This window comes from Faecalitalea cylindroides, assembly GCF_028321995.1.
Lineage (GTDB): Bacteria > Bacillota_I > Bacilli_A > Erysipelotrichales > Erysipelotrichaceae > Faecalitalea > Faecalitalea cylindroides.
This window is the reverse complement of record NZ_JAQLXG010000003.1, coordinates 58,230-115,900: the sequence shown is the minus strand read 5'-3', so window position 1 is coordinate 115,900 and position 57,671 is coordinate 58,230. Positions and strand designations below refer to the sequence as shown.

Here is a 57,671-nt window from a genome sequence, read left to right as displayed (position 1 = left end):
CAGAAATGTAAGATTCGCGTTTGTTTTGTAAGGAAATTCGATGGTTGTGTATTTTCTAAACATCTATACTGAAGATGTATTAAGGAGGAGACGAATTATGTCATTATTAACAGTAAATCGATTGAAGAAAGTTTATACTACAAGATTTTCGCAGAACCAGGTTCTTGCGCTATCCGATGTAAACTTCAGTATAGAAAAAGGGGAGTATGTCGCAATCATGGGAGAATCAGGATCTGGTAAAACAACGCTCTTGAATATTCTGGCTGCATTGGATAAACCAACGAGTGGTACTGTTTTATTGAATGGTAAAGATATCACCAAAATTAACGAAAAAGAAATCTGTGCTTTTCGACGAGATCATCTTGGGTTTGTTTTCCAGGATTTTAACTTATTAGATACGTTTTCCAATATGGATAATATCTTTTTACCATTGGTTCTATCTAAGAAGAAGTATCCTGAAATGAAATTGAAACTAGAACCGATTGCGCGTCAGTTAGGAATTGAGTCGATTTTAAAGAAATATCCATATGAGATTTCTGGTGGGCAGAAACAAAGAGTAGCGGTTGCCCGTGCATTGATCACACATCCAGATTTGATCCTTGCCGATGAACCAACTGGGGCTTTGGATTCTAAATCAACAGAAGAATTGCTTCGTTTATTTTCTAAAATCAATGAAAACAATCAAACGATCTTGATGGTTACACACTCAATCAAAGCAGCCAGTCATGCCCAAAGAGTGTTATTCATCAAAGATGGTGTGGTATTCCATCAAATCTATCGTGGCGATAAGAGCATGGATGAAATGTATCAAAATATCTCCGATACTTTGACAGTGCTGGCGACGGGTGGTGCTCGCAATGAGTAAAACGTTTTACTTTCGACTGGCATTTGATAATCTAAAGAAAAATGCCAAAATGTACATACCTTTTGTCCTTTCCTGTATCTTAACGATCATGATGTATTATATGGTATCTTCTTTATCTATGAATCCCAATATGATGAACATGATTGGTGGAGATGTCATGCAGCAGATTTTAAGCCTGGGCATCTATGTTATTACGGTTTTTGCGGTAATTTTCTTATTCTACACAAATTCATTTTTAATCAAACGAAGAAAACGTGAATTTGGGCTCTTTAATATCTTAGGTATGGAAAAGAAACATCTTTCTATTGTGATTGCCTTGGAATCTATTATTGTCTTTCTTGTGTCAATGGTTCTAGGAATCGGAATAGGAATTCTTTTAGATAAAGCGTTTTATCTGTTGATTGCCAAGATGTTAAATGCATCCATTGCCTTGGGATTTTATATCTCTTATCAATCTATCGTAAATTCAATCATTTTATTCTTGATTATCTTTGTTTTAATGTATTTATTCTCTTTGATTCAGATTAATTTATCCAATCCAATTGAGTTGCTGCATGGAGATCAACATGGAGAAAAAGAACCGAAAACAAAATGGCTGTTAGCTCTTATAGGTTTGATTTGTCTAGGAACAGGATATTATATGTCAGTTTCAATCCAAGATCCAGTTACTGCTTTTGCGTTCTTCATGGTTGCGGTCATTCTAGTCGTAATTGGAACATATATGTTATTTACGGCTGGCAGTATCGTTATCTTAAAACTCTTAAGGAAAAATAAGCGTTATTACTACAAGACGAATCATTTTATTTCTGTTTCCAACATGATTTATCGTATGAAACAAAATGCGGTTGGCTTGGGGAACATTTGTATTTTGTCTACTATGGTTTTGGTTATGTTATCGACAACAATTTCTTTATGGGTCGGAATGAACGATATCATCGAGACCCGTTTCCCTCGAGATATCACAGTATCTATTAATAGTGTAGACTCTAATCAGGCTCTTTATACGATTGATGATATGAATTATGCCATTGAACAGGTAGGTATTCAAACGGAAGATGAATTGGTTTACCGTACTTTATCCGTAAGTGCTTTTAACCAAGGAAATACATATACGTTTGGAAATGAGAATATGTCATTGCAGGATATTTCAAATGTAGTTGTTCTGTATTTTATAACACTTGATGACTATAACAGAACAGAAGGAACCAACGTGAGTCTTGCGCCAGATGAAGTGTTGGTTTTTCCATCAGGAAAGCAGTTTGATCATAAAACAATTGATATTGCCTCAAATACATTTAAGGTAAAAGGAATTCTAGATTCGATCAAAGCCGATTCCAATTACAGTGCCAATCTGCAGAACTCAATGTTTGTTGTAGTAGATTCTATGGATACTTTGTTTATGATCGATGATCTTCAAAAACAAGCGTATGGTGATAATGCAAGTTATATTCATACCAGTTATGATTTCAATTTAAGCAAATCAGAAGAAATGAGCGTTAAAGAAGCCACAGATGCCTTGATTGCCAACTATCCAGGAGATACAACTTACATGATGGTGGATACACAGGAAGGAAATTATGAAGATCTATTGTCTTTATATGCCAGCTTCTTGTTCATCGGCATCTTCTTGAGTTTTCTATTTATCATGGCCACAGTCTTGATCATGTATTATAAGCAGATCACAGAGGGATATGAAGATAAGAAACGATTTGAAATCATGCAGAAAGTAGGACTGAATAAACGTGAAGTAAAAAAGACGATCAATTCTCAAGTTTTAACTGTATTCTTTCTACCTCTTGTGGTGGCAGCGATCCATATTGTGTTTGCCTTCCCAATGATTGAAAAAATGCTACGCTTATTGTATTTGGATAATACAAATCTTTATATTATGACTACCGTAATTTGTTTTGGAGTATTTGCCTTAGTGTATGTTTTGATTTATTTCTTGACCAGCAAGGTCTATTATGGAATTGTTCGAAACGCTATGTAAGATCATTCCAGGCGCTTTGTTTATTATTTATCTGTTCTATATTAATCATAAGGAAAGTTAAATCAATAAGCTTAAAATTCAATATTGTTTTAAATGATTCTATGCTAAAATAAGGACATTAGTGAAATAAGGAGTATAGAATTTATGAGCTTTACGATGAAACCAAAAAAGAACATATTATTCGATTTGGATGGAACATTATTGCCAATGGATATTAATGAGTTTGAAAAGGCATATTTCATGGGATTATGTGGTTGTATGATAGATCGTATCGATCCAAAAGACCTATATAAACATATTTGGGGTGGAACCAAACAAATGGTATTGAATACAGGACCTAAAACAAATATGGAAGTTTTCCGTGATTATTTCAATAATAATACAAGCTTAGATTATGATGAGTGTGAATCAATTTTTTTGGATTTCTATGCCAATGAATTTCAAAATTGTGTGAATGCATGTAAGGTTACCAATCTTAGCAAGGAAATTGTTTCGACATTGCAGGAAAAAGGATATACTGTAGCAATCGCAACAAATCCAATCTTCCCTCAGATTGCCACATATTCACGCTTAAACTGGCTTCATATTGATCCAGAGAGTCTTCATTTGGTTACAACTTTTGAAAATTCGCATTCTGCAAAGCCAAACCCAGCTTATTACAAAGAAGTTTGTGAGTCTTTAAAGGTGGCTCCAGAAGATTGCATCATGATTGGTAACGATGTTGCGGAAGATGGAATTGCCAAAAAACTTGGAATGGAAGTTATGTTGATCGAAGATTGTCTTTTAAATAAAGATAATTTACCAACAGATGATTTCCAGATGGGAAGTTTAAAAGATTTATTAGAATGGGCAAAGAGCTTGCCTGAAATTCAATAAAATGACAATATCAAAAAAGACCACAATATGAGTGTATCCAAATATTGTGGGTCTTTTTTATAAAAAGAAATCATTTATTCTTTATTATGGTTCTTTTGTGTGTTGAATTATAAAACAAATTGCCAATTCTTTTCCCAACAACCTGTTTCTGTATTCCAAAGACGTTTATAGATGTGTTCTTCAGTAGAAACATATATCCATTGCGCTTCTTTTGATGTTGGAGATAAGGAGTTGTTTAAAACTTGTCCGTAAATTCTGGATGATATATTGAGTTCGTTTATGTTATTTTCTGTGAAATATTCTCGTTTTACCGGAGGATAATAAAAGCTTTTTAATGAAATACAATGGACACTTATAGAAGAAACAATGAGTAAGATCATTATAACGATATGCATAAAACTGTGTTTTTGAATAAGACTTAAATATTGAATTCTGCACTTCAATGCATTTATATTTGAATCAATGATATTTGTGTTGTATATACAATTTTCTTTGTTATGATTGTTTAATATCTTTCTTTGTACATCTATTAGAGTTTGTGCGTATTTCATTTTTGATATTTTATTTTTATCTTTTGTGACAAAATGGTCGATACGTATTTCTAAAACGAGATTTGAGTTTTTTTGAAAAATATAAACAGGATAGAACCACCAGTAAATAATAGTTAGGATGTTAATGATAAATTTTATAAAAATGTCGTGATGATTTATATGAGCAATTTCGTGTTCTAAGATGTTTGATAATTCTTGTTTATTGAAAGTGATAGAAGGAATAAAAATTGTCTTATTAAATCCTATGAGAGATGGAGTGCTCACAAACTCTGAAAGACAAACGGTATAGTTTTTTTTAGAATTTGGTAAAAAATGAGAGACAAGATGTTTGTGGGAATTCTGCACAAGGATTTTAAATTTTCTTTGAATAAAAATATTTTCTTTAATAAAAATAATGAGCTTATATATTAAACCAATGAAATATATGAATAAGAAAATGGATGTTTTGGAAATAATATTATTTAAATCGGCTTTGAGGGCATTATGAATTGGATTCATAATACTTGGTGCAATGATTGATTGATTAAAAACAAATTCAAGCGGAAAGTACATTGTTAAAATGATTATGATTATTAAGACTTCTAAAGTTTTCAATGTAAAGAGATGGTTTTTTAGTGAAAAATTTAGAAATAAAATCAAAACTGTGCTTAGACATAGAGCAATTAAAAGAGAGGATGGAGTTAATAGCATGTTAATACCCTATAATTCTTCTTTTTTTTGTTTTATTAATTGTTCCAATGCATTAAGTTCTTGAATATCATTAGTCGTTTCAATGTAGTTACTAGCTAATTCAAAACTAGTTTTTTTATTTATAAAACTAGAAATGTACTTAGTTTGAGTTAAAACTGGAACATATTTTCTCATAAAAGATTTGTTGTTTTGAACAATTTCAGCTACTTTAATATAGCCTTTTTTTAATAATCTTTGAAGGACTTGTTGCACAGTATAAATACTTATTTCTTCTTCACAAAGCTCTTTGATTTCGGCTGCCGATAAGGAATTATTGTTGTTCCATAAAATGCTCATTACTAAATTCTCTCTCTTAGTTAATTTATCTAAAAGCATATAATCACTCCTTTGAATATATAATAACAATTGATAATATATTAAGCAAATAAAATATATAAAAAAAAAGATTGCTAAAAATAGAAATCGATATATAATAAAATTGAAGATTACGTAATCATAATATTTCCTTTATTTTCATAATTCGTTATGAAAGCCTGACAAATTACATATCAGAAATAGAAAAGGAGGCGCTATATGAAACGAATTACGATTACTGGTATAGTGTTATTATCAGGTATGCTATTAATTCCAACGATGCATTTAATGGCAAATGAAAACGGTAGTAACAATCAGGGGTTTGATTTTTATGTCAATAATGTTTTTTCAGATGTGGAAGATACGAAGAAAGTTTTGGAATTGCCAAAAGGCGGTTATTTAATTGGAGAGGCTACTTTAATAACTGAAGATGGATCTAAAATAAAATACAATAGTGAAGAAGATCCTAATTCAAAAACGGTATCACAGGCAAAGATGGAACTGATTGAACGCGCAAAAACTGGACAATTATTAACAGAATGAAGAAAGAGAGTGATTATTAGAAGAAGATTTTATTTAAAAGATTATTAAGTGTGTTTCTAGCAGCTATTCTTTTAGTTCCAACATTATCTGTTCATGCAACAGAGCGAGATAGAATGACTGAAGAAAAAGCAGTAGAAATTGCGGACAATATGTTTGAAAATATTGATGCATCACAGAAAATATTAAAAACATCAGATGGTGGATATTTAATTGGGAAAGCAACCGTTACATCTGTTGATGATTATGATGAAATCATTACCACTTATGACAGTGCTATGGATCCTAACTCAATGAGTGTTGAAGAAGCTAAACAAGACGTTGTGAATTCATTAGTTCATCCAGAGGATTCATCGATACAGCCAAGATTGGCTTCACCGCCTACACAACGTTGGGTACTAGCTTTGGGTGCTGAGTATAAATCGAGCGCGTTTAGTGGATCAGGATGGAGGTTTAGTGGTTACATGTTTGCTCCTGAACCTAGTAGTGGATATTATTTGCTTTGGACAAGGTATGGAGATGATGGAAGAGTAGGAAGTTTAGATCAGGCATATGCTACGTTAAATGGTAGTCTACAAGGGGATACTATTTATAATGGTTCTCCAACTTATATCAACAAAGGTACATTATCTCATGTGTACTATACTTTTAATCCAGTAAATGGTTCGTATTATCGTGTGCAGAATATTTGATGAATTTAAAAGAGGAAGAAAACATAAACTTTATAATGCTCTCTTCCTTTTCAAGTGAATAAGGAGCTGATTAAATGAAAAGAATTATCTATATAATGTTATGCATTGCTTTTTTCGGAGTATCAAATTATCAAATAAAGGCAAATGATAAAATTGATTCTATCTTTTTGAATGATCAAATTGATTTAGAAGAATATATCGAAAATATGTTTTGTGAATTAGAAGATGATGACATTGTTTATCAAGTAAATCATGGTGGATATCTATTTAGTACTTCGGTAGATAGCAATCAGTTAAAAGAAGATTTTTTAAATCTAAATAAAGATGCAAAATTGACTAAAATGACTGTCAAACAGGCAAAGGAAAAAACAAAATATGAATTGATTGATGATTATTTATGCGGTCGAATTGAATTAACAAAAAATAGTGATATAAGTATTATTCAAAAAGAAACCCGATAACCAAAAAATGGTTAACGGGTATTTTATTTGCCTAGACAAAATTTAGAGAATAAAGTATCCAGTAAATCTTCGCGATGAACTTCACCAAGGATTTCTTTTAAATGATCATGTGCCATTTGAATATCAATTTCAATTAAATCCGGTTCTATAAAATTTTCCATTGCCTCTTTTGCTCGTATCATATCCTGCTTAGCTTGGTTTAATAAACCAATTTGTCTTTCATTAGATAAAAGAGGTTCTTCTTTTAACAAGTCGTTTTGATACATGTTTTCCAAGGCTTCGATCAAGGAATGGATATCATTGTTTTGGGCACTGATCCAGATACCTTCTTTGTCTGTGTTTTGAGACAGGTCTTCTTTGTTGTAGATGATCAAACGCATCTTATCATTTGTAAGCTCAAGTAATTTTTTATCTTCTTCATCTAAAGGCTTGCTGCCATCAAAGACTAATAGAACAAGTTTGGCTTGTTTTAATTTTTCCTGACTTTTTTCAATTCCTATTTGTTCTATCTTATCTTTGGCATCGCGAATTCCTGCTGTATCGATCAGGTTTAACTGTATGGAACCAATATGGATCTGTCCTTCCACGATATCACGTGTGGTGCCGGCGATATCGGTTACAATTGCCTTATCTTCTTCTAATAAAGCATTCAATAATGAACTCTTACCGACATTTGGCTTTCCAATAATGACTGTATCAATACCTTTCTTCAACAGTTGTCCTGTTTGAACACGGTTCAAAATGGTATCAATCTTGGTGAGCCATTCATTGGTTTTTGGTAGCAGATCGTGTGTTGTTAGTTGGGCAACATCATCATATTCTGGATAGTCAATATTTACTTCAATATTGGCAATGATTTCCATCAAATCATCGATTAGAGGTTGCAGCAGTTTTTTGATACTGCCTCGGATACCTCGAATCGCCATATTGGCGGCTGTATCATTGGATGCTTCAATCATATCTTGTACGGCTTCAGCTTGGGATAAATCGATTCTTCCATGATAGAAAGCTCTTTGTGTAAATTCACCGGGTTTTGCCAGCATAGCTCCATGACTTAATACGATGGATAAGATCTTACGAGTGATAAAGGTACCGCCGTGGCAATTGATTTCTATGATATCCTCTCGGGTATATGTTTTTGGTGCTCTAAAGATTGAAACAAGCACTTCATCAACAGGTTGTTTGTTATCATCCAAAATAAATCCATAATGGATGGTATGACTTTTCGCATCTAATATGTTTTTTGAAAATATGCTTTGAACGATAGATATAGCTTCATCACCACTTAAGCGAATGATAGAAATAGCACCATCCTGTAATGCAGTTGAGATGGCAGCAATTGTATGTTGAAACATTGTGTTTTCCTTCTTTCTTTTGTAAATATAGTATAATATATATACACGTGAAATGTAAGAAGGGAACAACATATGAAACAATATACTCAAGATCAAATCCATGAAGTTGCCAAAGCATTTAAAGATCATGAAATCATAGCAATTCCAACCGATACAGTATATGGAGTCGGTGTGATGTATGGTGATTTAGATGCATTGCATAATTTGAAACATGCCAAACATCGTCCAGAGACAAAACCAATTCCTATGATGGTATCAAAGCTGGAACAATTAGAAGGTATTGCCATAATTGATGAAAGAACAAAGTTGATCGCAAAATATTTTTTGCCCGGAGCTTTGACACTGGTGCTTCCAGTGGATCCAAGATTGGATAAATCCTATAATAATGGACTTGAAACAATTGCAATTCGTATTCCAGATGAAGAATTTGTCTTATCTTTGATCGATGAATTAGATACTCCATTATTAGTAACTAGTGCCAATCAATCTGGCGCGCCAACAGCTCTAAAATATGAAGATGTTTTAGAACAGTTACCAAATATTGATGGGATCGTACTAGGAAAGTGTAGAGCACTTCAGGCAAGTACGATTGTGGATTGTACTAAAGAAGATCTAAAAATTTTAAGAGAAGGACCAATATCATTAGAAGAGTTAGTTTGTGTGATTGAGAATAAATCAAAATAGTATTTGACAAAGTTATTTTAGTCTTGTACGATACTTAGCGGATAAAGGCTATGAAAAGGACGAGTATCTTAGGATAATGTTACAGAGAGCTTTTGGTTGGTGGAAAAAAGCACAGGACCTTTGAGAATAAAACCTTGGAGCTGTATGTAATTCCTGCATTAAAGGAAGCACTGTTAATTGACAGTGGCAGAGGTTTTCTAGAGTGATCTGGAAGACAAACTAGGGTGGTAACACGAGCATTTCGTCCCTATGACGAGTGCTCTTTTTTTTATTGAGTATAGGAAAGGATAAAGAAAATGGAAAAATTAACTGAACAGGAAAAAGTGCGTCGCCAGAAGATGCAGGATCTTCAAGACATGGGAATCGATCCATTTGGAAAGCGTTATGATCGCACAACAACTTCTGGAAAAATCGTTGAAGCGTATGAAAACTGCACAAAAGAAGAACTTCAGGAAAAAGAAGTACACGTAAAAGTGGCAGGACGCATCATGACCAAACGCCGTCAGGGGAAAGCTGGTTTCATGCATATCCAGGATGTGGATGGACAGATTCAGATTTATGTACGTAAAGATGTAATTGGTGATGATCAATATGAAATCTTTAAGAAAAATGACATTGGAGATATCGTAGGTATCGAAGGAACGGTCATGAAAACGGACCATGGCCAGTTATCTGTTCGTGCGCAGGTATATACACACTTATCTAAATCTTTAAGACCATTGCCAGAAAAATTCCATGGTTTAACTGATGTAGAAGAGCGTTACCGTCGTCGTTATGTAGATTTAATCATGAATCCAGAGGCAAAACATATTGCCTTAACACGACCAAAAATTATTCGTGCCATTCAACATTATTTAGATGGTCAAGGTCTTGTAGAAGTGGAAACACCAGTATTGCAGCCTATTTTAGGCGGGGCTAGTGCTAGACCATTTGTGACACATCACAATACTTTAGATATGGATTTCTATATGCGAATAGCAACAGAATTACCATTAAAACGTTTGATCGTTGGTGGTTTGGAAGGTGTTTATGAAATTGGACGTTTATTCCGTAATGAAGGAATGGATGCAATGCATAACCCTGAATTTACAACAGTAGAAGCCTATGTAGCCTATAGTGATCTATATGGTATGATGGATCTGATTGAAGGATTGTTTGATTCTGTTGCCAATGAAGTATTAGATACAACAGAAATTACATATCAAGGGCAACAGCTATCTTTAAAAGCACCATTTAAACGAATTCACATGGTGGATGCGATCAAAGAAGCCTGCGGAGTTGATTTCTGGAAAGAAATGACTTTGGATGAAGCCAAAGCACTTGCTAAAGAACATGATATTGAAGTCGAAAAAATCCATAACTCTGTTGGACATATCATCAACTTATTCTTTGAAAAATATGTAGAAGAAACAATTGTTCAGCCTACATTTGTATATGGGCATCCTACAAGTATTTCGCCGCTTGCCAAAAAGAATGCAGAGGATCCTCGTTTTGCCGATCGCTATGAATTATTCATCTGTGGACATGAATATGCGAATGCATTCTCTGAGTTAAATGATCCAATCGATCAAAGACAGCGCTTTGAAAAACAGTTGGAGCTAAGAGAACTTGGAGATGATGAAGCCAACGAAGTCGATACAGATTATGTAGAAGCATTGGAATACGGCATGCCTCCTACTGGTGGTGTAGGACTTGGAATCGACCGCTTTGTGATGTTGTTGACAGATCAGAGAACAATTCGTGAAGTCTTATTGTTCCCGCATATGAAGCTGACAAAAGATTCTAAAAAAGCTAACAAGACAAAAATAGAGGCACCTGTTAAAACAAGTACACCTGCATCTTCAGAAGTAGTTAACAAGATTCCAACGATTGATTATTCAAAAGTAGAAATTGAACCTTTATTCAAAGATTTCGTTGATTTTGAAACATTCTCTAAATCAGACTTTAGAGCTGTAAAGGTAAAAGAATGTCGTGCTGTTCCAAAGAGCAAGAAGTTATTAGAATTCATCTTGGATGATGGAACAGGAGAAGATAGAACGATCTTAAGCGGTATCCATGACTATTATGAACCTGAAGAACTAGTTGGAAAAACATTGATTGCAATCGTCAATTTACCACCAAGAAAAATGATGGGAATTAATTCTTGTGGCATGATCATTTCAGCAATTCATCAGGAAGAAGGCCAGGAACGTTTGAACCTTTTGATGGTAGATGATGCTATTCCTGCGGGAGCTAAATTGTACTAATAATTAAAACTTAATAAAAGTACTCAGAATGTTCTGAGTGCTTTTTATTTTGATAATCAAAATAAATGCTTGAAAAAACAAGTTTTAATCACTTAAAATATTAAATATGAAAACTAGAGAAATTGCTTATGGCGGATTAAGTATTGCTTTATTGGCGATATGTTCATGGATATCAATACCTTTTACGATTCCATTTACATTACAGACGCTTGCTATGTTTCTTATATGCCTTGTTTTTGGTGGGAAAAAGGGAACTATATATGTATTTGTCTATATTATAGCTGGAGCGATTGGATTACCCGTTTTTTCAGGATTTAGAGGTGGAATAGGTGCTTTGATGAATCTGACTGGTGGATATATTCTTGGTTTTTTATGGAGTTCACTTTTTCTATGGTTGACAGAAAAATATTGGATAAATAATTCAAAACTTTTTATTCTTTGTTCAGTTATAGGATTATGTCTTTGTTATAGTTTTGGAACGTATTGGTTTTTAAATGTGAGCTTGCAAAATCAAAACATTCTTTCAGTTAGAAGTGTTTTATCGGTTTGTGTATTTCCTTTTATTATTCCGGATTTAATTAAAATCATTTTAGCCTATAGCATAGGAAGAAGATTAAGATCACATTTACCTTGATACTTTTTTATCTATTGTAGAAGTAATAAAAAAGAATAAATGGTTTTTATGAAAACATGTATTTTGTTTATAGGTTGCAGCAAGCAACAAATCTTATCTGGTAATTCAAAGGAAAGTATAAACTTACAAAATGAAGAATTCACAAATGAATCAAATAGGGAGAATGAAAATAAGATGCAGATGAATGTTAAAGTAGGAGATAGAAATTTTATCGCAACATTAAAAGATAATGAAGCAGTAGATGTATTGGTTGAAATGTTAAAAGAAACGGGTATTACTATTAAAATGAGTGATTATGCAGGCTTTGAAAAAGTAGGCGCTTTGGGAACAAATTTACCTACAAATAATCAACAAATAACGACACAGCCGGGAGATATTATGCTTTATCAAGGAAATCAAATTGTTTTGTTTTATGGATCTAATACATGGAATTATACTCAAATCGGACATATAAACAATTTATCCGGATGGCAGGAAGCATTAGGGAATGGGGATGTAACAATTACACTTTCTTTGGAGGAAAAAGTTGAATAACCTATAGTCCGATTTAAAACGAAATATAAGTTTCAAAAAGTTTCAAAATATATTTAATTTTTCTCTTGTTTTTATAAACAAAGTTTCAGAATGTTTAAATCGTCTTGTCTTTCATTAAATTAAGGTTTACTTTGAAGATGCAAAAAGGAGGACAACCTAATGAAAGATGGAATTAAAATTGTTACAATCGGCGGAGGAAGTAGTTATACGCCAGAACTTATGGATGGATTTATTAAACGTTATCATGAATTGCCTGTTCGTGAAATTTGGTTGGTTGATGTAGAAAATGGAAAAGATAAAGTTGAAATTGATGCAGCTATGGCTCGTCGTATGTGGGAAAAAGCCGGATATGATGTTAAAATTTACACAACATTGAACCGAAGAGAAGCTTTGACAAATGCAGATTTTGTCACAACTCAATTTCGTGTAGGATTCTTAGAAGCACGTATCAAAGATGAACGCATTCCTTCTTATTATGGAATGTTAGGCCAAGAAACAAATGGAGCAGGGGGTATTTTCAAAGCTTTTCGTACTATTCCTGTTATTTTGGATATCGTAGAAGATATGAAAGAGCTTTGTCCAAATGCTTGGTTGATTAATTTCACGAATCCAAGCGGGATGATTACAGAGGCAGTTGTTAAATATGGAAAATGGGATAAAGTTGTAGGGTTATGCAATGTACCAGTAATCGCAATGATGAAAGAACCTATCGCAATTGGATATGATGCTAAAGAGCTGGTTTACCAGTTTGTTGGTATCAATCATTTTCATTGGCATAAAGTCTATGATAAACAAGGAAAAAATATCACACAAAAGGTTATTGATGCTATGTTTGAGGGAAAAGATATTGGATTACCGGCTAATATTGCCAATGTTCCTTTCTTTAAGGAACAGGTTGAACAGATGCAGATGATTCCTTGCGGATATCATCGGTATTACTATCGATCACAAGAAATGCTGGAGCATAGTTTAGAAGAATATAAAACCATAGGGACTCGTGGTCAACAAGTCAAGGAAACGGAAGAGCGACTATTCAAACTTTATGAAGATCCAGATTTAGATACAAAGCCAGAAGAATTGAGTCTTCGTGGCGGTGCATATTATAGTGATGCTGCATGTGAATGTATCAATTCCATATACAATGATAAGAAAACACATATGGTTGTAAGCACAAAGAATCGAGGAGCTGTTCCTGAATTACCAGAAGATTGTGTGGTTGAAATCAGCTCAGTCATTACTGCAAAAGGCCCAATGCCAATAGCATGGGGAAAATTGCCAAGTGCACAAAGAGGATGGCTTCAATGTATGAAAGCTATGGAAGAATGCACGATCGAAGCAGCTATTACCGGAAATTATGGTTTGGCTTTAGAGGCGTTTATTTTGAACCCTTTGATTCCATCTGGAAAAAATGCTAAAGAAGTCTTGGACGAGTTATTGATTGCTCATGAAAAATATTTACCACAATTTAAAGATAAGATTGAAAAGCTTAAAATGAATGGTGTAACAATTCGTGACAAAGTTGTTTTCGACTTAGTAAAAGAAGGCAAATAAAATGAATCTTCAGGAACAAATTTTATATTATTACAAGAAAAAGAAATATAATTGTTCTGAAACGATAATTCATGCGGCTAACGATGTATATTCGCTTAATCTAGACAAAGACAGTATGAAAATGTTAGCGGGTTTTGGAAGTGGTATGTATTCAGGTAAAACATGTGGTGCTTTGATTGGATGTGTTGCTGTTTTGTCTAAATTATTCATTAAAGAGAAGGCTCATGATCAACTCTCAGAATTTAGAAAAGCTATTCAACTTTGTGTACGTAACTTTACAGAAGATTTAGGCGATACTGAATGTAAAAATATTCGACCTCATTCATATGATCCGAATCTACATTGTCTGTATACCATACAGAAGGCCGGGATGGCTCTAGAATCAACGATTGCTGAGATAAAAAAAGAATATGAGTTAGAGTCATAAAAAAGAACTGTTAAGTAAACTGAATAATGAAACTATACAAAAAAATGGATTCCATATGATGGGATCCATTTTTTATGTGCTTGTGTGTGAAGAAAAGGTGATAAATAAGCAAAATGTTTAAATTTATAACTTCCTATCGTCCATATAATCCATTGCATTTAAAACATATTTTTTATTTGTTGAACGATCTTGGTTATAGATACAGCCAAATAAAATATCCATAACATATTGAAGAGCTATATGACTGGAATATTGAACGATTCTGTCTTGTAATTCTTCACAGTTGCTCATGCCTAGATGTTCACAAATATATTGTGGGAACGGATTGTTTTGGTATCCGGAAACTAAAATACAAGGAGTATTTTTTTCATTTAGTTTTTGTAGGATAGGTAAAATAAAAGAGGCTTTGGCTGAATAAGAGAGGATCAAAGCAATGTGATTTTTATTACTGGCTAATGCATGAAGCCTTTGTTCATAGAATGATTCTGGACAGTTAACCATTTTGCCAATGGTTAACATTTTATCTTGGAAGTTTTTTGCAATGTTCATATTATGTGCATGCGTATAAATATCTATGGATGTTGCTTTAGACATGAGTTTAGTAGCATGTACTAGTTTTTGTTTATCTAGACAAGATAATGTATCCTGAATTGTCTTTTCATATAATTCTAAAAGTTTTGTTGCTATTTCTATCGGATTATCTTGTAGGGTAAATGGATAATTGATGTCAATATCATGTTCTTTATAAATGTCTGCAGATATATCATTTGTCAACTGAATTTTAAGTTCGTTAAAACCTTTGAAATCTATTTTTTTGCAGAAACGGTGTATGGCGGATTTAGAAACATGAATTTGTTCTGAAAGTTCCTGAATGGAATAATTAATCACCTCATCTTTATGTGATAGTATATAATGAGCAATTTCATTTTCCACAGGCGTTAAATGAGAGCATTTATGAATTCTTTTTACTATCTGCATATCATACCATCCTTTTATTTTGTCTTGATGAGGATGTTAATATAGTGGTATTTTCTATTCCGTACCTCATCATAGAAGTTGTGTTTCCAGTCAATATAATTAACACTTTCTTCAAGTTGTTTTATAGATAGTTCTAAATTTTTTTATATTCTCTTAATAATAAAATCATATTCTTTTACAAGTTAGATCATTGATTTGATTTATATCCAGTTCATCATAAATTTGGATATTGTTTTCATCATGCTTTAAAGTTTGATACATAAAATTGAGTCTTTGGCATATCTGTATCATTGTGTACATAAACTTTCCATCAAAAGTCATAAAAATGTGTTAGTGGTAGCAACAATCGTAATATATGATTGGTTGTATGAACCGATAGATACAATTGAATTATATCACTGTTTAACATTAATGAAAAAATTTAAAGGAATAATATACTATTCTTTTTTATAGGTATTGGGAATAGTCTTTATATTAAAGCTGAGAAAATCGAAATTGATGGATATGAAGTTTCAAATAAAATCAATAAATATATCAATGAACGATCAAATAGAGCAAAAAGGCTATTGGAACCATTAAGACAATATCTCAAAAAGAATCCAAATATGCAATATCGTAATGTGAACATTACATCATTTGAAATAGTTGAAGCAATAATCAGAAAAAATAAGGAGAAATTTTAACGATTAAATATTTAGAATTATAAATGATAATTCGATATTTATGATATTTATTAAGGGTTAGCATTCAAGCTTCAAAAGTGAATTGTCAAAATGTTTTTAAATATAGATGAAGTTTATATATACAAAAGTGTAAATAAAAAGCTAGGTAGATCCTAGCAAATTCTTGGAAGAGGTTGACCAGATAGTTTTCTTAAACGTCTGGTAGCTCCTAATTTTGTTTTTAAATGAAGTTCTTTTGGATGACTTTTTATGATTTTTCCAATGATCTTGGCATCTTGTCCAAGAGCTTGACACATTTTATTGGCATCCTCTTTAGCACATATAGCTAACATTCGTCCTTCACAAGCTAAATATAAAGGATCAAAGCCGAGTAAAGAACAAAGTGTTTTGACATCCAGATCAATTGGGATTTCTTGTTCATAAAGCTCCATTCCAAATTCAGTTTGTTCAATCAATTCAATACAGGTAGTCGCAACACCGCCTCGTGTTGGATCGCGCATGATACGAAGTCCTTCTATATCCATAGCATTCTTGGCTTGCTCATTTAAAGGAGCACAATCAGAATGAACCTCACCTAGAAGTTGGATATCTTCTCTTGCCATAAAGATACTGGCACCATGGCGGGCAATGCTTCCGGATACGATTACAACATCTTCTTCTTTGTAGGAGTAGGATGTTCTTCGTTTTAAGAAGCCAATACCAGATGTATTAATAAAAATCTGGTTTCCTTTTTGTTTTTCAATTACTTTTGTATCACCTGTAACTATTTGGATATCACAAGCTTTTGCAGTTTCTTTCATAGAGTTTAAGATAAGCTTAAGATCATCTAAAAGAAAGCCTTCTTCAATGATCAAGGAACAGGATAGATATTTTGGAATTCCTCCAGCCATCAAAATATCATTGTTTGTACCACAGATCGCCAGCTTTCCTATATCGCCTCCAGAAAAATTCCAGGGATCAACTACAAAACTGTCTGTAGAAAAAACAAGAGGGTGTTCTTGGTTTATTAAGATAGCTCCATCTTTAAGCTCATTTAAGGCATTATTTTGAAATGATGGAACAATGATATCTTCTATTAATTGGGAAGTCAGTTGACCTCCGCTTCCATGATCGATCGTGATGATATTCTTCATAATCTCTCCTCATACATAAAGCTTGCCGCACAGGCTCCCTCACTTGAAACCATACATGGTCCAATGGGATTTTGGGGTGTACATATTTTTTGAAATAATGGACATTCTATCGGTTTTTTCTTCCCGGTCAATATATTGGCACATTGACATCCTTTAGGTTCTTTATTTTCTGGTAAAGGTAGCTGAAAATAGATCTTGGCATCAAATTGAGAATATGTATCTTTTAACTTAAGACCACTTTTTTCGATATTTCCTAGCCCTTTCCAAAGTGAAGTTTCCGGCTCAAAAACGTCATGGATCAAGCTTAGAGCTTTCTGGTTTCCATTGTAGCGGACCGCTCTTTGATATGTGTTTTTGATGGCTGGTGTATCCTGATTTATCATATCAATCAAAAGATTAATTGAACATAAGATATCTTCGGCTTCAAAACCGCTGATAACACCAGGTTTATGATATTCTTTACTCAGAAATTGAAAGCCTTGTTCACCAAGGATGCATGCGACATGACCAGGGCAAATAAAACCATCAATGTCAGGATCATCTTTTAATAAAGTTCGAAGAGCCGGTTCTGTTCGTTTTAATAAGCTGTAAAAGAAAAAGTTTTTAATATTTTGTTTGTAGGCTTCTAGGATGCAAATGGCACTTCCCGGTGTTGTGGTTTCAAAACCAACTCCTAGAAAGATGATTTGTTTATTTGGATTTTCTTTGGCATAATCTAAAGCTTCTAAAGGAGATAAACACATCTTTACCTGTTGATGTTGAAACAGGCGTTTTCCTTTAGAGCCTGGTACTCGTAACATATCTCCATAACTGAAGATCACGATATTTGGCTCTTTAAGGAGCTCTAAACATATATCAATGATGTTGGAAGGAGTGACGCAGACAGGACACCCAGGTCCTGATACGAGTTCTATATTCTCTTCCAGCAAAGAACGTATTCCATTTTGGGCAATAGACATCGTATGCGTACCGCAAATTTCCATGAGTTTGATTTTTCTTTTCGGTTTATTTAATAACATCAAACAGCTCCTTATATACTTCTTTGGTTTTCATGGCCTCTTCTTTATCAATCTTTTCTATCGCAAAGCCAGCATGTACCAGAACTTCATCACCAATTTGTATATCCGGTAAAAAATCAATTCGTATTTTTTGTGATATGCCATTGGCGCTGGCGACAGCTGTTTTATCTTGGATTTCTTCAATCGTTAAGGGAATGGCTAAACACATTGTGATCACTTCCTTCTTTGACTTAAGATAGCAAGTTGCCCTAAGGCTATACCTTCATCGTTGCAGCTTACTTTTTCATGCCAGTAAACTGTATAGTTTTCTTTTATAAGCTTTTTATAAATTCCTTGCAATAACTGCAAATTTTGAAAACAACCACCACTTAAAACGATAGGCAGATATTCTTTATTTAATGTATGAACTTGTTCGATAGCCATATCAATGATCGTGTTGATTGCCTTTTGGGCTTTGATGTGGATATCATCAGTATCCTGGATCATTTCTTTGACCATAGGTGTCCAGTCAAAGTATCGTACATGTTCTTTTTCATAGAATTTTAAAGAGTATTTTTTATCTGTTGGCTGAACCATAGATTCAAGCAGCATAGGAGCTTGTCCATCGTAGTCTTGAGTTATTTTATTTGTTAAGATACTGTATAGTCCATCAAATAATCGACCCATACTTGTGGCAGGAATACTGTTTTGAATCCTTATCTTTTTTAATATTTCTTGTTTTGTTGGCTCAAAGAATGTTTGTTCAATGTTGGCGTCCATGCTCATGACCAAGCCAATTCGTCCTATTTCATGGATTGCCTGTTCATTTCCAATTAGATCAATTGGTTTAATGGAACCTATACGGACAAAATCTTGGTAGTCACCAATTAAAAATTCAGCACCCCAGATCGTTTGATCTTTACCAAGACCAGTCCCATCCCATATGATACCAAAACATGGTCCGCTTAGTTCATGTTCAAACATGCAACTGGCCATATGTGCATGATGGTGATATATCTTGGTTATAGGGATGTCTAAACTTTGTGCATATAAAGTTGATGCATAATCAGGATGTTGATCACAGCCAGCTTGACGCGGCGTAATTTCGAAAAGGCGTTTATAGGTATCAAGAGCTTTAGTAAAGTGTTCCATAGTTTCAATTGTTTCCATGTTTCCAATATAAGGACTTATAAAAACATGATGATTTTTTCCCAGAGCAAAACTTCCTTTTTGATGAGCTCCTAGTGCTAGTAGTCCATCAACATCAAATGGTGTATGGATCACAATTGGTGCATATCCTCGACTCTTGCGGATAAAATATGGTTTATCATTTACGATTCGAATCAAGGAGTCATCACATCGATTTTCAATCTTTCGATCATGCAGCAGGAAAGAGTCCGCAATGTCTTTTAGTTTTATCAGGGCTTCTTCATTATCGATTAATACAGGTGTATCTGAAAGATTGGCACTTGTCATCACTAAAACAGGACATCTTTCCAATAATAAAATATGTAATGGACTATATGGTAAAAAGATTCCTAATTCTTTATTTTCGGATAGTTCTATGTATGAATTTGGATCTTTCTTTTTGCATAGTACTATAGGTCTTTCTTTGCTTATTAAAAAGCTTTCTTCAACAGAAGAGATATCTACCAATTCTTTTGCAGTTTGAATATCTTTTGCCATGATCGCAAAGGGCTTGGCTTCTCTTTGTTTTCTTTTCCTGAGTCGTAAAACAGCTTGTTTATTGTTGGCATCACAGGCTAGATGGATTCCTCCAATGCCTTTAATGGCAACGATCTTTCCTTCCTTTAAATCGTTTATAGCATTTTCTAATTCGTTTTCATCTTGTTTATTCCCTACATAAATGAGTTTTGGACCGCATTCTTTGCAGGCATTTGGCTGGGCATGATAGCGTCGATCTTGAATATCATGATATTCTTTGTCGCATTGTGAACAAAGTTTGAAATCAGACATTGTCGTATTTTTGCGATCATAAGGAATATCTTGAATGATCGAGTATCGTGGTCCACAATTTGTACAATTAATAAAAGGATAATGGTATCTACGATTATTTGGATCTAGCATTTCATGAATGCAGTCTTCACAAGGGGCAATATCTGGTGAAATGAGTGTCTGATGGATTCCATTTTGACTCTCTTTGATTTGAAAATCATTGAAAGATTCTATTGGACACTCTTCAATTTCGATATTTTCAATTTTAGAAAGCACAGGAGCCTGACTTTTTAACTGTTCTAAAAATATATCGGTATCTTTAGAATTACCTTGAATATGAATAATAATACCTTGGGCATCATTATACGCATATCCTTTTAGATTGTTTTGTAAGGCAAGACGGTGAACAAAGGGACGAAAACCTACTCCTTGTACGATGCCTTGTACTTGTATCTTAAGATGCTTCATGGAGCATTTGTTCGATCCTTTCTTTTAAATGATCAATAAATTCATTAAGCCCTTTCTTATCTTTTGTGCTGACTGAAAAGAAAGGGGCATTTGGATTGATGACATGATAATCATTTTGTACTCTTTCTAAATCAAAATCAAAATAAGGCAGTACATCTATTTTATTGATTACTAAGCAATCGGTATCGGTGAACATCAAAGGGTATTTTACGACTTTATCATCACCTTCAGGAACGCTAAGTATCGTAATACGCATATTTTCTCCAATATCAAATTCAGCTGGACAGACTAAATTGCCAATATTTTCAACGAGCAAAACATCGATAGAATCTAGTTTGAAGTCTTTTAATATATTTTGGATGCTCATAGCTTCGATATGGCAGGCTCCATCGGTATTTAATTCAACGCTTGGGACGTTCATTTCGGCAATTGTTTTGGCATCGATATCCGTTGTGATATCGCCTTCAATGACGCCAATTGAAAATGTATCTCTTAATTGTTCAATGATATTTTTGATCAAACTTGTTTTACCAGCTCCTGGCGAACCCATGATATTGATCAGTACAGTATGATGTTTTTTCAAAGTTTCTTTTACTTGATCAGAGACATCTTGATTCCAGTCCATGATCTGATGATATACTTTAATTTCCATATTATTCCACCTCAATGCTCTCGATAAGACATTCATTTCCTGAAAGACGTTTCAGATCAATGCTGTGACAAAAAGGACATTCAATATGTTTTCGATCAATCAAAGCTTCTTTATGACATTGATTACAATAGACTTTTAAAGGAATTTCTTTTACTTTGATCTGTACACCATGGCAAATTGTATCTTTTGCCAAAAGATCCATATACATTTGAATACACTCTGGCACAAAACCGGAAAATGGTCCCAGTACTAGACGAATTTCTGTTACCTTTTTTGCGTTTTTTGACTCAGCGATTTTAATGACATCTTTAAGAATGTGTTGTGTGATATCGATTTCATGCATAATGCCATTATACGCCTCAAAACTTGAAAAATGAATGGAAACCTCTTACAAATAGGAATATAATGAGAATCAGAGAGATCGTGGAGGGACGTTATGTTTTTGATACCGACATTAACAGGCATACCTCTTATTGGGGCTGTTTTGATTTATTTGATTCATAATGAAAAAATACGTGGATTAATCATTTATATAACGGCTGCTTTGATGATGGTCACAACTTTTTTTATGGTTGCAACATGGATCATAGATGGGCAAAATACATGGAGCTATTATGTGGATACAGTCTTTGTGGATCATCTTATGCAGATTGTTGAAATCTTATTGATGATTTTTATAATTTATATGAGCTTTAAATATAAAAAAAGATGGGTTTGTCTATTGTCGATCTTTCAAACACTTTTGGTTTTATGGGTCGAGTATACGATTCCTTTGGTTGAATCCACTCATACACAAGTTGATTCTTTAGCCCTTTTAATGTGCGTAATCTGTGCTGTGATTGGTGGCTTGATTGGGATTTATTCCGTTGGTTATATGAAAAGCTATCATGAAAATCATCGTGGGGTCCTTGATCGAAGTTCAATGTTTTTATCTTTGTTGTTTGTGTTTATGGCCGCAATGTTTGGCTTGGTGCTTTCATCCAATCTGATCTGGCTTTATTTCTTCTGGGAGATTACGAGTGTTATTTCTTTTTTGTTGATTGGATATACCAGGACGGAAGAAGCAATTGATAATAGTTTTAGAGCTTTGTGGATGAATTTGCTAGGTGGTGTAGGTTTTGCTCTGGCTATCTGGTTATGTGCGATGAGTTCTCATAGTGTACAGCTAAGTGTAATTGTTTCCAATGGAAATATGCTGGTAATTGGCTTATTGGCACTTGCTGGTTTGACAAAGAGCGCCCAGCTACCATTTTCAACATGGTTATATGGAGCGATGGTAGCTCCAACACCATCCAGTGCTTTATTACACAGTGCAACCATGGTCAAAGCAGGTGTTTATTTATTGATTCGATTAGCTCCTGCTTTAAATGGCACTCTATGTGGAAGTATGGTTTCTTTTATTGGTGGATTTACTTTTATCATGGCTAGTTTGATGGCAATAGCTCAAAATGATGCCAAAAAAGTTCTGGCATTTTCAACAATTTCTAATCTTGGTTTGATTGTAGCATGTGCTGGAATTGGTGTAGAACAAACGGTATGGGCAGCCATTTTCTTGATGATCTTTCATTCCGTCAGCAAATCTATGTTGTTTGAAGGTGTGGGAGCCACAGAAAACAGCATTGGATCACGTGATATTGAACATATGCATGGTTTGATTTTAAGATTGCCTAAATTAGCTTATATCATCGGTATAGGAATTGCTGGAATGTATTTAGCCCCTTTTGGTATGTTAATCAGTAAATGGGTTGCCTTAAAGGCCTTTGTGGATTCAGGGAATGTGTTATTAGTAATGTTTATTGCCTTTGGTAGTGCTTCAACGATGTTCTATTGGACCAAGTGGTTAGGAAAGTTGATCGCAATGCATAAGCCAAAGACACCGGATGAGGATAAAACTCGTAAAGATGAATATTTTTCTATGAATATTCTTTGTGGTATCATGATTTGTCTGTGTTTATTGTTCCCACTATTGGCAAAATATATTGTGAATCCAGTTGTTTTGACATTATTTGGATCAACGCATGATGTTTTATCCATGAGTGAGTTAACAACGATGGTCATAATGGTCTTCAGCATTTTAGTTGTACCAAGTGTTATGTTTTTGATTACAAGAACGGCGCCTAGAGATTATGTGCCTACTTATATGAATGGTATCAATACAGGGGATAATTCTCATTTTATTGACAGCATGGGAGAATCTAAGAAACTTTATCTTTCTAACTGGTATTTGCGTTTTGAGTTTGGCAGACGAAGATTGTTGAAACCTTCTCAAATTGTAGCTTCCAGCGTATTGATCGTATGTTTTGCGATACTTTTAGGAGGAATATTGTGATGAACCGGTTTATATCTTTGGCACTGTATTTGATTCTGGCTCCTTTTGTTGGAGCTTTGTTAGACGGGATAGATCGTAAGATCACAGCTCGCATGCAGGGAAGAAAAGGACCTTCAATCTTTCAGCCATTTTATGATCTGATTAAATTATTTTCAAAACAGATGATTGCGGTAAACAGTGTTCAATTATTGTTGAACTGCAGCTATTTAGTTTTCTTGGCAATTGCCGGTGGCATGGTGTTCTTTGGGACAGATATATTAATGAGCTTGTTTATTTTGTCGACTGCCGATATGTTTTTGATCTTGGCAGCCAGCAGTGATTCTTCACCGTATTCCAATATAGGAGCGAGTCGTGAAATGTTGCAGATGATGGCGTATGAACCTATGACGCTCTTGATTGCGGTAGGGTTTTATTTGGCAACAGGATCATTTCGTGTAGATGATATCATTCAACAAAGTACATCTGTAATTTTGATGATGCCAGGCTTATTTGTAGGTTACATCTTGATCATGGCTATCAAGTTAAGAAAATCGCCGTTTGATCTATCCACTTCTCATCATGCTCATCAGGAGGTCGTGAAAGGAATTACAACGGAGATGTCCGGGCCAACTCTAGCTATCATGGAAATTGGGGAATACTATGAGAAGATGTTGCTGCTGGCAGTGGTCGCCTTGTTCTTTATCAATTCCAACTGGTATAGCTGGATCATTGCGATCATAGCTTGTCTGGGTGTTTATTTTATAGAAATCGTCATCGACAATGTCAGTGCCCGCATCAACTGGAGATATGTATTGAATGTCTGTTGGTTAATTACGCTGTTGTGTGGCGGAATCAATATTTTGATCTTGATGTTGATATAGTGAGGTGAAGCGCAATGGAACATTTAAAAAAATCGCCTTGGATGCTGCATTATGATGCAAGCAGCTGTAATGGGTGTGATATAGAAGTTTTAGCTTGTACGATGCCTCGATTTGATATTGAACGATTTGGAATCATCAATACCGGAAATCCTTTCCATGCGGACATACTATTAATTACCGGCGGTGTGAATGCTCAAAGTGCTGAAGTTGTGAAGCAGATTTATTCACAGATGCCGCATCCCAAAGTTGTGGTTGCGGTTGGAATCTGTGCCTGCACAGGCGGTGTTTTTAAAGATTGTTACAACATCTTAGGTGGTGTGGATAAAGTTATTCCTGTTGATGTGTATGTACCAGGTTGTGCAGCTAGGCCACAGTCAATCATTGATGGTGTCTTAAAAGCTGTTGATATATTAGAAAAGAAAAGGGAGGCTGTTGAGCATGAGTGATCGTATCATTCAATCAAACAAAGAAGAATTATATGCCTCCTGCATAAAACGAAAGATGGAAGGATGGCGTTTGGCACAGATTTGTGCGGTAACAATAAATGATGGTTTTGAAATGAGCTATACCTTTGTCAAAGATTCTGATATGGATACTTTACGTATTTGTTTAAAGGAAGATGAACCCATTTCTTCAATTACGCAAATTTATCCTTGTGCTTTTTTACAGGAAAATGAAGCAGCTGAACTATTTGGCGTCCATATTGAAAATATTACTATGGACTATAAACACAAACTATATCGTATAGAAGCAGATACACCTTTTAAAGCGAAGGAGGATGCATAATGGCAAAGCGAAGTGTCATTCCTTTTGGTCCTCAACATCCTGTACTTCCTGAACCGATTCATTTGGATCTGGTCTTAGAAGATGAAGTTGTAGTGGAGGCAATCCCAAATATTGGTTTTGTGCATCGAGGACTTGAAAAGCTGGTAGAAACAAAGGATTATAGACAATATGTATATATAGCTGAAAGAGTATGTGGTATCTGTAGCTTTGGGCATGGCTTAGGGTATTGTGAGAGCATTGAACATATGATGAATATTGATGTACCTAGACGTGCTAAATATTTAAGAACTTTATGGATGGAATTAAGTCGAATCCATTCGCATTTATTATGGTTGGGTCTATTGGCAGATGCTTTGGGATTTGAGGCTTTGTTTATGCAAAGCTGGCGCCTGCGTGAAAAAGTATTGGATCTATTTGATATGACCACAGGAGGAAGGATCATATTTTCTGTAAATCAGGTAGGTGGTGTATTAAAAGATATCGATCCATCCATGTTAAAAATTATTGATCAGACATTAACGGATATGGAAAAAGAGTTAAAGCCAATTACCAGAACATTCTTAGAGGATCGTCTTGTCAATTCTCGTTTACGTGGATTAGGTGTCTTAAGCAAAGAACAGGCCTATATAGCGGGAGCCTGTGGCCCAATGTTACGTGCCAGTGGTGTTCCATATGATTCAAGAGAGACAGGGTATGCGGCTTATTCAGAATTAAATTTTGGACCGATCATTGCGATTGAAGGGGATTCATATGCGCGAGTGAAGGTTCGCCTTGCGGAAATCATGCAGTCTTTTGAGATTTTGCATGAATTGATTTCAAAGATTCCACAAGGTGAGATATCTGTTCCAGTCAAAGGCAATCCTAAAGGAGAGTGCTTTATTCGTATTGAACAGCCCCGCGGGGAAGCTATATATTATACAAAAGGGAATGGAACAAAATATCTAGATCGTTTCCGTTTACGTACCCCGACAACATCCAATATTCCGGCTATGTTGGATCTGTTAAAGGGATGTCAATTAGGGGATGTTGCCTTGTTGATCCTTACGATCGATCCTTGTATCAGTTGTACAGAGAGGTAAGTTCATGAAACCAACAAAGATGTTTGTATTTACCCGTCAAATTATGGAGAATCTTGTATCAAAACCGGTAACAGAAGAGTATCCTTTTAAACAGTCCAATTATGCCGAACGAATGAGAGGGCATATTGAAATAGATATTGAACAGTGTATCTCTTGCACTCTTTGTGCTCAGAATTGTCCTCCTGGAGCAATTCAAGTGGACAGGCAGAAGGGAACATGGAGCATTGATCGCTTTGATTGTGTGCAATGTGGAAACTGTATCAATGTCTGTCCTAAAAAGTGTTTGCATATGAAAAAAGGGTATACTATGCCGGATACCCAAAAGAATACAGAAATATATGTACGCCCTGTAAAAAAACAACAATTTCCACAGGCAAAAGAAGACTGTGTTTATTGTGGTTTATGTGCCAAGAAATGTCCTAAGCAGGCTATCAATGTTGATCGAACACAAAAACTATGGCAACTGGATAAGAATGCTTGTGTAGGCTGCACACTTTGTATGAAGACGTGTCCAAAACATTGTATCGAAATGATTGAAGAATAAAGGTATTTTTAAATGCAGGAAGTAATTGATCAATCAATTAAAAATATAGATAAAATTGAAGCATATTTTAAAAGAGTCAATAGCAAGTAATAGCTGGTTGACTCTATTTTTATAGGATTAATTCCGTGATATATACGGCAATACAAGCACCTATCGCAACCGTTAGCAACCCTTTTTCTTTATATGCCAGAATCAAGGCAACAATTGTTCCGGCTAAGCTTGGTATCAAATTTTGGGAAGCTGTAAATATAGCGGGGAAAGTCATAGCGCCTAAAACAGCATAAGGCACATAAAATAAGAATGATTTAATAAAAGGGCTTTTCAATTCTTTTTGAAAGAACGTTAACGGGATCATACGAATGAGATAGGTGGTAATAGCCATGGTTAAAATATAGGGTAGATATTTACTCATGTTCGATCTCCTTTACCGGGAAAAAGTAAGCCCCAAGTCCAGCAGCCAGAATCGTACAAAGGATGATCACAAATCCGCTGGATATTTCTATTACAGGTTTGATGAATTCAAAGAAACAGCTAAGAATGATGGAGAAGATCAAAACTTTTCGTACATTCTTTAATTTTTTGGCTGGAGGAATAATGATGGCTAAAAACATGCCATAAATCGCAATGCCTAAGGCGTTTCGTAATGTTTCTGGCATCAGTGCGGTCGCTGACCCACCAATAAATGTTCCTAAGGTCCAACAAAAAACAGGGAAAAGGATTAAACCAAGCATATAATTTCGACCAACTCTTTCATAGGTTGAGCTGGCCAAGGCAAAAATTTCATCAGTAATTCCAAAAGAAATGAAAGCACGATCCAAGGTGCTCATTTTCTTATCAATTTTTTGCGATAAAGATAAAGACATCAAAGCATATCTTAAATTGATGATAAATTGTGACATAGCTAGTTCCATTAGAGGAGCTGCTTCTAATATTAATATCAATCCATTAAATTGACCGGCACTTGTTAAATTGGTCAATGAAATGACAACAGCTACTTCCACAGGAATGCCAGATGATACGCACATCATGCCAAAGGTAAAGGACACTGAAAGATAGCCTAAACCAATGGGAACACTATCTTTTAGTCCTTGAATAAAACGATTTTCAACCACTTCCATTTACACTCATCTCCGTTTAGTTATTATAGCTTAGCTATTTGAAGAATTAAATATTATTCTAAATTAAAAGCGCTTACATGATATAATGGAGTGGCAAATAGGAGTGAAGCAGTATGAAAAAATATATAATCGCAATCGATCAGGGAACGACAAGCACACGTGCTATTGTTTTTGATCGAAATCAAAATATTGTAAAAATTGCACAAAAGGAAATAAAAAACAGCTTTCCTGAACCAGGATGGGTCGAACAGGATGCCAATGAAATATGGCTTTCCACATTAAGTGTTTTAGCACAATTATTTCAAGGACATGATATTAAACCACAAGATGTCATGAGCATTGGAATCACAAATCAAAGAGAAACTACAGTTGTCTGGGATAAGACAACTGGATTGCCGGTTTATAATGCAATCGTTTGGCAATCTAGACAAACAGCTTCGATCGTAGATCGATATCGTAATACACCTAAAGAAAAAGTTATTAAAGCAAAAACCGGTCTTGTGCTTGATCCTTATTTTAGCGCCAGCAAGATTCGCTGGATATTAGAAAATGTCGAGAATTTACCTCCTGTAGAAAATTTATTATTTGGTACGATTGATACGTGGCTGGTTTGGAAAATGACCAATGGAGCAGTTCATGTCACGGATGTAACCAATGCCTCGAGAACGTTATTGTTTAATATCCATACTCTGGAATTTGATGATGAATTATTACAGATTTTTGATATTCCTAAATCTATGTTACCAAACATAGTAGATACATCGGATGTCATAGGGAATATAGATCCTATGTTCTTCTTTAATTATTCCTGTCCAATTGGAGCCATTGTTGGAGATCAGCAGGCTGCCTTGTTTGGACAATCTTGTTTTGATAGAGGAGATGTAAAGAATACCTATGGAACAGGTGGTTTTCTTTTAATCAATACTGGAGAAGAACCAATCATTTCAAAATATGGCTTATTGTCAACTGTGGCATGGCGAATCAATGGAAAAGTTAATTATGCCTTGGAAGGAAGTATCTTTGTATCCGGCAGTTTGATTCAATGGTTACGTGATGGTTTAAAATTATTCCAGGATGCTAGTCAGACAGAAGAAATCGCAACAAGTGTTGATTCCTGTAATGGGGTCATGATCATCCCTGCATTTACAGGTTTAGGTGCTCCTTACTGGAATGAAAAATGCAAGGGAGCTATTTTTGGACTGACACGAGGTACAGACATTCGCCATATTGTTCGTGCAGCTTTGGAGTCTATGGCTTATCAAAGCAAAGATCTTATCATTGTAATGGAAGAGGAGCTTCAAGAAAAGATTCATGAAATCAAGGTCGATGGCGGTGCCAGCAAAAACAATTTCTTATTACAGTTTCAAAGTGATATCCTGGAAATTCCTGTAATTCGTTCACAATTTAGTGAGACAACGGCATTGGGAGCTGCAAGACTTTCTGGCCTTAGTACTGGTATGTATACCATGGATGATTTTAAAGAAGTTGAAACAACACGTTTTATGCCAAAACGGACACATGAATCGGTTGAAAAATTATATGATGATTGGAAGCGAGCTGTAAAAAGCTGTATGAGTTATTAATAAAAAGCGGTTAATCGTTATATCCTAGAAATGCGATTTTTAGACACCAGGAAAATAAAAAATGGTATGGGGCAATGTTAAGCGTTTCAAAGCGAAAATTAGGAATATCATCGGATGAAATTGTGGAGATTTTAGATTTACGAAATAGTTTTGAAAAAGTAGAAAAAATAGTAGATCACAAAAAATATTATCCTGGATGGCATATGAATAAAAAGTATTGGTATACCATCATTTTAGATGGGTCTATTTCTTTAAAAGATATATATAAATGTATTGATGAGAGTTATCAAATGACAAAATAATCAAGTAACTTCAAAAGTGATCTATATTTACATATATACAAAGATTTGATAGAATAACTAAAAAATAAAGAGGAGAAATTATTATATGGACCCAGACCCGAATTCTATTGGTTTACAAGTATTACTTATTGTTGTATTAACTTTGGTTAATGCGTATTTTGCAGCTAGTGAGATGGCAATTGTTTCAGTCAGTAAAACAAAGATCCATCATTTGAGTGAACAGGGAAATAAAAAGGCAAAATTGGTAGAAGAGCTTTTAGAACAACCTACAAATTTTCTTTCAACGATTCAAGTTGCGATTACTTTGGCTGGTTTCTTTAACTCAGCAAGTGCTGCAACTGGTATATCTGTTATTTTTGCAGATTTTTTAAATCAATTATCAATACCTTATGCAGATACAATAGCAATGGTGTTGATTACAGTTTTGATTTCTTTTATTACATTGATTTTTGGTGAGTTAGTACCTAAACGAATAGCGTTACAAAAGCCAGAGATGTTTTCAATGTTATGTGCTAAACCGATTCTTTTTATTAGTAAGATTGCCAGTCCTTTTATCAAGATTTTATCATGGTCTACCAAAATGGTTTTGCGTATTTTTCATATCAAAGATGAAAATGTGGAAGAATCTCTATCACGAGAAGAAATACGTGCCTTACTGGAATCAGGACAGGAAAACGGAGCCATTAACGAGAATGAAACAGACATGATTAGTAATGTTTTTGATTTTGATGACTGTTTGGCTTGCGATATTATGACACCACGTACTGATGTATATTCCATTGATATTAATGATCCGCTGGATGAAAATCTTGATCGTTTAATGACAATGCAGTATACAAGAGTTCCAGTTTATGATGATTCAATTGATAACATTATTGGAATCTTAAATATGAAAGATTTTGTGATTGAAGCCAGAAGAAATGGTTTTGATAATGTAGATATAAATAAAATTTTACGTAAACCCTATTTTGTTTTGGAAACAAAAAGTGTGAATGATCTTTTTAAAGAACTGCAGGGAGCACACCAACATATCGCAATTTTGATTGATGAATATGGTGGGTTTTCAGGTATTGTAACGATTGAAGACTTGATCGAAGAAATAATGGGAGACATTGAAGATGAGTATGACCGAGATACGGAACCTAAGCTTCGTAGATTGGATGTCAATAACTACATTATCGATGGAAATTATGCTTTGGAAGATTTATCGAATAAATTAGATATAGATTTTGGAGATACCGAATTTGAGACATTAAGTGGTTTTGTCTTAGATTTATTAGGAGAAATTCCTATGGATGACTCACAGCATGTTGTTTCATATAAAAACTGTATCTTTAATATTTTAGGAATCAAATCCAATCGAGCAACAAAAATAAAATTAACTTTAGTAACTGAGAACAAGAATTAATTTTTGTTCTCTTTTAATTTTATACATAGAAGTGATACTATAAAAATATTATGGAAAAGGGGTATGATCTTTATGGATTCGTATAAGGTAATTATTTTTGATTTAGATGGAACTTTATTTTATAAAGATCAAATGATCTCTGACAATGCAGCTAAGAAAATCATAGAACTAGAAGAAAAAGGAATTGTCATTGGCTTGGCAACGGGACGATTTTTAAATGAGTTAGATAGTTTTATTGAACAGCTCCAACTTAAAAAGTATCAAGGTTTTGTGATTTGTGCCAATGGAGCTGAGGTGATTGATTTAGCTGGTGGAAACCAACATAAGTTTTCTCTATTATCCAAACAAGAATGTTATGAACTGATTCATCTGGCAAAACAATATAAACTAATTTCATATATTCATGAAGATAACGATTATCATGTTTTTGTGCCAGGAGCACTTAAAAAGATATACAAAAGGATGGAAATGCTTTTTTCTCGAATTAATATTCCATTTTTTCAGGCCGCTTCAAGATTAAAATTAGAAAATAATATTGTTTTACATAAGGATGAATATGAAAAAATCTGTTTTGTGGGAAACCATAAGTCATTAGTGGAATTTGAGGAAAAAGTGAAATTATTGAATTTAGATTATGCCTATTATCCATCTTCCATGCACTCTTTAGAAATTGTAAAACAAGGCATAAGTAAGTTTATCGCAAGCTATTGGTATTTGGCTCGGAAAAAAATTTCGTTAAAAGAAGTTATTTTCTTTGGGGATGGTGGAAATGATGATGAGCTTATAAGTAATGTTGGCTTAGGAATCGCAATGAAAAATGCGCTGGATTCGACAAAGCGAGCAGCGCATCGAGTAAGTCAATATACCAATCGTCAAGACGGAGTATATAAAGAGTTATCGGATTTATTTAATTAATCATATCTTTTTAAAATATGTTGATTGATCAACATGAAGATTGCTTCTACAATCAACGCAATACCAAGAATCTGCATGATGATTGATAGAGATTGAATTGGTTGAGACAATAGAATAACACCTGTAATCAATACAAGGATTGAAAAGATCAAACTAATATTCCAACGTGGATATCCAAAATCTTTTAAAATCAAAGATTTTTGCATATGAACAATTGAATTAATGATTAAGATGATTCCAACTAAGATTGGTAACATTGCCAAAATACTTTCAGGACTAAAGACCATCAAAATACTAATTAAAAGTCCGGGAACTCCAATAAAGAGTGGACTTAAACTTGTTGATATACGTTGCACAAAATATGTGTATAATAAATAGCCACTAAAGAGTAAGGCAATTATTCCGAATACACGGATGGTCATGGTTAGTATAGTTACGTTGAATAAACAAATTAATAATCCGAATACAATATAGGATATTGCCAGCATGTTAATTTCTTTATCGGAAGGCTTTAAAAAATAATTCATAAGTCTACCTCCTTCTAGTTTCATTATACTCTATTCTTGAAAAAAAGGCGTTACATTTGCCCATAGTTTTACTTTTGCGCTATACTAGGAAAAAAGGAGTGGTTTATTATGAAAACAGCAATTGTAATGGATAATGGATTTGAAGAACTAGAGGCTATGGGGCCTATTGATATGTTAATTCGTGGAGGATTGGATCTGGATATCGTCAGCATTCCTGGAACCAGTGTTACAGGACGTTCTGGTGTTACGATCACCAATGTCATTCCTTTTGACGGGTATGATTTTTCTAAGGTAGATTGTTTGATCATTCCTGGAGGACCACATTATCAAAAATTAGAAAAAAATGAAGAAGTATTGGATTTGATCAAAACATTTGCCAATGAAAAAATCATTGCGGCAATCTGTGCAGCTCCTACATTACTTGGACATTTAGGTTTATTAAAAGGAAAGAAATATACTTGTTTTACCAGCATGAATGAAGATTTTGGAGGAGAGTATATTGATCAATATGCTGTTGTGGACGGAAACATCATTACGGGAAAAAGTGCGGCAGCTTGTGTTGATTTTGGCTTTGCGATCTTAGAAAAACTGGGTGGAAAAGAATTGGCAGACAAGGTAAAAGAATCTGTTTATTATGCATCCTCTAACTAAGTATTTTTACGATTCAAAAAAAGATCATCAGACGGGATGTATTGGTTTAGAAGTCGAACATTTTATCATTCATAAAGACACAGGCTTGCCAATGCCTTATCATGAGATTTCTAAATTAATGGATTACCTTGCTCCTTATTTTTCTAAGAAAATCTATGAAGAAAAAAATTTAATTGCCTTGGAATCTGAACAGGCTTTGATTACTTTAGAGCCAGGGTGCCAGTTGGAGATTTCTATTACTTGTTTACATGATTTAGATATGATCCAGAATATTTATCAAAAATATATGGATCTTATCCAAGATTATCTAAAAAAGAGCGATTATCGTATTGTGTATAGTGGTGGTTTACCAACTGTAGCAGCCAATCAAGTTCAATGTATTGATAAAAAACGTTATGAATTCATGGAACAATATTTTTTAAAGAGTGGAACACGTGGTTTAGAAATGATGAAAGCTACGGCAGCTGTTCATGTTTCGATTGACTATGCTGATGAAAAAGATTTTGTGAAAAAATATCGCATGGCAAATATACTTCACCCAATTTTTGCCTTTCTATGTTCGAATACTAAAAATTATGCAGGCAAGGAAAACCATGATATTTTATTGCGCGATGATATTTGGCAGCATACAGACCCATCCCGTTGTGGAATCATACCTTCTTTATTTGAAGAAAACTTTGGATTTCAGTCCTATACTGACTGGATATTAAGGGTTCCTTTGATCTTGATGTATGATGGAAATGAATTTGTATCTGTCAAAGATCAAACCTTGGAAGAAGTGGCTCAAAAAGAAGGATGGTCTAGATCTTATATATCTCACTATCTTTCTATGTCTTTTTTAGATATTCGATTAAAACAATTTATTGAGATTCGAAGTGCAGATGCTATGCCGATTGAATATACGATTGCCTATTGCGCATTGATCAAAGGCTTATTCTATGATCTTGAAACGGTAGAAAAATATTTGAGATTAACAAATTCTATTAACGATATCAAACAGACAAAAGCAAATATTCGAAAAAATGGTTGGGATAGCGAAGTCTATCAAAACAATATTCAAGATTTATGTTTTGAATTGATTCAGGATGCAAAAAAAGGTTTAAATCCACAGGAAAAACAGAATCTTGAACCATTAATAAAATTAATTGAGAATAGATCTCATATTTATAAGGAAACAAATTATGAATTACGCATTGAAAATGAAGAATTACATCGATGAACATCGCATTGAAAGCAAAGAGAGTGCATTGAAGACAACAATGACCATTCAGGCAAGTGAATTGAATGCCGGTGGACCTAATTACACACGTACTTTACATATTCCTAAATTCTATACTCAGGAAGATAAGAAAAGATTTGAATCGATCGTTGATACGATGTATCAAATTTTTTCCAAGGTTATTAAGGCTTATCAAAGTGATGAAGAAATACGAAAGCTTTTTGGCTTTTCAAAAGAATTGGAAGAATTGATCTTATTAAAACCACGCTATGACTCATTGATTCCTATTTGTCGTGTGGATATCTTTTATGATGAGAAGACAAAAGAATTTGGATTCTGTGAGTTTAATACAGATGGAACAAGCGCAATGAATGAAAATAAACGCTTGAATGAGTTTTTATCGTTGAACAATGCGTTTATGGCTTTGGATACAGATTTTGAAATCATGGAACTTGTAAATACTTGGGTGGATGTCTTTCTAAAGATTTGTCATACAGATCCAAAACTAAAAGAAAAACCCAATATTGCCATCGTAGATTTCTTGGATAAGGCATATTTAAATGAATTATATGTTTTTGAACGAGTTTTTAAAGAAAAAGGATATCAATGTGAAGTTGTGGATATTCGTAATCTTGAATATCGAAATCATAAATTGTGGTCTACAAAAAGCGGTATGCAGCTAGATGTGATTTATCGTCGTGCTGTCACAAAGGATGTGATGGAAAATTTAGAACTTGTCAAAGATTTTATTGATGCGATCAAGGCAGATGATGTATCGATCATTGGTGCCTTTCAAACACAATTGATCCATCATAAATGCATCAATCAAGTTTTGTTAGATCCTTTGATGCAGAAGTATTTCACTCAAGAAGAAGTGGCATATATCGAAAAACATTTACCAAAGACTTATGATTTGACAAAAGATGTAGCAGATATGATCAAAGAGGATAAAAATCAATGGATCATTAAACCAAAGGATTCATATGCCGCAAAAGGCGTATGGGCTGGTGTTGATCTAAATACAGAAGAATGGAAACATGAAGTAGAGCATTGGATCGATAAAGATTACATTGCCCAGGAGTATATCACACCATATAAAACAGAAAATATTGATTTGGTAAATTATGATGATTATCAAATGTACTCAAATCTTACAGGTTTATATGTTTATGATGGCCAATTTGCCGGTGTATATTCTAGATTGAGTGATTCAGGTATCATTTCAACACAATATAATGAAAAGACCGTACCGACGTTATTCATAAAGGAGGAATCGTAAATGATATATTCAAAGATAACTGAATTGATTGGGAATACACCACTTGTTGAATTAACAAATCTTGAAAAAGAAGAAAATCTAGACGCAAGAGTTATCGCAAAAGTGGAGTTCTTTAATCCAGCCGGAAGCATTAAAGATCGAATTGCCTTAGAAATGATTGAAGAAGCTGAAAAACAAGGTTTGATCAAAAAGGGAGCAACCATCATTGAACCTACAAGTGGAAATACGGGTATTGGACTTGCCTGTGTCGCAGCAACAAAAGGCTATAAAACAATTTTAACGATGCCAGAAACAATGAGCATTGAAAGAAGAAATCTGTTAAAAGCATATGGAGCTAAGGTTGTATTAAGCCCAGGTTCAAAAGGAATGCAGGGTGCTGTAGATATGGCAAATGAGCTCGCAAAAGAGATTGAAAATAGTTTTATTCCAAGTCAGTTTGAAAATCCAGCAAATCCTAATACGCACTATAAGACAACAGGTCCAGAGATTTGGAAAGAAACGGAAAGAAAGATCGATATTCTTGTAGCCGGCATAGGAACGGGTGGAACGATTTCTGGAATTGGAAAATATTTAAAAGAAAAAAATCCTGAAATTCAGATTGTTGGTGTTGAACCAGCTTCTTCTCCATTATTAACGGAGCATAAAGCAGGACCACATGGAATTCAGGGAATCGGAGCTAATTTTGTTCCAAATACATTAAATACAAAGATTTATGATGAAATCTTAACGGTAAAAGATGAAGATGCTTATAAAACTGGAAGAATGATGGCCCATAAAGAAGGCATGTTAGTCGGTATTTCTTCTGGAGCCAGCGTTTATGCAGCAATGCAGCTGGCAAAAAGAGAAGAAAATAAAGGTAAGATGATCGTAGCCATTCTTCCAGATACTGGGGAAAGATATTTGTCCACTCCGATGTTTGAATAGTTTAAAAAGATCCTTTCGAGGGTCTTTTTTTATTAACTGGTATGAATAAACAATATAATCGCAAAAAGAGTCAATATCAATATCCATAAAGATTTCTTTTCAGGATATACAAATCTTTGGTTGTAGTAAGCAGCTAATCCAATAAAAATCAAAAAGAGAATAAGATACATATTTTGATTTGGATTGAAAGTATATATGATCAATGGAAATATAGAAATAGCTAAACTAACATTTTTGAAAAACAGTAATTTCTTAGAGCCATGAATACTGCCTATGCTTCGATAATGCCAGTAGGAAAATATACCTGAATATATCAAACCAAAAATCCATATAGTCCAACTCAAATGACAGATTTCATTGAAGAAATAATCTCTAATGAAACCAATCATATAAACACATATGGCATATATAGCAAATACAGATATAAAATGTTTTAAATACTTACTAATTTTCTGTTTCATCTCATGAATAGAATACCATTCCCAATAAAAATCAGGTGTAAAAAATATTTAACGATGAAATTAAAGAAACTATGCTTCTTTAGTTATTAAATACTATAATAATATTTGGTGATTTTATGCATAAAAAAGAATATATACTCATAGGAAGTGTGTTGACTTGCAAAGTGGTTTCATCATTTCTTATCGCTTATCTATATCAAATTTTAGATTCATATTTAATAAAGATAATAATTCAAAATGTTGCGAATGTTTTATCGATATGTGTAACTTTATTGGCGATTAAGGTGAGTAAAAAGTCATTGCGAGATTTTGGTTTGTTTACAGATGATTTATTTAAACAAATTTTAATTGGCTTGGTTGTTGGTTTTATTTTGGTAGTGCTCTTGCAGGATCTATCTTTTTTAGAAGCTTCACCAAATTTATATGATATCTTTAGTATGATGTTAGTTGGCTTTTCAGAAGAATTATTATTTAAAGGTTTTCTGTTTACGATGATTTACGAGCTCAGTGGTTCAAGATTAAAGGTAGTATTCATACCTTCTATAGTTTTTGGAATTTGGCATTTTCCAGTTGGACAAAGTATTGATCAGGTGATTGGCACTACGATAATAGGACTTATTTATTCGGGAATGCGTTCCTTATACTTTAGAACAGATAAAGAAATTGGGATTATTCCTTTATCGATTTTTCACTGGATGCATAATATTTTTATCTTATAAGATTTTTTAATTCATTGAACAAGCCCAAAGTATCCTCTTTATCAAATAAATTGAAGATAAATGTGGTTTTATTTGTCAGAAGTTGAATATAATATGGTTTATCTTTATAGAGATAGGCAGTACAATTCCCAATTCCTTCTAGGCTTGTTTTTCCAACTAAAAAAATATTTGTTTCTGTTCCAATCTTGATGCTATTTCGACGAGGTATATTATTTTCATAAAATTGAATAGATGTAATATCTTCTAGTTTTATGCTGGAAGACATATCACCTAGAAACATTAAATAATCATTTTGTATCTTAATTTCATAGGCATTACCTTTGACTCCTTTTGTATGGGAGTCATAAAGAATAAATCCATATACTGAACAATATAAAGTTATAATTCCAACTATAAATGCAAGAATAATTCTTTTTGTCGTCTTTTCCATTGTGATCACTCTTTTCTATCCTGGATTCAGATGTAAAAAAATATGTTTACATTATTAATATAGTCCATTATATTGGTGTTGAAAAGATGATTGATATAGAATCTTTTATAGGGGTACTTTGTATGTTAAATTGTATATTATATTTGGCTGTATAATAGGAGCTATTTTTGGACAAGGAATGCTACATAATGATCGTATGATGATTCTATTTGCCATTGGTTTGGTACTTGCGGTTATTGTATTGATAAAGGTAAAGAAATTAAAATAGGTTAACGTTATTAAAAATTAGTGATAGATAAGAGTGGTAAATTCACTTAATATCTATCACTTTATTTATTTAAGGTTGATTAAATAATTTTCAAGAATATAATATAAGAGTTTTGAGAGGGATGTGGATATGAGTAGTAAATATACAATGGATATGTGCAATGGGCCTTTATTGAAGAAAATCATATTATTTGCGATTCCTTTAATGTTATCTGGTGTGTTGCAACTATTATTTAATGCAGCAGATGTGATTGTTGTTGGAAGATTTACCGGCAATGAAGCTTTGGCAGCTGTTGGTTCAACAAGTTCGCTTATTAATTTATTGATCAATTTATTTGTGGGTGTGTCTGTAGGTGCTAATGTTTTATTAGGGAAACACATTGGTGCTAGAGATGAGGAAAATGCTTCAAAGACAGTCCATACAGCGGTAACTTTTGCTCTTGTTGTAGGGATTGCCATGATCTTTGTAGGATTCTTTTTATCACGACCACTTTTGGAATTAATGGGTACGCCAGAAGATGTTATAAATCTATCGGTTTTGTATATGCGAATCTATTTTGTTGGTATGCCAGCATTTATGTTTTATAACTTTGGGGCTGCGTTATTAAGAGCAGTTGGAGATACAAAGCGCCCTTTATATTTTTTAACTTTAGCAGGTATCATAAATGTTATTTTTAATTTGATTTTTGTAATTGTATTTCACATGGGAGTTGCTGGTGTCGCATTGGCAACGATCATTTCAGAAGGAATCAGTGCTTTTCTTGTATTCCTTTGTCTAAAAGGAGCGGATGGCGTTCTTCATCTTGATCACAGGAGTTTGAGCTTTCATAAAGATGTCGCAATACAGATGATGAAGATTGGGTTACCGGCAGGACTTCAAGGATGTATCTTCAGTGTGTCAAACGTATTGATTCAATCAAGTGTAAACTCTTTTGGTTCAATCGCAATGGCAGGAAATACTGCTTCAGCTAATTTAGAAGGATTTGTATATAATGCGATGAACTCTTTATATCAGACTTCTTTAAGCTTTACATCACAAAACATGGGTGCTAAGAAATATAAACGTGTAGATAAGATTTTGATTGAATGTTTAGTTATCGTTATGATCGTTGGTATCGTAATGGGTGGAGGAGCTTATTTAATCGGTACGAGCTTGTTATCTATCTATTCAAGTGATCCACAAGTAATTTCTTATGGTTTGTTGAGAATGTCTTTGATCTGTGTTCCTTATTTCTTATGTGGAATGATGGATGTATTTGTTGGATCTCTTAGAGGCATGGGATATTCTGTTATGCCAATGTTAGTCTCTTTGACAGGAGCTTGTTTATTTAGAATCATATGGATCTTTACAATTTTTGCGACGAATCGAAGTTTATTTGTTTTGTATTTTTCATATCCGGTATCCTGGGCATTAACCGCAACCGCTCATTTGATTTGTTATATGATTGTTCGAAAGAAAGTTTTCAAATAAGTTCTATTTAGATATTTAGGGAATGAAACAACAAAATGGTTCGTTCCTTTTTATATAAATTCGTTTACATTTATTTCATTCAGGCGTAATATATAGATGCATAAAATAAATCTTCAGGGCAGAGTGAAATTCTCGACCGGTGGTATAGCCCACGAGCCGTAAGGTTGATTCGGTGCAACTCCGAAGCCGACAGTATAGTCTGGATGAAAGAAGATGCTTTTTTTGTACATTTTTATAGACAAAAGATGCACCTAGAAGAGTTATTTTAGGCGCATTTTTCTTTGTTTATGGAGGTGTTGTGTTTATGAATAGTCGTACAAAGAAAATTACTACAATAGGAATGATGTGTGCCATGGCCATGGTCATGAATCTATTGCTGCACTTTCCAATCATTCCAGCTGTTTCTTTTTTGAACTATGATCCTAAAGATATTGTCATAGTTATCGCAAGTTTTATCTATGGTCCATTTAGTGCTTTTGTGATGAGTGCTATTTGTGCCGTGTTGGATGTTATGTTGCGTGGAGGAACTATCTTAGATATTTTGATGAATATGATCGCAACATGTATGTTTTCTTGTGTGGCGGGTGCAATTTATAAAAAAGAGCATACAAAAAAAGGTGCTTTGATTGGACTAGGTACAGGTATCATCTTAACAACTATCAGCATGCTTTTATGGAATTACATCATTACACCAATTTATTTTGGGATTTCAAGAGAAGCCGTTGCGGCTATGTTGATTCCTGGTATTCTTCCATTTAATTTAATTAAATATGGAATTAATGCAGGAGCAAGTTTATTTTTGTATAAACCAGTCGTTGGGGCATTGCGAAGTTCTCATTTGGTCATGACAGAAGAAAAACCACACGAAAAATCAAATGAAATGGTTGTTTTAGGTGCTTTTATTGTTATATCATTAGTTATGTTAATACTGGGATATCAGGGGATTATTTAAAAGGAGAAAATCATGAACTTTTTAGAAGCTAAGAAAATAATGGATGAAAAATTAGGTGATTGGAAAATCATGGCTTTGGCTAGCTGTGTGGATAATTATCCTATGGTAAGAAATGTAAGTTGTGTATTCTATAATGATAAGATTTATTTTAAAACCGATAAAAACTTTAGAAAGACACAGCAATTATTTAAAAATCCTCAAGTTGCGATGTGTTTTAATGGTGTTCAAGTTGAAGGAAAGGCAGTCAACAAAGGCTTAGTCGTAGATGAGCCAGGAAGAATATTTGAAAAGAAATACAAAGAATTTTTATGGCAGAGCTATAATGCATATTCGCATGTCGACACAGAAATCTTGATTGAAGTCACTCCAGAGTTTGTTGAAATTTGGGATGAAGATCAAGACCGTAAAGCGTTCCAGATTTTTATTGATTTTAAAGATCAAAGTGTTGAATACAAACCATATGACTAATCTTGAAACAAAACGTTTGATCTTAAGAAACTGGAAGAGTGAAGATAAAGATTCTCTGTATGAACTTGCCAAAGATCATGAAATCGGGCCAAGATGTGGCTGGTTACCGCATAAAGATGTTAATGAAAGCTTGAATATCATTTGTAATGTATTTGATGAAAACACATATGCCATTGTATTAAAAGATACCAATCAAATTATAGGATGCATTAGTCTGATGTTTAAAGATAAAGCAAATCTTTCCATTTTAGAAGATGAAGCAGAATTAGGATATTGGATTGGAAGACCATATTGGAATCAAGGTTATGTCAGTGAAGCGGCAAAAACTTTGATTCGTTATGGCTTTGAGTCGTTGCATTTATCTAAAATTTGGTGTCTGAATTTTTCGGACAATCTGGCTTCGGCAAGGGTCAAAGAGAAATTAGGCTTTAAACATGAATACATAATTCCAAATAAATTTGTTTCGGCATTAAATGTTTATAAAGAGGATAGAGTTGCACTATTGACAAGAGCAATGTGGGAGAAGTTATGATTCGATTGTTGTTTGTACGTCATGGACAGACGGAATTTAATGTAAAAAAGCGAGTACAGGGATGGTGTGATTCGCCTTTGACACAGGAAGGAATCAAGCAGGCAGAATCTTTGATAGATGTATTAAAGGAAGTGGATATTTGTGCAGCTTATAGTTCAACTTCTGAAAGATGCAGGGATACATTGGATATTATTTTAAATGATCGGGATATTAAAAAATATGATCGAAAAGGCTTAAAGGAAATTCATTTTGGATTAGCTGAAGGAGAGCGTATTGAAAAAGTATTTCCTAATGGAACGGCCAATTTAAGCGGATATCAAGATATACAAGGTGAAAGCAAACAACAGGCTTTAAAACGTTTTGAAGATGAAATTCATTCAATCGTTTCTCTGTATGATGAAGCCAATATTCTAATTGTTACACATGGATCGATCTTGAAGGAATTTTTCTCGCATATCGATCTGGGTTTCAAACAGGCAGCTATAGAAGTCAACGGTTCAGTTAATAGATTGATTTCCAATTGTTCGCTTAGTATCGTGGAATATAATCAAGGAAACTATTGCTTGGTTTCTTATGGCAAGACATATTATTGATCATGGAGGCAATATGAAAATATCCAAACTATTGTCATCTCTTGTTTCGATCGCATTGTTCGTATCGATTGCAGGATGTCAAAATGTAGATGAAAAAACAGCGCATGCGGATTTTGATGCGTTTATGGAACAGGAATTTATCGATACAGTCGAAAGTGATTATTTAACTTACAAGACATTGATCGATGATCCAGAACAATATGATATCAATGTAGAAGAGATTGAGGTCAACCTGGGAGAAAGGCTGGATCCTGAAAATTATGAGGATTTGATGTCTGAACCCAATGAATCGTATGAAGAGTTTAAATCCTTTGATTATGATAGCTTAAGTGAAGAACAAAAAGATGTATATGATGCTTATGCCTATATGATGGAAATTGATGAAGCATTGTGCGATAAAAAATTCTGGTATTACACACCGTATTTTGAAAGTATGAGTGGCTTGCAGTATCAATTACCAACTTTGTTTGCGGACTGGCAGGTAGATAATGAACAGGAAGTTCAAGAGATAATCTTGTTGGTTGAAGATGTCTTAGATTATGTTAATGGAGCTATTGAATATACAAAAAAACAAGAAGAAATGGGTCTTTTAATGATCGATATTGATGAGGTTTTAAATTATTGTCAAAATATTATTGATACAGCCCAGGATAGTGCTGTTTTATCCGCAATGAAAGAAACGATTCAATCTCTAGGATTATCAAATGAGACCGATTATATCGCACAGCTTGAAGATGCATTTAATAATTCATTTATTCCAGCTTATGAAAATATCATAGCTATGCTTAATGAATTTTCACAGTCAGCGCAAAACAATGAGCAGGGACTTGCTTCATTTGAAAATGGAAAGGAATATTTTGAGATTCTTATAAAACAAAATACAGGGTTAGATAAAGATCCTTTGGAAATCAAGGAAATGATGGAAGATGCATATCAAGATCATATTTTATCTTTACAGGTTTATGCTTACAGCAATCCGGATGCAGTGAACACATTCATTCAAGGAACTATGCCGGAAACAGGATTTAACAGTTATGAAGAAATCTTAGAATTTGCTAAACAAAATCTTGTAAATGATTTTCCAGAAGTGAATGATCTTGAATATGAAATTAAAGATGTAAATGAGCAAATTGCTTCGGATACGGGGGTTGCTGCATATTTTAAGGTCCCTACATTGGATGGAAATGAGAAAAAACAATTGAGAGTTAACCCAAAAGGTAGTGATATTTCCAGCATTGATACATATATGACGGTTTGTCATGAAGGATTTCCAGGGCATATGTATCAATATGGTTACATGTATGAAAATGTCTCAAGTAATCTAATTAAAGGATTAGCGCAGTTTAATGCATATACAGAAGGATATGCGGTTTATGCACAATATGAGGCTTTGGATTATTTGACAAATATTGATCCAAATCTGTTGACTTTATATGCAGAAAATGAGCAGGCATCTTATTGTGCTGTTGTGGCAGCAGATATTGGAATTCATTATGAAGGTTATACGCTAGAGCAATTTACTGACTATATGAGCCAGTCAGGATTTGCTCTGGATGAAGATAGTGCTAAAGCCTTATATGCACAACTTCAAGCCAATCCAGCTGTATTCGAACCATATTATGTTGGAAATGAAGTGATTCAGGATCTAAAAGAAAGTGCCCAGGAAAAACTAGGTGAAGATTTTACGGATAAAGGATTTAATCAAGCAATTTTAGAATGTGGAAATATGCCTTTTGAGGTTGTACAAAGGCATGTGGATTCATATGCGTTAGGAAATGTTCAAGCCTGATTCACTCATATATGAAAAGAGGTAATTGATATGCAAAAAAAAATCAGGGATGAAATTAAAGCTATTTTTTTTGATATAGATGGAACATATTTTGATCATGAAAAAAATCGAGTTTTACCATCGACTATAAAGGCTATGAAAAAGTTAAAAGAAAACGGATATAAAATTGCTCTTTGTTCAGGTAGGCCCTTACTAATGGCAAAAGAGTTGGATGTATTCAATCATGTTGAATGGGATGGTTTTATTGGTAGCGCCGGTAATACCGTATATGATGAAAACTTGAATAAAATTAAGCACAATGGATTTGGTGATAAAGAATTGGAAACAATTTTTTCCATCGCTAAGAAAAAAGAAATTTGCCTTTATGTAAATGGAAGTTCTGCTTTTTTAACAATGGATGATCCACAGGCGGTACAGGTTCTTCAACAATTTCATGTCCAGATTCCCAAAGAGATTCGCGGTTGGCAAAAGAGCGATAGTGTTGAAATGATAAGTATGTTTAAAGGATACGATTATGATTACTCAGATTTTTTACAGGTTCCACAACTAAGAACACAAAAATCGTCAGGTTGTATCGTTGATTTAATTAAAGAAGGCATCAACAAAACGACAGGAATTCATTCATTATTAAAGTATTGGGGAATGGAAGATGCCAAATATATGGCATTTGGAGATTCTTTAAATGATAAAGAGATGTTGGATAGTGCCTATATCGGAGTTGCAATGGAAAATGGAGATGTAAATCTATATCCATATGCAGATGTTGTATGTGGACCAAGTTTTGAAGACAGCATCTATGCTGTATTGAAGAGTTTTCAGATGATCAAATAGGAGTGCATATGATAGAAGAAAGACTGTTTGTTCCGTGTAAAGATCATGATATTCCTATGGTCTTGTGTGTTCCGCAAGCTGAAGGATCTTATCCTTGTATGCTTTTGCTACATGGATTTCTATCTTATAAAGAAGGAGACGGTTATTTGCTTGCAAAGTGTGCTCAGGCTCTAGCCAAGGCTGGGATCGCAAGTGCCCGCATTGATTTTTGCAGCATGGGAGAAAATCGCTCTTCAAGAATTCATTACGGTACCAAAATCATGTTAGAAGAAACTAAGACGATATATCAATTTCTTCAAAAGGATAAAAGATTTATTTCAGATCGTATTGGGTTACTAGGGCATAGCTTTGGTGGGCGAATTGCCTTGCTGAGTACTGGTTTGAACCCTAAATGTATCGTTACATTAAATGGAGCATTAAAGATACAAGATCAGGAAGGATTTAAGTTTTCAAAAGAATATGTAGAAGATATACAAAAAAACGGCCATACGATCGTGAAGACCAGTGATGGACGTTATGAATTGGTATTTGAAACATTCTTAAATGAATTGGATGTGGATCTTGGTCCAGCTTTTGAATATGAAGGAAACACGCTTGTTTGTGTAGGAGACAAAGATGTAACAGTGGAGGCTTCACTAAGCTATCAAATTATCGATATGTTAAAAAAAGCAACTCTTATAGAAATTCATGAAGCTGATCATACTTTTTTAGCCAAGACAGGAAACTATGCTAAAGTGAATGAACTTTTAGAACAAGTCGTTGCATGGTTGAACTTAAATCTTTGATTTAATGTTTTCTTTTGGTATTCATCTCTTTTTCTAAGTCGATGAACATCATTAAAAAAGCAGCAATCAAAAACCAGGAACAAATTATGATGGCATAGCGGTGCATAAAATAGATAAAGAAATTTCCGATAACAGCTCCCATAATAAAACAAAAAATGATCAAGTAGTAGAAGGCACCTTTATCAAAGTAGTGCCTTTCTTTTGTATGCAGGTATTTAAATAAGTTTTCTGTACCGCTTCTTAAGTTGCCAATACACATGGTCGTGGCAGCAGACAAACCTTGAATTTTTCTAAAAGTTTCAACTTGAATGCCACAGGCAAAAGAAGTAAGAGAGTTGGCAATTAAGTTTAGATCACTGTTAAAAAAGGCAACGCTAATTAAGATAGTCGTTTCTATGATCAAAGCAATTTGGCGCCAATGCAGTTTTTTCCATTGACAGGCTCTAAGTTGTTCTGCCAAGGCAATTCCTAAAGTAAAAGCAATGACAGGAATTGCGTATTGTAAGGCATCTAGAAACTTTAACTGGGAGAGATTGATGCCAAAAAGAAGCATATTCCCGGTTTGCGCATTGGCAAAAACATGGCCTCGTTGGATATAGGAATAGGCATCCATAAAACCTCCAGAAAGAGCTAGAAGAATACCTAATTGTTTTGACTCTGAGATTTGTGTAATACGCATGGTTTTATTTTACACTCTTGCACATAAATAAAAAAGCATCTTTTCGATTTTGAAAAGATGCTTGCGTATTTTATACAGTTCCTTGGGCTTTCATTGCTTCGGCAACTTTTAAGAAGCTGGCGATATTTGCTCCAACCACATATTCTTTTTCGTGACCGTATTCTTTTGCGGTATCACGGCAAGTGTTGAAGATATTGACCATGATTCCTTCAAGTTTTTCATCTACTTCTTCAGCTGTCCATGATAAGTGTTGAGCATTCTGAGACATTTCTAATCCAGAGCATGCAACACCACCAGCATTTGATGCTTTACCTGGGGCGTAGAATACACCGTTGTTCATCAAGTAGTGGATAGCATCTGGAGTTGTTGGCATGTTTGCGCCTTCACAAACAGCAAATACTCCGTTTGCGACAAGTGCTTTGGCATCGTCAAGATCCAATTCATTTTGTGTAGCACATGGTAATGCAATATCGCATTTAATGCTCCATGGACGAGCTCCTTCAGTATATGTTGCATTTGGCTTTGCTTCAACATATTCTTTGATACGTCCACGACGTACTTCTTTGATATCTTTAACTAGAGCTAGGTCGATTCCTTCTGGATCATAGATAAATCCATTTGAATCAGACATCGTTACAACTTTAGCCCCTAGTTGAGTTGCTTTTTCACATGCGTAGATTGCTACGTTACCACTTCCTGAAATCGCAACAGTCTTACCTTCAAAGCTAGTACCATTGTCTTTTAGAAGTGCCTGTGTGAAATAACATAAACCATAACCTGTTGCCTCGGTACGAATCAAAGAACCGCCATATGTAAGTCCTTTTCCTGTAAGAACACCGCTAAATTCATTGCGAATACGTTTATATTGACCAAATAGATAGCCGATTTCACGTCCACCAACACCGATATCTCCTGCAGGAATATCTGTGTTTGGTCCAATGTGGCGGGCAAGTTCTGTCATAAAGCTTTGGCAGAAACGCATTACTTCGCCATCGCTTTTTCCTTTTGGATCAAAATCAGATCCACCTTTACCACCGCCCATAGGCAGTGTAGTCAACGCATTCTTGAAGATCTGTTCAAATCCTAAGAATTTGATGATGCTGACATTTACAGAAGGGTGGAAACGAAGACCACCTTTATATGGGCCAATCGCTGAGTTGAATTCAATACGATAACCACGGTTTACTTGTGTTTTTCCATTGTCATCAACCCATGGAACACGGAATAAAATCTGTCTTTCTGGTTCTACGATGCGTGTTAGAACATCGTCATCTAATTTTTCGGGGTGAACTTGAGCGATAACGTTCAGTGATTCGAAGACCTCCTCTACTGCTTGAAGGAATTCTGTATCATTCGCATTACGCTTTTTAACCACCTCATAAAGCTCTTTTAAATCTGTCATTTGAGTTCCTCCTCATTTAAATACTTTCATAGTATATCACAACGTGAAAAGTTTTCACAAGAACAAAAAGAAAATATTTTCATTCCGTATATTGATTGAAAGATATTCGATAAAATAGTATCTTTAGTAGTATTATATGAGGTGGTAAGATGAAAGAAAAACTATATCGATTTTTAGCCGGTAGATATGGAATGGATGATCTAAACAAGTTTTTATTTGCTCTTGAGATCTTGTTGATCGTGTTGAGCTTCTTTGTTCCTAATGTTATTATCGCAATTTTATTTTATTTGGTTTTGGTGTTGTATGTCTTCCGTTCCTTTTCACGTAATATCGTAGCTAGATCAATCGAGAATCAAAAATATGTTCGTATTCAATCTAAGATTACACATACTTTTAAAGCTTTCTTTAGAAGTTTAAAAGATCGTTCCTATCATTATTATGTATGCCCAAAGTGTTCACAAATTATTCGCGTTCCAAGAAATAAAGGAATGATCACGATTACTTGTCCTTCATGCCGTACACAGTTTGATAAGAAGAGTTAAAAATGACAAAAAGAACGATGATTCAATATTTTGAGTGGTATTTGAAATCTGATCCGCCACTCTATCAAACACTCATGAAAGAAGCATCCGGTTTGTCTAAGATGGGATTCACACATGTCTGGCTTCCTCCTGCTTATAAAGGACAGGCCGGCATCAATGATGTTGGCTATGGAGTTTATGATATGTATGATCTTGGTGAATTTGATCAAAAAGGAAGCATACGGACAAAATATGGAACAAAAGACGAATATATCCAGGCAATTGATGTCTGTCATCAAAATTCTTTACAGGTCATAGCGGATATTGTGTTCAATCATCGTATGGGGGCCGATGAAAAAGAAACAATCAAGGCAACGGCGATGGATTGGGATGATCGTAATCGTGCAGTTGGTCAAGAAAAAATCGTAGATGTCTGGACAAAATATACATTTCCGGTTCGTAATGGCAAGTATTCTAAGTTTCAATGGACATGGAAAGACTTTGATGGTACCGATTATGATGCCAAGACCAACCAAAATGTATTGATGACTTTTGAAGATAAGAAGTGGGATCCAAGAGTTTCCAAAGAAGAAGGTAACTTTGACTTTATCATGGGAGATGATCTGGATTTTCAAAATCCGAACGTGATTGAAGAATTGTATCACTGGGGAAAGTGGTATAAGGACTTCACCAATATTGATGGCTATCGTTTGGATGCCATTAAGAGCATTGATTCCAACTTTTTTAAAGGATGGCTGGATAAACAGAAAAGCTACCACACAAACGATGTGTATGTCGTAGGGGAATATTGGAGTGGAGATCTTAATGAATTAAATACATATTTAAATGACAGTGGTCATTGTATGCATTTGTTTGATGTTCCTTTACATTTTAACCTTTTTAATGCATCAAGTTCATATGATACCTATGATATGTCTAGAATATTGGATCATACACTAGTCAGCTCACAGAATGAGTATGCATGTCCTTTTGTGGATAATCACGATACACAGCCAGGACAGGCTTTATATTCATGGGTACAGGGATGGTTTAAGTTACATGCTTATAGTTTGATCTTATTAAGAAACTTTGACAATCCATGTGTATTCTATGGCGATCTATATGGTATCGAACATGATAATATTGGTCCGGTAACGCATTTAAGTGAGTTGGTTTGGATTCGAAGTCGTATCCTGGAAGATGAGATAGAAGATCGCTTTGATGATTTTCATTGCATTGGCTGGAAAGTGGATGGAAAGCATCCAATTGTTGTAGTGATGACCAATGGACTAGCCAATGGAAAAGAATTTGTCATAAAAAATAAATCGAATATTGAATTTATTGATCTTGTCACTAAAAAAACGATAAAACTTGATGAAAATGGTCGTGGAAAGTTTGACTGTTTTGATGGAGGGTGTAGTATATTTATTGAAAGCGAAGTGTATCAGAAAATGAAGGAGGAACTTGAATTATGAAAATCGCAATCGCATGTGATCATGGAGCATTTGATTACAAAGAAACTATTAAAGAAATGTTGATCGAAGAAGGTCATGAAGTAATAGACTGCGGATGCAATGGAACAGATAGTGTTGATTATCCAGATTATGGCAGCGCATGTGCTAAGCTGGTTGCATCGAATGAAGTAGAACGTGGTATTGTTATGTGTGGTACAGGAATTGGAATTTCTATTTCTGCCAACAAAGTAAAAGGAATTCGCTGCGCATTATGTACAGATGTCACAATGGCGCGTTTAACCAGAGAGCACAATGATGCCAATATGTTGAGTGTTGGACAAAGAACTACAGGTATTGAAACAGTAAAAGACATCGTTCATACATTCTTAAATACACCATTCTCAAATGGAGAAAGACATATTGCGCGTATCCAAAAAATCGCTGAGTTGGAAAAATAATATTCAGGTATATTTATGGAAAAAAAGAAATTTGCGTATGACGTTGAAATCGGCACAATCATGGATTATGTTGAAGATCATTTTATGTTGGTAATTAAAGATGAGACATGGAGTGATGAAGAAATCGAATTAATCAAAAAGGGAGCCACTTTGAATTTTTGTTACACGCAAGATTTGGCAATCTTTGTGCTTGAAGGTGGCGATATTGATTCCAGCGATTTCTATTTCAATATTCAGGATTGTGATCTTAAAGATGAAATCTTAGAAAAAGAATTATTGGATGTTGAATTGATCTTGGTAGATGGTAAAAATAATGTTTGGTATTCAAAACGTAAGACCTTATCTTTAGAACAATCCAAGATCATATTAGATTGTTTGAAAAAGCAGGCACAGGTTGGATTTATGCCAGGTGAATATGAGGTGAATATTGCCGGTATTCAAAGTGCCTATGAACCATTTGAGTTAGAAAAATTTTCGAAAGTATCAATAAAACTATAAAAGGAGAAAAAAATGAAAGCAGTTGTCAGTGTAATTGGAAAAGATAAAATTGGGATTTTGGCAATGATTGCCAATGAATGTGCAAATGCATCCATCAATATTCTAGATGTATCGCAAACGATTGTAGATGGAATGTTTACAATGACCATGAGTGTGGATTTTTCATCTATGTCTGAGTCTTTGGATACCTTCTCAACACATATGGAAGAAATGGGAAAGGAAAAGGGCTTAGTAATTCGTGTTATGCATCAAGATATTTTTGATTCAATGCATAAGATTTAGGAGAATAGTATGCAGACAAATGAAATATTAGAAACAATTAAGATGATTGATGAAGAATATCTGGATATTCGTACGATCACAATGGGAATCAGTTTATTAGACTGCATTGACCCAGATATCAAAAAATCATGTGAAAAAGTTGAAAACAAGATTTGTACACTAGCCAAAGATCTTGTAAAAGTTGGCAATGAAATTGAAAAAACATACGGAATCCCTGTGGTAAATAAACGAATCAGTGTTACACCAATTGCCATGTTGGTTGCAGCCAGCCAAGGTGATCCCGTTGAATATGCCTTGACATTGGAACGTTGTGCTCAAAAACTTGGGGTGGACTTTATTGGAGGATATTCTGCATTGGTTCAAAAAGGCTTTGCTCATGGAGATAAAGAACTCATTGAATCAATTCCTAGAGCTTTAGCGTGCACATCACATGTTTGTGCCAGTGTAAATGTAGGATCGACTAAGGCTGGTATCAATATGGATGCAGTTAAAATGATGGGGCAGGTCGTAAGAGATTGTGCTGAATTAACGGCAAAAGATAACTGCATGGCAGCAGCGAAACTAGTTGTTTTCTGTAATGCACCTGAAGATAATCCGTTTATGGCCGGTGCTTTTCATGGTGTTGGAGAAGCAGACTGTGTGATTAATGTGGGTGTATCTGGCCCGGGTGTTGTTCGTGCAACTTTGGCAAAGGCAGATAAGAACCTTCCAATGGATAAATTAGCTGATTTGATCAAGCGAACAGCTTTTAAGATCACTCGTATGGGGCAGCTTGTAGGAAGTGTAGCTAGTGAGAAATTAGGTGTACCTTTTGGTATCGTAGATCTTTCTTTGGCTCCAACACCAGCAATTGGTGATAGTGTTGCCTATATTTTGAAAGAGATGGGATTAGAAACATGTGGAGCTTATGGAACCACAGCTTGTCTAGCAATGTTAAATGATGCGGTCAAAAAAGGTGGAGTTATGGCTACCAGCAATGTAGGCGGCTTATCGGGTGCCTTTATTCCAGTTAGTGAAGACGCGGGAATGATTGAAGCATCTAAATCTGGTATTTTAACTTTAGAGAAACTGGAAGCTATGACAGCTGTATGTAGCGTTGGTCTTGATATGGTGGTAGTGCCTGGAAATACATCAGCCAGCGTAATTTCTGGTGTGATTGCCGATGAGGCAGCGATTGGTATGGTCAACTCCAAAACAACAGCAGTTCGTATTATTCCTGCAATTGGTAAAAAAGTAGGCGATACATTAGATTTTGGTGGTTTGTTGGGATATGGGCCAGTCATGAACATTAATCAAACTAAAAATGATGTCATGATCAATCGTGGAGGAAGAATTCCTGCTCCATTACAGGCATTAAAAAACTAGTTTCAGGAACTTTTTTCAGAAGGTTACAATAAATTTACATTTTTAGGCTTGCATAAATAAAGAGCCTGTGTATAATAATTACCATAAAGACGTTGAAAAGAAGTAGTACAGGGCTAGATCTTCAAAGAGAAATGACGGTTGGTGTAAGTCATAAGAGAAAGCTATGGAACGTGTCTTGGAGTCGCATTGTCGAAATTGGGAGGCAATGATCGTTAATTCGCGTTAAGAATGAGGGGTCGCTCATATTGAACGAGCGGAATTAAGGTGGTACCGCGTATATTACGTCCTTTGTGTTGAACACAGAGGGCGTTTTTTTAATAGAGAGGGTGATGCAAATGGAATCAAACGACCGACGTAGCAGTATTGCATTTGCATTAACTGATAAATATGAAAGATGAATATATGAAAAATAGGAGGATAAGGAATATGAATAAGTTATTAAAAGTAGGTACAGCTGCATTATTGGCAGCTACAATGGTAGGATGCTCAAGTGCTCCAGCTGATGATTCAACAAGTGAAGATTCAGAAGTTATCACAATTGGTGTTTCACCAGATTATGCACCATATGAAAGTTTGACTACAGATAATGAATTGGTTGGTTTTGATATCGACATGGCTGCTTGGTTTGAAGATTACTTAACAGAAGAAGAAGGTGTTACGTATTCTTTGGAATTCAAACAAATGAGCTTTGACAACATCATTACACAGATCCAAGGAGATCAGATAGATATTGGTATCTCAGGATTTACATATGATGAAGAAAGAGAAGTCGAATGGTCTGATCCATATATCAAGACGGCACAGGTTGCTGTAGTGCCAAATGGTTCTTCAATCGCATCTGTAGATGATCTAGTTGGAAAGAAATTAGCAGCGCAGACTGGAGCAACTGGTGAAATTGCAGCCAATGAAGTTGAAGGTGCTGAAGTATCTAGCGTTCAAAATGTTCAGGACATCTTCACAGGCTTAGCTGCAAATCAGTACGATGCAGCAATCGTTGACTTAGGTGTTGCCAAACAATATGTATCTAGCGGTAACTTCACAATGATCGATGGTTCTTTATTGGATGAAGAAAACTATGTCATTGCGAAAAAAGGAAATACAGAAATTATTGAAAAGATCAATAAATGTATCAAAGCATTTATCGCAAGTGATGATTATCAGACACTTTGTGATGAATATGATCTTCTACCTTTAGAATAGTGAATATATTAAGGAAAGAGGGATAGTATGTTTGTTGCCTTGGATAAGGTCTTTACTATGGAGAATGTGCTCTACTTAGGTAAGGGAGCATTGATATCATTAGGGATGGCGATACTATCCCTTTTGATTGGTTTAGTGTTAGGTGTTTTAGGAGCCAGCGCAAAAAGATCACGCTTTTTTATCTTACGTGCTATTGGTAATTTCTATGTTGAAATTATTCGTGGAACACCTATGTTATTACAAATCTTGATGTTATTTTCAGTCGTGCCATCCATTTACACGGCAATTACAGGAAATGTATTGAGAATCAATGTGTATTTGATCGGTATCATTGCCATGAGCATCAATTCAGGAGCTTATTCTACAGAATTGATTCGTAGTGGTATCAATGGTGTTGATAAAGGACAGTGGGAAGCATGTGAGACACTTGGATTATCTTCCTGGCAAACGATGAAACTTGTTATTTTGCCACAGGCATTTAAGTTGATCGTTCCACCGGTAATCAGTGAATTTATTACCTTGATCAAGGACAGTTCCTTGACAAGTTGTATTGGAGCAATTGAACTTTTAAAAGCTTCTCAGGTCTTAGGAGCTAGATATTATGATGCCATGTCACCATATACATTGGCTGCAATCTTCTATTTGATCATGACGATTAGTATTTCTTATATAGGAAAACATGTAGAAAAGAGGTTGGCTGCAAGTGATTAGAGTTGAACATTTACAAAAGAATTTCGGGCAGCTTCATGCTTTGAAAGATGTAACTTTAGAAGTTAATAAAGGAGAAATTGTCTCTTTGATTGGTCCTTCAGGATCTGGTAAGAGTACATTGTTACGATGCATTCATGGATTAGAAAAGCCGGATAAAGGAAAGATTTACATGAATGATGAGCTTATGGATCCTCAAAATAAAGAAAAGTATCGTGAGCAGAGAAATCACATGGGGTTTGTTTTCCAACATTTTAATTTATTCCCACATATGACAGTTTTAGATAATTTAAATTTAGCACAGACGGAAGTGTTAGGTCGTTCCAAAGAGGATGCAACCAAAAAATCTCTTGAGCTTTTAAAACGTGTTGGTCTGCAGGAAAAGAAAGATTCATATCCAAACAATCTTTCTGGTGGTCAAAAGCAGCGTGTAGCGATTGCTCGTGCTCTTTGTATGGATCCAGATATGATGTTGTTCGATGAGCCAACCAGCGCACTTGATCCTGAAATGATCAAGGAAGTACTAGAAGTTATGAAAGATTTAGGCAAGCAGGGTATGACGATGATCGTTGTTACGCATGAAATGGGATTTGCCCGCAAAGTAGGAAGTCGTGTCGTTTTCTTGGATCATGGTGAGATCATTGAAGATGCGCCAAGTGAAGAATTCTTCTCAAATCCAAAAAGCGACCGTGCAAAGGATTTCTTGAGCAAGGTGTTTTACGAATGATTTTGAATGATTTTAAAGTTGAACAATGGATGAATGATCATGAAAAAGATGCGGTTTATAATTTGACCGATACATGTGCAGTCAATCTTACTTTGGATCAGCTTTTAGAATTAGAAACGTTAGATTTTTCAGAAATTGTGATGGATTATGGAGATATCACAGGAGATACAGAATTAAAAAAAGAAATTCTTTCTTTGTATACAAGTGGGACCATAGATCAGATCACAACAACTCATGGTTGTATTCAAGCTAATGAACTGGTCATGGCTACTTTGTTGGAAAAAGGAGATCATGTTATAACATGCATTCCTGGTTATCAACAATTCAGTGACTATCCTAGATCAATAGGCTGTACAGTCAGTGAATTGATGCTGAATGAAGAAAAGAGTTGGATGATTGATATTCAAGATTTTGTGAATGCGATTCAAGACAACACAAAAATGATCATCTTGAATAATCCTAATAATCCAACAGGTACTTTGATGAAGGACGAATTTCTTTTAAAGTTAGTTCATCTAGCTAAAGATAAAGGAATCTATATTCTTTGTGATGAAGTATATCGTGGATATGAAACAAATGATGTCAGCAGTATCAGTGATTTGTATGAACTGGGGATCAGTACTTCTTCATTGAGTAAACTTTATGGTTTGGCGGCTTTACGACTTGGCTGGATCAAGGCAAATAAAGAGATTATCAATCAAATAAATGTTCGAAGAGATTATGCTTTAATTTCTACCGGACCTTTGCTAGACAAGTTAGGAGCTATCGCGTTAAAACATAAAGATATCTTGTTGAAAAGAAGTTATGAAACGGTTCAAAAGAATAAACAAATCATAACTTCCTGGTTAAAAGAGAATCCAAAGTTTTCTTTGGTCATGCCAGAATCGGGAACTGTTAGTTTTCTAAAATATTCAATGCCTATATTGAGTGTGGAATTATGTAAAAGATTATTGAAGGAAACAGGTGTATTCTTTGTTCCTGGCAAGTGCTTTGGAATTGAAAATCATTTGCGTTTAGGCTTGGCTAAGCAAAGCGATTTACTAATACAGGGTTTGAATATTTTATCGAACTGGACAAATGAAAGCTTCTTTTGATACAATTGGATTTGTATGGAAGGAGCTTTTTATATGCGCATTTTGAAAATTTTAACAATAATCTTAATGTTAAGCGGATGCATGCGAATCGATGAAGTCATCGATACGGGTAATCAGTCATCTTCATCAAAAGAACCTGAAATACAAAAAGAAGATATTACGAAAAAAACTTTAGTTTGTACTTCAGAAAGTGAAGAAACGATTACCTTTGATGCCAAAGGTGATGAAATCACGAATATGACACAAACTTTCTATATGACTTTTGATTCATTAGGGATTACTGAGGATATGGATGCCTCACAGATGGAGCAGATCATCAATGATTCTTTATCACAGACATATTCTGATATTGAAGGTGTGAGTGTTTCAGGAACTGTAGAGGACAATCGAGTTAAGGTGACTGTAAACATTGACTATGAAACAGCCGATATGGACGTATTGATTGAAAAGGGTCTTTTAAAAGAAGGTGAGATGGAAAATCAGTACATCTCATTGAAAGAGACACAAAATGATTATACCGATAATGGATATGCATGCAGTCTTGATTAATATATAGACTGCATTTTTTGTTTTAAGAAGGGATAAGGTGGAGTAGGGATATGAGATATTTTATTGCGGATCAGCATTTTTTTCATAAGGCGCTGAATGAAAAAATGGATAAAAGAGGGTTTGAGAGTGTAGAGCAGATGAATGAATATATGATCGAAAAATGGAATGCGAAAATAAACAAGAATGATGAGGTAATCATTCTAGGTGATTTTTCCTGGGGAAATGCCCGGCAAACGCAGGAAGTTTTAGATCGATTAAAAGGTCGATTATATATGATAAAAGGAAATCATGATCGTTTTTTAAGTGATAAAAAATATTCCTGGGATCGTTTTATCTGGATCAAAGATTATGCAGAGCTTAAAGATAATAAACGTAAAGTTATTTTATCGCATTATCCAATCGCCTGTTACAATGGACAGTATCGTAGAGATGAAACAGGACAACCTAAGACATTTATGTTACATGGGCATATTCATAAAACACAGGATCAGATATATTTGGATGCGTATCAAAAGTTTGTACAAAGACAGTCACATGTCTCTGTTTCTGGAAATGTTGAGACGATTCCATGTCAATTTATCAATTGTTTCTGCA

The 57,671-nt window shown here is 34.5% G+C and carries 63 protein-coding genes, 1 riboswitch and 2 other annotated features (1 of these 66 only partly in view); of the genes, 47 read left to right on the top strand and 16 right to left on the bottom strand.

All coding sequences use genetic code 11. The features are described 5' to 3' along the window. The first annotated feature begins 97 nt into the window (after nt 1–97). From PND65_RS02985 to PND65_RS02975, 3 genes are all read left to right on the top strand, one after another. A complete protein-coding gene (locus PND65_RS02985) occupies nt 98–865 on the top strand; it encodes an ABC transporter ATP-binding protein (RefSeq protein WP_022355686.1) in 768 nt (255 codons plus the stop codon). Continuing rightward, the gene (locus PND65_RS02980) at nt 858–2,855 is read left to right on the top strand and encodes an ABC transporter permease (protein ID WP_271990251.1); all 1,998 of its coding nucleotides are present in this window, start codon (nt 858–860) and stop codon (nt 2,853–2,855) included. Before PND65_RS02985 ends, PND65_RS02980 begins: the two co-directional genes overlap by 8 nt. Nucleotides 2,856–2,999: 144 nt before the next feature. Further along, nucleotides 3,000–3,731, top strand: a complete 732-nt coding sequence (locus PND65_RS02975) for an HAD family hydrolase (RefSeq protein WP_271990248.1) — start codon at nt 3,000–3,002, stop codon at nt 3,729–3,731. A gap of 107 nt (nt 3,732–3,838) precedes the next feature. On the opposite strand, the gene PND65_RS02970 is transcribed toward PND65_RS02975, so the two are convergent. Then, nucleotides 3,839–4,972: a M56 family metallopeptidase gene (locus PND65_RS02970; RefSeq protein WP_271990245.1), complete on the bottom strand. Its 1,134-nt coding sequence runs from the start codon at nt 4,970–4,972 to the stop codon at nt 3,839–3,841. 9 nt (nt 4,973–4,981) lie between these two features. After that, complete coding sequence (locus PND65_RS02965) at nt 4,982–5,347, bottom strand: BlaI/MecI/CopY family transcriptional regulator (protein ID WP_195191523.1); 366 nt, start codon at nt 5,345–5,347, stop codon at nt 4,982–4,984. Nucleotides 5,348–5,545: 198 nt separating this feature from the next. Between PND65_RS02965 and PND65_RS02960 the strand changes: the two genes are divergently transcribed. The 3 genes from PND65_RS02960 to PND65_RS02950 all read left to right on the top strand — a co-directional run bounded on the left by PND65_RS02960 (nt 5,546) and on the right by PND65_RS02950 (nt 7,019). Further along, nucleotides 5,546–5,869: a hypothetical protein gene (locus PND65_RS02960; RefSeq protein WP_271990243.1), complete on the top strand. Its 324-nt coding sequence runs from the start codon at nt 5,546–5,548 to the stop codon at nt 5,867–5,869. 50 nt (nt 5,870–5,919) lie between these two features. Next, the gene (locus tag PND65_RS02955; protein ID WP_271990241.1) at nt 5,920–6,558 is read left to right on the top strand and encodes a hypothetical protein; all 639 of its coding nucleotides are present in this window, start codon (nt 5,920–5,922) and stop codon (nt 6,556–6,558) included. Between the two features lie 74 nt (nt 6,559–6,632). After that, on the top strand, nt 6,633–7,019 hold the full coding sequence (locus tag PND65_RS02950; protein WP_271990239.1) for a hypothetical protein: 387 nt from the start codon (nt 6,633–6,635) through the stop codon (nt 7,017–7,019). A 23-nt stretch (nt 7,020–7,042) separates the two neighbouring features. On the opposite strand, the gene mnmE is transcribed toward PND65_RS02950, so the two are convergent. Beyond that, nucleotides 7,043–8,374: a tRNA uridine-5-carboxymethylaminomethyl(34) synthesis GTPase MnmE gene (gene mnmE, locus PND65_RS02945; RefSeq protein WP_271990237.1), complete on the bottom strand. Its 1,332-nt coding sequence runs from the start codon at nt 8,372–8,374 to the stop codon at nt 7,043–7,045. A 72-nt stretch (nt 8,375–8,446) separates the two neighbouring features. Here mnmE and PND65_RS02940 point away from each other — a divergent pair, with 72 nt between their 5' ends. The 6 genes from PND65_RS02940 (at nt 8,447) to PND65_RS02915 (ending at nt 14,450) form a co-directional block, all read left to right on the top strand. Beyond that, nucleotides 8,447–9,058, top strand: a complete 612-nt coding sequence (locus PND65_RS02940; RefSeq protein WP_271990234.1) for an L-threonylcarbamoyladenylate synthase — start codon at nt 8,447–8,449, stop codon at nt 9,056–9,058. A gap of 41 nt (nt 9,059–9,099) precedes the next feature. Continuing rightward, nucleotides 9,100–9,310 (top strand) — a binding site (T-box leader). A 44-nt stretch (nt 9,311–9,354) separates the two neighbouring features. Continuing rightward, nucleotides 9,355–11,304 (top strand): lysine--tRNA ligase, encoded by a 1,950-nt coding sequence (gene lysS / locus PND65_RS02935; RefSeq protein ID WP_195294103.1) that lies wholly within the window; start codon nt 9,355–9,357, stop codon nt 11,302–11,304. Nucleotides 11,305–11,410: 106 nt separating this feature from the next. Next, the gene (locus tag PND65_RS02930) at nt 11,411–11,938 is read left to right on the top strand and encodes a biotin transporter BioY (protein WP_022355697.1); all 528 of its coding nucleotides are present in this window, start codon (nt 11,411–11,413) and stop codon (nt 11,936–11,938) included. 48 nt (nt 11,939–11,986) lie between these two features. After that, nucleotides 11,987–12,472 carry a cyclophilin-like fold protein gene (locus tag PND65_RS02925; RefSeq protein ID WP_271990231.1) on the top strand — a complete coding sequence of 162 codons (486 nt, stop codon included), beginning with the start codon at nt 11,987–11,989 and terminating at the stop codon, nt 12,470–12,472. A 159-nt stretch (nt 12,473–12,631) separates the two neighbouring features. Then, a complete protein-coding gene (locus PND65_RS02920) occupies nt 12,632–14,023 on the top strand; it encodes a 6-phospho-beta-glucosidase (protein WP_195191301.1) in 1,392 nt (463 codons plus the stop codon). 1 nt (nt 14,024) lies between these two features. Next, nucleotides 14,025–14,450 carry a C-GCAxxG-C-C family (seleno)protein gene (locus tag PND65_RS02915; protein ID WP_271990229.1) on the top strand — a complete coding sequence of 142 codons (426 nt, stop codon included), beginning with the start codon at nt 14,025–14,027 and terminating at the stop codon, nt 14,448–14,450. Nucleotides 14,451–14,573: 123 nt separating this feature from the next. Here the strand turns inward: PND65_RS02915 and PND65_RS02910 are convergent, their stop codons facing one another. From PND65_RS02910 to PND65_RS02880, 7 genes are all read right to left on the bottom strand, one after another. Next, a complete protein-coding gene (locus PND65_RS02910) occupies nt 14,574–15,428 on the bottom strand; it encodes a MurR/RpiR family transcriptional regulator (protein WP_271990226.1) in 855 nt (284 codons plus the stop codon). Between the two features lie 835 nt (nt 15,429–16,263). After that, nucleotides 16,264–17,244 carry a hydrogenase expression/formation protein HypE gene (gene hypE, locus PND65_RS02905; RefSeq protein WP_271990224.1) on the bottom strand — a complete coding sequence of 327 codons (981 nt, stop codon included), beginning with the start codon at nt 17,242–17,244 and terminating at the stop codon, nt 16,264–16,266. Next, complete coding sequence (gene hypD / locus PND65_RS02900) at nt 17,241–18,263, bottom strand: hydrogenase formation protein HypD (RefSeq protein WP_271990223.1); 1,023 nt, start codon at nt 18,261–18,263, stop codon at nt 17,241–17,243. Before hypD ends, hypE begins: the two co-directional genes overlap by 4 nt. Continuing rightward, nucleotides 18,250–18,471: a HypC/HybG/HupF family hydrogenase formation chaperone gene (locus PND65_RS02895; RefSeq protein ID WP_022355704.1), complete on the bottom strand. Its 222-nt coding sequence runs from the start codon at nt 18,469–18,471 to the stop codon at nt 18,250–18,252. Before PND65_RS02895 ends, hypD begins: the two co-directional genes overlap by 14 nt. Nucleotides 18,472–18,476: 5 nt before the next feature. After that, entirely contained in the window at nt 18,477–20,666 is a 2,190-nt protein-coding gene (gene hypF, locus PND65_RS02890) for a carbamoyltransferase HypF (protein ID WP_271990220.1), read from the bottom strand. Beyond that, nucleotides 20,653–21,318, bottom strand: coding sequence for a hydrogenase nickel incorporation protein HypB (gene hypB / locus PND65_RS02885; protein WP_271990217.1), 666 nt, complete (start codon nt 21,316–21,318; stop codon nt 20,653–20,655). Before hypB ends, hypF begins: the two co-directional genes overlap by 14 nt. A gap of 1 nt (nt 21,319) precedes the next feature. Next, nucleotides 21,320–21,661: a hydrogenase maturation nickel metallochaperone HypA/HybF gene (locus tag PND65_RS02880; RefSeq protein WP_015536224.1), complete on the bottom strand. Its 342-nt coding sequence runs from the start codon at nt 21,659–21,661 to the stop codon at nt 21,320–21,322. Nucleotides 21,662–21,754: 93 nt separating this feature from the next. On the opposite strand from PND65_RS02880, the gene PND65_RS02875 reads away from it, so the two are divergent. Genes PND65_RS02875 through PND65_RS02850 form a run of 6 tightly spaced genes read left to right on the top strand, consistent with a single transcriptional unit; the run spans nt 21,755 to nt 26,916 of the window. Then, nucleotides 21,755–23,647 carry an NADH-quinone oxidoreductase subunit 5 family protein gene (locus tag PND65_RS02875; protein WP_271990215.1) on the top strand — a complete coding sequence of 631 codons (1,893 nt, stop codon included), beginning with the start codon at nt 21,755–21,757 and terminating at the stop codon, nt 23,645–23,647. Continuing rightward, entirely contained in the window at nt 23,647–24,507 is an 861-nt protein-coding gene (locus PND65_RS02870) for a respiratory chain complex I subunit 1 family protein (RefSeq protein ID WP_022355708.1), read from the top strand. The genes PND65_RS02875 and PND65_RS02870 overlap by 1 nt, the downstream gene beginning before the upstream one ends. Before the next feature lie 14 nt (nt 24,508–24,521). Beyond that, entirely contained in the window at nt 24,522–24,953 is a 432-nt protein-coding gene (locus PND65_RS02865; RefSeq protein WP_022355709.1) for an NADH-quinone oxidoreductase subunit B family protein, read from the top strand. Beyond that, nucleotides 24,946–25,293 (top strand): NADH-quinone oxidoreductase subunit C, encoded by a 348-nt coding sequence (locus PND65_RS02860; RefSeq protein WP_087158426.1) that lies wholly within the window; start codon nt 24,946–24,948, stop codon nt 25,291–25,293. The genes PND65_RS02865 and PND65_RS02860 overlap by 8 nt, the downstream gene beginning before the upstream one ends. Further along, nucleotides 25,293–26,372, top strand: coding sequence for a hydrogenase large subunit (locus tag PND65_RS02855; protein WP_271990213.1), 1,080 nt, complete (start codon nt 25,293–25,295; stop codon nt 26,370–26,372). Before PND65_RS02860 ends, PND65_RS02855 begins: the two co-directional genes overlap by 1 nt. Nucleotides 26,373–26,376: 4 nt before the next feature. After that, nucleotides 26,377–26,916, top strand: a complete 540-nt coding sequence (locus tag PND65_RS02850; RefSeq protein WP_270459436.1) for a 4Fe-4S dicluster-binding protein — start codon at nt 26,377–26,379, stop codon at nt 26,914–26,916. 109 nt (nt 26,917–27,025) lie between these two features. On the opposite strand, the gene PND65_RS02845 is transcribed toward PND65_RS02850, so the two are convergent. Together PND65_RS02845 and PND65_RS02840 are read right to left on the bottom strand one after the other, a co-directional pair. Then, nucleotides 27,026–27,328, bottom strand: a complete 303-nt coding sequence (locus tag PND65_RS02845) for an AzlD domain-containing protein (RefSeq protein WP_015536219.1) — start codon at nt 27,326–27,328, stop codon at nt 27,026–27,028. Next, nucleotides 27,321–28,034 carry an AzlC family ABC transporter permease gene (locus PND65_RS02840; RefSeq protein ID WP_271990212.1) on the bottom strand — a complete coding sequence of 238 codons (714 nt, stop codon included), beginning with the start codon at nt 28,032–28,034 and terminating at the stop codon, nt 27,321–27,323. The genes PND65_RS02845 and PND65_RS02840 overlap by 8 nt, the downstream gene beginning before the upstream one ends. Nucleotides 28,035–28,147: 113 nt before the next feature. Here PND65_RS02840 and glpK point away from each other — a divergent pair, with 113 nt between their 5' ends. From glpK to PND65_RS02820, 4 genes are all read left to right on the top strand, one after another. Continuing rightward, nucleotides 28,148–29,617 (top strand): glycerol kinase GlpK, encoded by a 1,470-nt coding sequence (gene glpK, locus PND65_RS02835; RefSeq protein ID WP_271990209.1) that lies wholly within the window; start codon nt 28,148–28,150, stop codon nt 29,615–29,617. Between the two features lie 35 nt (nt 29,618–29,652). Then, nucleotides 29,653–29,919, top strand: a complete 267-nt coding sequence (locus PND65_RS02830; RefSeq protein WP_087158428.1) for an MmcQ/YjbR family DNA-binding protein — start codon at nt 29,653–29,655, stop codon at nt 29,917–29,919. A gap of 85 nt (nt 29,920–30,004) precedes the next feature. After that, complete coding sequence (locus PND65_RS02825; RefSeq protein ID WP_022355717.1) at nt 30,005–31,327, top strand: hemolysin family protein; 1,323 nt, start codon at nt 30,005–30,007, stop codon at nt 31,325–31,327. Nucleotides 31,328–31,399: 72 nt separating this feature from the next. Further along, nucleotides 31,400–32,242 (top strand): HAD-IIB family hydrolase, encoded by an 843-nt coding sequence (locus PND65_RS02820; RefSeq protein WP_271990207.1) that lies wholly within the window; start codon nt 31,400–31,402, stop codon nt 32,240–32,242. Here PND65_RS02820 and PND65_RS02815 read toward each other — a convergent pair. Next, the gene (locus tag PND65_RS02815) at nt 32,239–32,769 is read right to left on the bottom strand and encodes an HdeD family acid-resistance protein (RefSeq protein ID WP_022355720.1); all 531 of its coding nucleotides are present in this window, start codon (nt 32,767–32,769) and stop codon (nt 32,239–32,241) included. The two genes, PND65_RS02820 and PND65_RS02815, sit on opposite strands and share 4 nt — an antisense overlap. A gap of 108 nt (nt 32,770–32,877) precedes the next feature. On the opposite strand from PND65_RS02815, the gene PND65_RS02810 reads away from it, so the two are divergent. From PND65_RS02810 to PND65_RS02790, 5 genes are all read left to right on the top strand, one after another. Then, nucleotides 32,878–33,420 (top strand): DJ-1/PfpI family protein, encoded by a 543-nt coding sequence (locus PND65_RS02810; protein ID WP_022355721.1) that lies wholly within the window; start codon nt 32,878–32,880, stop codon nt 33,418–33,420. After that, a complete protein-coding gene (locus PND65_RS02805) occupies nt 33,404–34,639 on the top strand; it encodes a glutamate-cysteine ligase family protein (RefSeq protein ID WP_271990204.1) in 1,236 nt (411 codons plus the stop codon). The genes PND65_RS02810 and PND65_RS02805 overlap by 17 nt, the downstream gene beginning before the upstream one ends. Beyond that, nucleotides 34,602–35,918 (top strand): hypothetical protein, encoded by a 1,317-nt coding sequence (locus tag PND65_RS02800; RefSeq protein WP_271990201.1) that lies wholly within the window; start codon nt 34,602–34,604, stop codon nt 35,916–35,918. Before PND65_RS02805 ends, PND65_RS02800 begins: the two co-directional genes overlap by 38 nt. Continuing rightward, nucleotides 35,919–36,842, top strand: a complete 924-nt coding sequence (cysK, locus tag PND65_RS02795) for a cysteine synthase A (RefSeq protein ID WP_035403676.1) — start codon at nt 35,919–35,921, stop codon at nt 36,840–36,842. It begins immediately after the preceding gene. Between the two features lie 577 nt (nt 36,843–37,419). Beyond that, nucleotides 37,420–38,022 carry a CPBP family intramembrane glutamic endopeptidase gene (locus PND65_RS02790; protein ID WP_271990198.1) on the top strand — a complete coding sequence of 201 codons (603 nt, stop codon included), beginning with the start codon at nt 37,420–37,422 and terminating at the stop codon, nt 38,020–38,022. Here the strand turns inward: PND65_RS02790 and PND65_RS02785 are convergent. Next, nucleotides 38,012–38,452: a hypothetical protein gene (locus tag PND65_RS02785; RefSeq protein ID WP_204712731.1), complete on the bottom strand. Its 441-nt coding sequence runs from the start codon at nt 38,450–38,452 to the stop codon at nt 38,012–38,014. The two genes, PND65_RS02790 and PND65_RS02785, sit on opposite strands and share 11 nt — an antisense overlap. A gap of 397 nt (nt 38,453–38,849) precedes the next feature. Between PND65_RS02785 and PND65_RS02780 the strand changes: the two genes are divergently transcribed. From PND65_RS02780 to PND65_RS02745, 8 genes are all read left to right on the top strand, one after another. Further along, nucleotides 38,850–40,190 carry an MATE family efflux transporter gene (locus tag PND65_RS02780; protein ID WP_022355445.1) on the top strand — a complete coding sequence of 447 codons (1,341 nt, stop codon included), beginning with the start codon at nt 38,850–38,852 and terminating at the stop codon, nt 40,188–40,190. Between the two features lie 105 nt (nt 40,191–40,295). Beyond that, nucleotides 40,296–40,409, top strand: a riboswitch (FMN riboswitch). Between the two features lie 85 nt (nt 40,410–40,494). Then, on the top strand, nt 40,495–41,142 hold the full coding sequence (locus tag PND65_RS02775) for an ECF transporter S component (RefSeq protein ID WP_271990196.1): 648 nt from the start codon (nt 40,495–40,497) through the stop codon (nt 41,140–41,142). Nucleotides 41,143–41,154: 12 nt separating this feature from the next. Then, complete coding sequence (locus PND65_RS02770; RefSeq protein ID WP_022355446.1) at nt 41,155–41,610, top strand: pyridoxamine 5'-phosphate oxidase family protein; 456 nt, start codon at nt 41,155–41,157, stop codon at nt 41,608–41,610. Next, nucleotides 41,603–42,142: a GNAT family N-acetyltransferase gene (locus PND65_RS02765; RefSeq protein WP_015536197.1), complete on the top strand. Its 540-nt coding sequence runs from the start codon at nt 41,603–41,605 to the stop codon at nt 42,140–42,142. Before PND65_RS02770 ends, PND65_RS02765 begins: the two co-directional genes overlap by 8 nt. After that, nucleotides 42,139–42,735, top strand: coding sequence for a histidine phosphatase family protein (locus PND65_RS02760; RefSeq protein WP_022355448.1), 597 nt, complete (start codon nt 42,139–42,141; stop codon nt 42,733–42,735). The genes PND65_RS02765 and PND65_RS02760 overlap by 4 nt, the downstream gene beginning before the upstream one ends. 13 nt (nt 42,736–42,748) lie before the next feature. After that, the gene (locus tag PND65_RS02755; protein WP_271990194.1) at nt 42,749–44,524 is read left to right on the top strand and encodes a DUF885 domain-containing protein; all 1,776 of its coding nucleotides are present in this window, start codon (nt 42,749–42,751) and stop codon (nt 44,522–44,524) included. A 30-nt stretch (nt 44,525–44,554) separates the two neighbouring features. Beyond that, nucleotides 44,555–45,355 (top strand): Cof-type HAD-IIB family hydrolase, encoded by an 801-nt coding sequence (locus PND65_RS02750; protein WP_087320085.1) that lies wholly within the window; start codon nt 44,555–44,557, stop codon nt 45,353–45,355. An 8-nt stretch (nt 45,356–45,363) separates the two neighbouring features. Then, a complete protein-coding gene (locus tag PND65_RS02745; RefSeq protein ID WP_087158489.1) occupies nt 45,364–46,140 on the top strand; it encodes an alpha/beta hydrolase family protein in 777 nt (258 codons plus the stop codon). A 1-nt stretch (nt 46,141) separates the two neighbouring features. On the opposite strand, the gene PND65_RS02740 is transcribed toward PND65_RS02745, so the two are convergent. Both PND65_RS02740 and gdhA read right to left on the bottom strand, forming a co-directional pair. After that, the gene (locus tag PND65_RS02740; RefSeq protein WP_087320081.1) at nt 46,142–46,819 is read right to left on the bottom strand and encodes a YoaK family protein; all 678 of its coding nucleotides are present in this window, start codon (nt 46,817–46,819) and stop codon (nt 46,142–46,144) included. Nucleotides 46,820–46,889: 70 nt separating this feature from the next. After that, nucleotides 46,890–48,221 (bottom strand): NADP-specific glutamate dehydrogenase, encoded by a 1,332-nt coding sequence (gene gdhA / locus PND65_RS02735; RefSeq protein ID WP_015535282.1) that lies wholly within the window; start codon nt 48,219–48,221, stop codon nt 46,890–46,892. 149 nt (nt 48,222–48,370) lie between these two features. Here gdhA and PND65_RS02730 point away from each other — a divergent pair, with 149 nt between their 5' ends. From PND65_RS02730 to PND65_RS02675, 12 genes are all read left to right on the top strand, one after another. Then, nucleotides 48,371–48,763 carry a hypothetical protein gene (locus PND65_RS02730; protein WP_271990191.1) on the top strand — a complete coding sequence of 131 codons (393 nt, stop codon included), beginning with the start codon at nt 48,371–48,373 and terminating at the stop codon, nt 48,761–48,763. 2 nt (nt 48,764–48,765) lie between these two features. Next, a complete protein-coding gene (locus tag PND65_RS02725; RefSeq protein ID WP_271990189.1) occupies nt 48,766–50,217 on the top strand; it encodes an alpha-amylase in 1,452 nt (483 codons plus the stop codon). After that, nucleotides 50,214–50,654: a ribose 5-phosphate isomerase B gene (rpiB, locus tag PND65_RS02720; RefSeq protein WP_015536192.1), complete on the top strand. Its 441-nt coding sequence runs from the start codon at nt 50,214–50,216 to the stop codon at nt 50,652–50,654. Before PND65_RS02725 ends, rpiB begins: the two co-directional genes overlap by 4 nt. Before the next feature lie 15 nt (nt 50,655–50,669). Next, the gene (locus PND65_RS02715; protein ID WP_022355455.1) at nt 50,670–51,152 is read left to right on the top strand and encodes a hypothetical protein; all 483 of its coding nucleotides are present in this window, start codon (nt 50,670–50,672) and stop codon (nt 51,150–51,152) included. A gap of 12 nt (nt 51,153–51,164) precedes the next feature. Further along, nucleotides 51,165–51,434: an ACT domain-containing protein gene (locus PND65_RS02710; RefSeq protein ID WP_015536190.1), complete on the top strand. Its 270-nt coding sequence runs from the start codon at nt 51,165–51,167 to the stop codon at nt 51,432–51,434. Between the two features lie 9 nt (nt 51,435–51,443). Then, a complete protein-coding gene (locus PND65_RS02705; protein ID WP_271990187.1) occupies nt 51,444–52,799 on the top strand; it encodes a PFL family protein in 1,356 nt (451 codons plus the stop codon). Nucleotides 52,800–52,882: 83 nt separating this feature from the next. Next, nucleotides 52,883–53,091, top strand: a binding site (T-box leader). Between the two features lie 134 nt (nt 53,092–53,225). Then, nucleotides 53,226–53,999 carry a transporter substrate-binding domain-containing protein gene (locus tag PND65_RS02700; protein WP_195294350.1) on the top strand — a complete coding sequence of 258 codons (774 nt, stop codon included), beginning with the start codon at nt 53,226–53,228 and terminating at the stop codon, nt 53,997–53,999. A 27-nt stretch (nt 54,000–54,026) separates the two neighbouring features. After that, the gene (locus tag PND65_RS02695) at nt 54,027–54,710 is read left to right on the top strand and encodes an amino acid ABC transporter permease (RefSeq protein WP_087158492.1); all 684 of its coding nucleotides are present in this window, start codon (nt 54,027–54,029) and stop codon (nt 54,708–54,710) included. Continuing rightward, nucleotides 54,703–55,434 (top strand): amino acid ABC transporter ATP-binding protein, encoded by a 732-nt coding sequence (locus tag PND65_RS02690; RefSeq protein ID WP_022355459.1) that lies wholly within the window; start codon nt 54,703–54,705, stop codon nt 55,432–55,434. Before PND65_RS02695 ends, PND65_RS02690 begins: the two co-directional genes overlap by 8 nt. Beyond that, nucleotides 55,431–56,528, top strand: coding sequence for an aminotransferase class I/II-fold pyridoxal phosphate-dependent enzyme (locus tag PND65_RS02685; RefSeq protein WP_271990185.1), 1,098 nt, complete (start codon nt 55,431–55,433; stop codon nt 56,526–56,528). Before PND65_RS02690 ends, PND65_RS02685 begins: the two co-directional genes overlap by 4 nt. Before the next feature lie 33 nt (nt 56,529–56,561). Continuing rightward, on the top strand, nt 56,562–57,077 hold the full coding sequence (locus PND65_RS02680; protein WP_271990182.1) for a DUF1307 domain-containing protein: 516 nt from the start codon (nt 56,562–56,564) through the stop codon (nt 57,075–57,077). Between the two features lie 50 nt (nt 57,078–57,127). Then, nucleotides 57,128–57,671, top strand: the 5' portion of a protein-coding gene (locus PND65_RS02675) for a metallophosphoesterase (RefSeq protein WP_035401016.1). Its footprint extends 95 nt past the window's final position; the window shows 544 of its 639 coding nt (coding positions 1–544); it begins with the start codon at nt 57,128–57,130; its stop codon lies beyond the right edge, outside the window.

Coding starts and splice junctions, on each gene's coding strand:
- PND65_RS02985 (WP_022355686.1), top strand. CDS start 98: ATGTCATTATTAACAGTAAATCGATTGAAGAAAGTTTATACTACAAGA.
- PND65_RS02980 (WP_271990251.1), top strand. CDS start 858: ATGAGTAAAACGTTTTACTTTCGACTGGCATTTGATAATCTAAAGAAA.
- PND65_RS02975 (WP_271990248.1), top strand. CDS start 3,000: ATGAGCTTTACGATGAAACCAAAAAAGAACATATTATTCGATTTGGAT.
- PND65_RS02970 (WP_271990245.1), bottom strand. CDS start 4,972: ATGCTATTAACTCCATCCTCTCTTTTAATTGCTCTATGTCTAAGCACA.
- PND65_RS02965 (WP_195191523.1), bottom strand. CDS start 5,347: ATGCTTTTAGATAAATTAACTAAGAGAGAGAATTTAGTAATGAGCATT.
- PND65_RS02960 (WP_271990243.1), top strand. CDS start 5,546: ATGAAACGAATTACGATTACTGGTATAGTGTTATTATCAGGTATGCTA.
- PND65_RS02950 (WP_271990239.1), top strand. CDS start 6,633: ATGAAAAGAATTATCTATATAATGTTATGCATTGCTTTTTTCGGAGTA.
- mnmE (WP_271990237.1), bottom strand. CDS start 8,374: ATGTTTCAACATACAATTGCTGCCATCTCAACTGCATTACAGGATGGT.
- PND65_RS02940 (WP_271990234.1), top strand. CDS start 8,447: ATGAAACAATATACTCAAGATCAAATCCATGAAGTTGCCAAAGCATTT.
- lysS (WP_195294103.1), top strand. CDS start 9,355: ATGGAAAAATTAACTGAACAGGAAAAAGTGCGTCGCCAGAAGATGCAG.
- PND65_RS02930 (WP_022355697.1), top strand. CDS start 11,411: ATGAAAACTAGAGAAATTGCTTATGGCGGATTAAGTATTGCTTTATTG.
- PND65_RS02925 (WP_271990231.1), top strand. CDS start 11,987: ATGAAAACATGTATTTTGTTTATAGGTTGCAGCAAGCAACAAATCTTA.
- PND65_RS02920 (WP_195191301.1), top strand. CDS start 12,632: ATGAAAGATGGAATTAAAATTGTTACAATCGGCGGAGGAAGTAGTTAT.
- PND65_RS02915 (WP_271990229.1), top strand. CDS start 14,025: ATGAATCTTCAGGAACAAATTTTATATTATTACAAGAAAAAGAAATAT.
- PND65_RS02910 (WP_271990226.1), bottom strand. CDS start 15,428: ATGCAGATAGTAAAAAGAATTCATAAATGCTCTCATTTAACGCCTGTG.
- hypE (WP_271990224.1), bottom strand. CDS start 17,244: ATGAAGAATATCATCACGATCGATCATGGAAGCGGAGGTCAACTGACT.
- hypD (WP_271990223.1), bottom strand. CDS start 18,263: ATGTTATTAAATAAACCGAAAAGAAAAATCAAACTCATGGAAATTTGC.
- PND65_RS02895 (WP_022355704.1), bottom strand. CDS start 18,471: ATGTGTTTAGCCATTCCCTTAACGATTGAAGAAATCCAAGATAAAACA.
- hypF (WP_271990220.1), bottom strand. CDS start 20,666: ATGAAGCATCTTAAGATACAAGTACAAGGCATCGTACAAGGAGTAGGT.
- hypB (WP_271990217.1), bottom strand. CDS start 21,318: ATGGAAATTAAAGTATATCATCAGATCATGGACTGGAATCAAGATGTC.
- PND65_RS02880 (WP_015536224.1), bottom strand. CDS start 21,661: ATGCATGAAATCGATATCACACAACACATTCTTAAAGATGTCATTAAA.
- PND65_RS02875 (WP_271990215.1), top strand. CDS start 21,755: ATGTTTTTGATACCGACATTAACAGGCATACCTCTTATTGGGGCTGTT.
- PND65_RS02870 (WP_022355708.1), top strand. CDS start 23,647: ATGAACCGGTTTATATCTTTGGCACTGTATTTGATTCTGGCTCCTTTT.
- PND65_RS02865 (WP_022355709.1), top strand. CDS start 24,522: ATGGAACATTTAAAAAAATCGCCTTGGATGCTGCATTATGATGCAAGC.
- PND65_RS02860 (WP_087158426.1), top strand. CDS start 24,946: ATGAGTGATCGTATCATTCAATCAAACAAAGAAGAATTATATGCCTCC.
- PND65_RS02855 (WP_271990213.1), top strand. CDS start 25,293: ATGGCAAAGCGAAGTGTCATTCCTTTTGGTCCTCAACATCCTGTACTT.
- PND65_RS02850 (WP_270459436.1), top strand. CDS start 26,377: ATGAAACCAACAAAGATGTTTGTATTTACCCGTCAAATTATGGAGAAT.
- PND65_RS02845 (WP_015536219.1), bottom strand. CDS start 27,328: ATGAGTAAATATCTACCCTATATTTTAACCATGGCTATTACCACCTAT.
- PND65_RS02840 (WP_271990212.1), bottom strand. CDS start 28,034: ATGGAAGTGGTTGAAAATCGTTTTATTCAAGGACTAAAAGATAGTGTT.
- glpK (WP_271990209.1), top strand. CDS start 28,148: ATGAAAAAATATATAATCGCAATCGATCAGGGAACGACAAGCACACGT.
- PND65_RS02825 (WP_022355717.1), top strand. CDS start 30,005: ATGGACCCAGACCCGAATTCTATTGGTTTACAAGTATTACTTATTGTT.
- PND65_RS02820 (WP_271990207.1), top strand. CDS start 31,400: ATGGATTCGTATAAGGTAATTATTTTTGATTTAGATGGAACTTTATTT.
- PND65_RS02815 (WP_022355720.1), bottom strand. CDS start 32,769: ATGAATTATTTTTTAAAGCCTTCCGATAAAGAAATTAACATGCTGGCA.
- PND65_RS02810 (WP_022355721.1), top strand. CDS start 32,878: ATGAAAACAGCAATTGTAATGGATAATGGATTTGAAGAACTAGAGGCT.
- PND65_RS02805 (WP_271990204.1), top strand. CDS start 33,404: ATGCATCCTCTAACTAAGTATTTTTACGATTCAAAAAAAGATCATCAG.
- PND65_RS02800 (WP_271990201.1), top strand. CDS start 34,602: ATGAATTACGCATTGAAAATGAAGAATTACATCGATGAACATCGCATT.
- cysK (WP_035403676.1), top strand. CDS start 35,919: ATGATATATTCAAAGATAACTGAATTGATTGGGAATACACCACTTGTT.
- PND65_RS02790 (WP_271990198.1), top strand. CDS start 37,420: ATGCATAAAAAAGAATATATACTCATAGGAAGTGTGTTGACTTGCAAA.
- PND65_RS02785 (WP_204712731.1), bottom strand. CDS start 38,452: ATGGAAAAGACGACAAAAAGAATTATTCTTGCATTTATAGTTGGAATT.
- PND65_RS02780 (WP_022355445.1), top strand. CDS start 38,850: ATGAGTAGTAAATATACAATGGATATGTGCAATGGGCCTTTATTGAAG.
- PND65_RS02775 (WP_271990196.1), top strand. CDS start 40,495: ATGAATAGTCGTACAAAGAAAATTACTACAATAGGAATGATGTGTGCC.
- PND65_RS02770 (WP_022355446.1), top strand. CDS start 41,155: ATGAACTTTTTAGAAGCTAAGAAAATAATGGATGAAAAATTAGGTGAT.
- PND65_RS02765 (WP_015536197.1), top strand. CDS start 41,603: ATGACTAATCTTGAAACAAAACGTTTGATCTTAAGAAACTGGAAGAGT.
- PND65_RS02760 (WP_022355448.1), top strand. CDS start 42,139: ATGATTCGATTGTTGTTTGTACGTCATGGACAGACGGAATTTAATGTA.
- PND65_RS02755 (WP_271990194.1), top strand. CDS start 42,749: ATGAAAATATCCAAACTATTGTCATCTCTTGTTTCGATCGCATTGTTC.
- PND65_RS02750 (WP_087320085.1), top strand. CDS start 44,555: ATGCAAAAAAAAATCAGGGATGAAATTAAAGCTATTTTTTTTGATATA.
- PND65_RS02745 (WP_087158489.1), top strand. CDS start 45,364: ATGATAGAAGAAAGACTGTTTGTTCCGTGTAAAGATCATGATATTCCT.
- PND65_RS02740 (WP_087320081.1), bottom strand. CDS start 46,819: ATGCGTATTACACAAATCTCAGAGTCAAAACAATTAGGTATTCTTCTA.
- gdhA (WP_015535282.1), bottom strand. CDS start 48,221: ATGACAGATTTAAAAGAGCTTTATGAGGTGGTTAAAAAGCGTAATGCG.
- PND65_RS02730 (WP_271990191.1), top strand. CDS start 48,371: ATGAAAGAAAAACTATATCGATTTTTAGCCGGTAGATATGGAATGGAT.
- PND65_RS02725 (WP_271990189.1), top strand. CDS start 48,766: ATGACAAAAAGAACGATGATTCAATATTTTGAGTGGTATTTGAAATCT.
- rpiB (WP_015536192.1), top strand. CDS start 50,214: ATGAAAATCGCAATCGCATGTGATCATGGAGCATTTGATTACAAAGAA.
- PND65_RS02715 (WP_022355455.1), top strand. CDS start 50,670: ATGGAAAAAAAGAAATTTGCGTATGACGTTGAAATCGGCACAATCATG.
- PND65_RS02710 (WP_015536190.1), top strand. CDS start 51,165: ATGAAAGCAGTTGTCAGTGTAATTGGAAAAGATAAAATTGGGATTTTG.
- PND65_RS02705 (WP_271990187.1), top strand. CDS start 51,444: ATGCAGACAAATGAAATATTAGAAACAATTAAGATGATTGATGAAGAA.
- PND65_RS02700 (WP_195294350.1), top strand. CDS start 53,226: ATGAATAAGTTATTAAAAGTAGGTACAGCTGCATTATTGGCAGCTACA.
- PND65_RS02695 (WP_087158492.1), top strand. CDS start 54,027: ATGTTTGTTGCCTTGGATAAGGTCTTTACTATGGAGAATGTGCTCTAC.
- PND65_RS02685 (WP_271990185.1), top strand. CDS start 55,431: ATGATTTTGAATGATTTTAAAGTTGAACAATGGATGAATGATCATGAA.
- PND65_RS02680 (WP_271990182.1), top strand. CDS start 56,562: ATGCGCATTTTGAAAATTTTAACAATAATCTTAATGTTAAGCGGATGC.